The 56,537-nt window shown below is 71.2% G+C and carries 51 protein-coding genes, 4 tRNA genes and 1 pseudogene (1 of these 56 running past the window's edge); 22 read left to right on the top strand and 34 right to left on the bottom strand.

Annotated elements, in window-relative coordinates:
• From ACGFIV_RS25520 to ACGFIV_RS25490, 7 genes are all read right to left on the bottom strand, one after another.
• On the bottom strand, window positions 1–920 hold the 5' portion of the coding sequence (locus ACGFIV_RS25520) for a ThuA domain-containing protein (RefSeq protein WP_358552574.1). Its footprint begins 841 nt before the window's first position; only the first 920 of its 1,761 coding nucleotides appear in the window; its start codon is at window positions 918–920; its stop codon lies beyond the left edge, outside the window.
• Between the two features lie 666 nt (window positions 921–1,586).
• Window positions 1,587–1,946 carry a PRC-barrel domain containing protein gene (locus ACGFIV_RS25515; RefSeq protein ID WP_358552572.1) on the bottom strand — a complete coding sequence of 120 codons (360 nt, stop codon included), beginning with the start codon at window positions 1,944–1,946 and terminating at the stop codon, window positions 1,587–1,589.
• Window positions 1,947–2,106: 160 nt separating this feature from the next.
• Window positions 2,107–2,385, bottom strand: coding sequence for a hypothetical protein (locus ACGFIV_RS25510; protein WP_358552570.1), 279 nt, complete (start codon window positions 2,383–2,385; stop codon window positions 2,107–2,109).
• 123 nt (window positions 2,386–2,508) lie between these two features.
• Window positions 2,509–3,411, bottom strand: coding sequence for a helix-turn-helix transcriptional regulator (locus ACGFIV_RS25505; RefSeq protein WP_358552568.1), 903 nt, complete (start codon window positions 3,409–3,411; stop codon window positions 2,509–2,511).
• Window positions 3,412–3,574: 163 nt separating this feature from the next.
• Window positions 3,575–4,390, bottom strand: coding sequence for an SAM-dependent methyltransferase (locus ACGFIV_RS25500; RefSeq protein ID WP_358552566.1), 816 nt, complete (start codon window positions 4,388–4,390; stop codon window positions 3,575–3,577).
• Between the two features lie 212 nt (window positions 4,391–4,602).
• Window positions 4,603–5,052 carry a DoxX family protein gene (locus ACGFIV_RS25495; RefSeq protein ID WP_358552564.1) on the bottom strand — a complete coding sequence of 150 codons (450 nt, stop codon included), beginning with the start codon at window positions 5,050–5,052 and terminating at the stop codon, window positions 4,603–4,605.
• Window positions 5,053–6,009: 957 nt separating this feature from the next.
• Window positions 6,010–6,081, bottom strand: a tRNA-Val gene (locus ACGFIV_RS25490).
• 447 nt (window positions 6,082–6,528) lie between these two features.
• Between ACGFIV_RS25490 and ACGFIV_RS25485 the strand changes: the two genes are divergently transcribed.
• Window positions 6,529–6,942 (top strand): SsgA family sporulation/cell division regulator, encoded by a 414-nt coding sequence (locus tag ACGFIV_RS25485; protein ID WP_358552562.1) that lies wholly within the window; start codon window positions 6,529–6,531, stop codon window positions 6,940–6,942.
• Between the two features lie 40 nt (window positions 6,943–6,982).
• Here ACGFIV_RS25485 and ACGFIV_RS25480 read toward each other — a convergent pair whose 3' ends face one another.
• Window positions 6,983–7,591 carry a DUF305 domain-containing protein gene (locus tag ACGFIV_RS25480; RefSeq protein WP_358552560.1) on the bottom strand — a complete coding sequence of 203 codons (609 nt, stop codon included), beginning with the start codon at window positions 7,589–7,591 and terminating at the stop codon, window positions 6,983–6,985.
• Window positions 7,592–7,751: 160 nt separating this feature from the next.
• On the opposite strand from ACGFIV_RS25480, the gene ACGFIV_RS25475 reads away from it, so the two are divergent.
• A complete protein-coding gene (locus tag ACGFIV_RS25475; RefSeq protein WP_358552558.1) occupies window positions 7,752–9,113 on the top strand; it encodes a hypothetical protein in 1,362 nt (453 codons plus the stop codon).
• On the opposite strand, the gene ACGFIV_RS25470 is transcribed toward ACGFIV_RS25475, so the two are convergent.
• Both ACGFIV_RS25470 and ACGFIV_RS25465 read right to left on the bottom strand, forming a co-directional pair.
• On the bottom strand, window positions 9,114–9,944 hold the full coding sequence (locus ACGFIV_RS25470; protein WP_392838000.1) for an aminotransferase class IV: 831 nt from the start codon (window positions 9,942–9,944) through the stop codon (window positions 9,114–9,116).
• A 66-nt stretch (window positions 9,945–10,010) separates the two neighbouring features.
• Entirely contained in the window at window positions 10,011–10,997 is a 987-nt protein-coding gene (locus ACGFIV_RS25465; RefSeq protein ID WP_392837999.1) for a chorismate-binding protein, read from the bottom strand.
• 153 nt (window positions 10,998–11,150) lie between these two features.
• On the opposite strand from ACGFIV_RS25465, the gene ACGFIV_RS25460 reads away from it, so the two are divergent.
• The 10 genes from ACGFIV_RS25460 (at window position 11,151) to tatA (ending at window position 21,820) form a co-directional block, all read left to right on the top strand.
• A complete protein-coding gene (locus tag ACGFIV_RS25460; RefSeq protein WP_392837998.1) occupies window positions 11,151–12,098 on the top strand; it encodes an aldo/keto reductase in 948 nt (315 codons plus the stop codon).
• Between the two features lie 787 nt (window positions 12,099–12,885).
• Window positions 12,886–14,292, top strand: coding sequence for an aspartate aminotransferase family protein (locus ACGFIV_RS25455; RefSeq protein ID WP_392837997.1), 1,407 nt, complete (start codon window positions 12,886–12,888; stop codon window positions 14,290–14,292).
• The gene (locus tag ACGFIV_RS25450) at window positions 14,286–15,338 is read left to right on the top strand and encodes an NAD-dependent epimerase/dehydratase family protein (protein ID WP_392837996.1); all 1,053 of its coding nucleotides are present in this window, start codon (window positions 14,286–14,288) and stop codon (window positions 15,336–15,338) included. Before ACGFIV_RS25455 ends, ACGFIV_RS25450 begins: the two co-directional genes overlap by 7 nt.
• 19 nt (window positions 15,339–15,357) lie before the next feature.
• Entirely contained in the window at window positions 15,358–16,302 is a 945-nt protein-coding gene (locus ACGFIV_RS25445) for a UbiA prenyltransferase family protein (RefSeq protein ID WP_392837995.1), read from the top strand.
• Window positions 16,299–17,408, top strand: a complete 1,110-nt coding sequence (locus ACGFIV_RS25440; RefSeq protein ID WP_358552544.1) for an endonuclease/exonuclease/phosphatase family protein — start codon at window positions 16,299–16,301, stop codon at window positions 17,406–17,408. The genes ACGFIV_RS25445 and ACGFIV_RS25440 overlap by 4 nt, the downstream gene beginning before the upstream one ends.
• Complete coding sequence (locus tag ACGFIV_RS25435) at window positions 17,405–18,394, top strand: lysylphosphatidylglycerol synthase domain-containing protein (protein WP_358552542.1); 990 nt, start codon at window positions 17,405–17,407, stop codon at window positions 18,392–18,394. Before ACGFIV_RS25440 ends, ACGFIV_RS25435 begins: the two co-directional genes overlap by 4 nt.
• Complete coding sequence (locus ACGFIV_RS25430; protein ID WP_358552540.1) at window positions 18,334–19,488, top strand: glycosyltransferase family 4 protein; 1,155 nt, start codon at window positions 18,334–18,336, stop codon at window positions 19,486–19,488. Before ACGFIV_RS25435 ends, ACGFIV_RS25430 begins: the two co-directional genes overlap by 61 nt.
• Before the next feature lie 43 nt (window positions 19,489–19,531).
• Window positions 19,532–20,557, top strand: a complete 1,026-nt coding sequence (locus ACGFIV_RS25425; protein ID WP_358552538.1) for a glycosyltransferase family 2 protein — start codon at window positions 19,532–19,534, stop codon at window positions 20,555–20,557.
• 242 nt (window positions 20,558–20,799) lie between these two features.
• Window positions 20,800–21,387, top strand: a complete 588-nt coding sequence (locus ACGFIV_RS25420; protein ID WP_358552536.1) for a response regulator transcription factor — start codon at window positions 20,800–20,802, stop codon at window positions 21,385–21,387.
• Window positions 21,388–21,619: 232 nt separating this feature from the next.
• The gene (gene tatA / locus ACGFIV_RS25415; RefSeq protein ID WP_358552534.1) at window positions 21,620–21,820 is read left to right on the top strand and encodes a Sec-independent protein translocase subunit TatA; all 201 of its coding nucleotides are present in this window, start codon (window positions 21,620–21,622) and stop codon (window positions 21,818–21,820) included.
• A 96-nt stretch (window positions 21,821–21,916) separates the two neighbouring features.
• On the opposite strand, the gene hutH is transcribed toward tatA, so the two are convergent.
• Both hutH and ACGFIV_RS25405 read right to left on the bottom strand, forming a co-directional pair.
• On the bottom strand, window positions 21,917–23,464 hold the full coding sequence (hutH, locus tag ACGFIV_RS25410; protein WP_358552532.1) for a histidine ammonia-lyase: 1,548 nt from the start codon (window positions 23,462–23,464) through the stop codon (window positions 21,917–21,919).
• Between the two features lie 16 nt (window positions 23,465–23,480).
• Window positions 23,481–24,203, bottom strand: a complete 723-nt coding sequence (locus ACGFIV_RS25405) for a metalloregulator ArsR/SmtB family transcription factor (protein WP_358552530.1) — start codon at window positions 24,201–24,203, stop codon at window positions 23,481–23,483.
• Between the two features lie 239 nt (window positions 24,204–24,442).
• On the opposite strand from ACGFIV_RS25405, the gene ACGFIV_RS25400 reads away from it, so the two are divergent.
• The 6 genes from ACGFIV_RS25400 to ACGFIV_RS25375 all read left to right on the top strand — a co-directional run bounded on the left by ACGFIV_RS25400 (window position 24,443) and on the right by ACGFIV_RS25375 (window position 31,406).
• Window positions 24,443–24,515 (top strand) — tRNA-Gly (locus tag ACGFIV_RS25400).
• A 32-nt stretch (window positions 24,516–24,547) separates the two neighbouring features.
• Window positions 24,548–24,618: transfer RNA gene (locus tag ACGFIV_RS25395), tRNA-Cys, on the top strand.
• 11 nt (window positions 24,619–24,629) lie between these two features.
• Window positions 24,630–24,704 (top strand) — tRNA-Val (locus ACGFIV_RS25390).
• Window positions 24,705–24,829: 125 nt separating this feature from the next.
• Window positions 24,830–25,774, top strand: coding sequence for an ATP-dependent DNA ligase (locus ACGFIV_RS25385; RefSeq protein WP_358552528.1), 945 nt, complete (start codon window positions 24,830–24,832; stop codon window positions 25,772–25,774).
• A 200-nt stretch (window positions 25,775–25,974) separates the two neighbouring features.
• Window positions 25,975–30,084 (top strand): Pls/PosA family non-ribosomal peptide synthetase, encoded by a 4,110-nt coding sequence (locus ACGFIV_RS25380; RefSeq protein ID WP_392837994.1) that lies wholly within the window; start codon window positions 25,975–25,977, stop codon window positions 30,082–30,084.
• Window positions 30,085–30,110: 26 nt separating this feature from the next.
• Window positions 30,111–31,406, top strand: a complete 1,296-nt coding sequence (locus tag ACGFIV_RS25375; RefSeq protein WP_392837993.1) for a M1 family metallopeptidase — start codon at window positions 30,111–30,113, stop codon at window positions 31,404–31,406.
• Window positions 31,407–31,525: 119 nt separating this feature from the next.
• On the opposite strand, the gene ACGFIV_RS25370 is transcribed toward ACGFIV_RS25375, so the two are convergent.
• Window positions 31,526–32,014: a MarR family winged helix-turn-helix transcriptional regulator gene (locus ACGFIV_RS25370; RefSeq protein WP_358561534.1), complete on the bottom strand. Its 489-nt coding sequence runs from the start codon at window positions 32,012–32,014 to the stop codon at window positions 31,526–31,528.
• Window positions 32,015–32,133: 119 nt separating this feature from the next.
• On the opposite strand from ACGFIV_RS25370, the gene ACGFIV_RS25365 reads away from it, so the two are divergent.
• Entirely contained in the window at window positions 32,134–33,168 is a 1,035-nt protein-coding gene (locus ACGFIV_RS25365; protein ID WP_358561537.1) for a 2-oxoglutarate and iron-dependent oxygenase domain-containing protein, read from the top strand.
• Between the two features lie 39 nt (window positions 33,169–33,207).
• On the opposite strand, the gene ACGFIV_RS25360 is transcribed toward ACGFIV_RS25365, so the two are convergent.
• Both ACGFIV_RS25360 and ACGFIV_RS25355 read right to left on the bottom strand, forming a co-directional pair.
• Complete coding sequence (locus tag ACGFIV_RS25360) at window positions 33,208–34,665, bottom strand: ATP-binding protein (protein ID WP_358561540.1); 1,458 nt, start codon at window positions 34,663–34,665, stop codon at window positions 33,208–33,210.
• Window positions 34,662–36,320, bottom strand: a complete 1,659-nt coding sequence (locus tag ACGFIV_RS25355) for an FAD-dependent oxidoreductase (RefSeq protein WP_392837992.1) — start codon at window positions 36,318–36,320, stop codon at window positions 34,662–34,664. Before ACGFIV_RS25355 ends, ACGFIV_RS25360 begins: the two co-directional genes overlap by 4 nt.
• Before the next feature lie 208 nt (window positions 36,321–36,528).
• Between ACGFIV_RS25355 and ACGFIV_RS25350 the strand changes: the two genes are divergently transcribed.
• Both ACGFIV_RS25350 and ACGFIV_RS25345 read left to right on the top strand, forming a co-directional pair.
• Entirely contained in the window at window positions 36,529–37,062 is a 534-nt protein-coding gene (locus ACGFIV_RS25350) for a hypothetical protein (protein WP_358561652.1), read from the top strand.
• Entirely contained in the window at window positions 37,059–37,337 is a 279-nt protein-coding gene (locus tag ACGFIV_RS25345) for a hypothetical protein (RefSeq protein WP_358561655.1), read from the top strand. The genes ACGFIV_RS25350 and ACGFIV_RS25345 overlap by 4 nt, the downstream gene beginning before the upstream one ends.
• On the opposite strand, the gene ACGFIV_RS25340 is transcribed toward ACGFIV_RS25345, so the two are convergent.
• From ACGFIV_RS25340 to ACGFIV_RS25250, 19 genes are all read right to left on the bottom strand, one after another.
• Entirely contained in the window at window positions 37,308–38,498 is a 1,191-nt protein-coding gene (locus tag ACGFIV_RS25340) for an MFS transporter (protein WP_358561658.1), read from the bottom strand. The two genes, ACGFIV_RS25345 and ACGFIV_RS25340, sit on opposite strands and share 30 nt — an antisense overlap.
• Entirely contained in the window at window positions 38,499–39,458 is a 960-nt protein-coding gene (locus ACGFIV_RS25335; protein ID WP_392837991.1) for an electron transfer flavoprotein subunit alpha/FixB family protein, read from the bottom strand.
• Window positions 39,459–39,470: 12 nt separating this feature from the next.
• A complete protein-coding gene (locus tag ACGFIV_RS25330; RefSeq protein ID WP_392837990.1) occupies window positions 39,471–40,253 on the bottom strand; it encodes an electron transfer flavoprotein subunit beta/FixA family protein in 783 nt (260 codons plus the stop codon).
• Window positions 40,254–40,256: 3 nt separating this feature from the next.
• Window positions 40,257–41,060 carry an enoyl-CoA hydratase/isomerase family protein gene (locus ACGFIV_RS25325; protein ID WP_392837989.1) on the bottom strand — a complete coding sequence of 268 codons (804 nt, stop codon included), beginning with the start codon at window positions 41,058–41,060 and terminating at the stop codon, window positions 40,257–40,259.
• Window positions 41,057–41,827, bottom strand: coding sequence for an enoyl-CoA hydratase/isomerase family protein (locus ACGFIV_RS25320; RefSeq protein WP_392837988.1), 771 nt, complete (start codon window positions 41,825–41,827; stop codon window positions 41,057–41,059). Before ACGFIV_RS25320 ends, ACGFIV_RS25325 begins: the two co-directional genes overlap by 4 nt.
• Entirely contained in the window at window positions 41,824–42,990 is a 1,167-nt protein-coding gene (locus ACGFIV_RS25315) for an acetyl-CoA acetyltransferase (protein WP_358558426.1), read from the bottom strand. Before ACGFIV_RS25315 ends, ACGFIV_RS25320 begins: the two co-directional genes overlap by 4 nt.
• Window positions 42,987–43,367, bottom strand: a complete 381-nt coding sequence (locus tag ACGFIV_RS25310; protein WP_392837987.1) for a Zn-ribbon domain-containing OB-fold protein — start codon at window positions 43,365–43,367, stop codon at window positions 42,987–42,989. Before ACGFIV_RS25310 ends, ACGFIV_RS25315 begins: the two co-directional genes overlap by 4 nt.
• A complete protein-coding gene (locus ACGFIV_RS25305; RefSeq protein ID WP_358558422.1) occupies window positions 43,364–43,828 on the bottom strand; it encodes a MaoC/PaaZ C-terminal domain-containing protein in 465 nt (154 codons plus the stop codon). Before ACGFIV_RS25305 ends, ACGFIV_RS25310 begins: the two co-directional genes overlap by 4 nt.
• Complete coding sequence (locus ACGFIV_RS25300) at window positions 43,825–44,274, bottom strand: MaoC family dehydratase N-terminal domain-containing protein (protein ID WP_392837986.1); 450 nt, start codon at window positions 44,272–44,274, stop codon at window positions 43,825–43,827. Before ACGFIV_RS25300 ends, ACGFIV_RS25305 begins: the two co-directional genes overlap by 4 nt.
• A complete protein-coding gene (locus tag ACGFIV_RS25295; RefSeq protein WP_392837985.1) occupies window positions 44,267–46,372 on the bottom strand; it encodes an acetate--CoA ligase family protein in 2,106 nt (701 codons plus the stop codon). Before ACGFIV_RS25295 ends, ACGFIV_RS25300 begins: the two co-directional genes overlap by 8 nt.
• On the bottom strand, window positions 46,369–47,517 hold the full coding sequence (locus ACGFIV_RS25290) for a CaiB/BaiF CoA-transferase family protein (protein WP_358558434.1): 1,149 nt from the start codon (window positions 47,515–47,517) through the stop codon (window positions 46,369–46,371). Before ACGFIV_RS25290 ends, ACGFIV_RS25295 begins: the two co-directional genes overlap by 4 nt.
• Window positions 47,518–47,519: 2 nt before the next feature.
• A complete protein-coding gene (locus ACGFIV_RS25285; RefSeq protein ID WP_358558417.1) occupies window positions 47,520–48,266 on the bottom strand; it encodes a 3-oxoacyl-ACP reductase FabG in 747 nt (248 codons plus the stop codon).
• Window positions 48,267–48,283: 17 nt separating this feature from the next.
• Window positions 48,284–49,033 carry an ABC transporter ATP-binding protein gene (locus tag ACGFIV_RS25280; RefSeq protein ID WP_358558415.1) on the bottom strand — a complete coding sequence of 250 codons (750 nt, stop codon included), beginning with the start codon at window positions 49,031–49,033 and terminating at the stop codon, window positions 48,284–48,286.
• Window positions 49,033–50,919, bottom strand: a complete 1,887-nt coding sequence (locus ACGFIV_RS25275) for a branched-chain amino acid ABC transporter ATP-binding protein/permease (protein WP_358558413.1) — start codon at window positions 50,917–50,919, stop codon at window positions 49,033–49,035. The genes ACGFIV_RS25280 and ACGFIV_RS25275 overlap by 1 nt, the downstream gene beginning before the upstream one ends.
• Before the next feature lie 2 nt (window positions 50,920–50,921).
• Complete coding sequence (locus ACGFIV_RS25270; protein ID WP_392837984.1) at window positions 50,922–51,437, bottom strand: hypothetical protein; 516 nt, start codon at window positions 51,435–51,437, stop codon at window positions 50,922–50,924.
• A gap of 71 nt (window positions 51,438–51,508) precedes the next feature.
• Window positions 51,509–51,787: a hypothetical protein gene (locus tag ACGFIV_RS25265; RefSeq protein ID WP_392837983.1), complete on the bottom strand. Its 279-nt coding sequence runs from the start codon at window positions 51,785–51,787 to the stop codon at window positions 51,509–51,511.
• Between the two features lie 7 nt (window positions 51,788–51,794).
• Window positions 51,795–53,030: an ABC transporter substrate-binding protein gene (locus tag ACGFIV_RS25260; protein WP_358558409.1), complete on the bottom strand. Its 1,236-nt coding sequence runs from the start codon at window positions 53,028–53,030 to the stop codon at window positions 51,795–51,797.
• Between the two features lie 316 nt (window positions 53,031–53,346).
• On the bottom strand, window positions 53,347–54,474 hold the full coding sequence (locus ACGFIV_RS25255; protein ID WP_358558407.1) for an acyl-CoA dehydrogenase family protein: 1,128 nt from the start codon (window positions 54,472–54,474) through the stop codon (window positions 53,347–53,349).
• A 2-nt stretch (window positions 54,475–54,476) separates the two neighbouring features.
• Window positions 54,477–55,526, bottom strand: coding sequence for an acyl-CoA dehydrogenase family protein (locus ACGFIV_RS25250; RefSeq protein WP_392837982.1), 1,050 nt, complete (start codon window positions 55,524–55,526; stop codon window positions 54,477–54,479).
• A gap of 296 nt (window positions 55,527–55,822) precedes the next feature.
• On the opposite strand from ACGFIV_RS25250, the pseudogene ACGFIV_RS25245 reads away from it, so the two are divergent.
• Window positions 55,823–56,537 (top strand): annotated as a pseudogene (locus tag ACGFIV_RS25245) (Fe-S oxidoreductase); the annotation flags it as partial.

The raw sequence follows: 56,537 nt of genomic DNA, 5'->3' as shown, positions 1-56,537 counted from the left end.
GAGGTGAGGGTGCCGTTCGCCAGGGTGAACCCGCCGGGCCCGGCCTGACGCCACTTTGCGAAGGTCGTCTGGGTGCCGTCGAACAGCGGGGTGTAGCCGGTCTCGGGCCGGCAGTCGGCCGGTTTGGCGCCCGCCGCGACCTGGATGCCGCCGAGCACCATCGTCGTGAAGGCCGGGTCGGCGTAGGACTCCTCGGTGTGCCCGAGGCCGGTGTACCAGGACCTGCCGCCGCCGTAGTTCTGGCACCAGGTGATGGGGTGGTCGCCCATGGTGCCCCCCGTGTAGGACGTCTCGTCGAGGCTCGCCAGCACCTTGACGTTCGCGCGGGGGTTGGTCCGGTAGTTGTACCACTCGTCGGTGCGGGTCCAGGTCGGCGCCAGGTGCGAGGTGGAGACGTTGGACCTGTCCTCCACGCGCACCGTGGCCTGCTGGGTCGCGGGGTGGGAGCTGAACCACGCGCCCACCAGGCCGCCGTACCAGGGCCAGTCGTACTCGGTGTCGGCCGCGGCGTGGATGCCCACGTACCCGCCGCCCGCCGCGATGTAGGACTGGAACGCGGTCTGCTGGGCGGCGTTCAGGACGTCGCCGGTGGTCGAGAGCCAGACCACGGCCTGGTACTGCGCGAGGTTGGCCGTGGTGAACGCCGCGGCGTCCTCCGTCGCGACCACCGTGAACCCGCCTGCGGCGCCGAGCCGCTGGATGGCCGCGATCCCGTTCGGGATGGACGAGTGCCGGAAGCCCGCCGTCTTGGAGAAGACGAGGATCTTGGTCAGGGGCGCCGCCGACGCCGCGACGGGGACGGACAGGATGCCCGTCAACGCGACGGCCAGCGCGAGCGCGGCCCGAAGGATCACGCGGGACAGGCGTGCGTGGAGGGGCGGAGGGGACTTGAGCCGGGGGGTGGGCGGTTGCACGTCCATGACGGATTCCTTCGCGATGGGGAGGAGCGCGCCGCCGCACCTTGTGGGGAAAGTCGAAAGGTTTGCCACGTAACTTTCGCCGCTGTCGACGAAACTTTGGCATGTCCGGACGGAAGCGTCAAGCGTTTCGACATGGCCGCGACACACCAAGGTTGCCCATACATCGGATCATTTAACAATGTAGACACATCCGATGTTGCCGACCCGCCACACAGGGTGTTGATGTGATCGTTTTCCTCGGTAAATCCGCTGGTAGAGAGCCTTTCGCCACCCCGGGCCGGTTTCCGTACGCGAACACACCCGGGCACGCACCTCTTGACGCCCCAAGACATCCAATGTTAACTGCGCCTGACAGTCCTGAGGCGGTAGCGGTGCGATGGCTTTCGTGCCGGATGGCCATCGCCACTCGTCTCGGGTCCGTGTTGCCGGAGAGGGGCCCGAGGGCCGAGCGAGACCGGTCGCCGATCACCGGTCTCGCCGGCCCAGGGTCCCTCTCCTCGCAGTCGGCGATCCGGGGCGCCGGCGACACCATTCAGCGAAACAGCTGTCGGGATATTTCGGTTAAATCCGCATATTTGGCTACATGGGTTTACACAACCTGACGAACTCCGCACGCGAGGACGGGCCGCCCGCGACGACGCGAACGACCCATCAGCGTGAAGGTGCTTACATGGCCCCAGGGAGATTTCCGTAATATCCGGCGAGCCTGGCCCGGTACCCGGCGTCTTTGTAGGCCTTCTGGTCGAACTCCGGGGCGTTCTTGATTTCCTGCTTGGTGCGCGCGACGTAGACCTTGCGGTCCGGCTGGTTGATCTGTGTGACGACGAGGGCGGGGAGGACGACCTTCTTACCGAAGATCCACGGCCCGGTGTCGACGACGATGTAGCTCTCGCCGACCACGTCGCTGGCCTCGTCGACCGACCCGATCTTGCCGTCCACGGCCTCCACGTCGAAGCCGGCGATGTCCATGGTCTGGGCGTGGCCGTATACGTCCGGCCGGTATGTCCACAGGTTGTCATTGATCATGCTTGCGCTCCCCCTCTTCGCTGGTACGCCGAGCGCCGTACACCCACCCTGGAATCACCGCTTCGGGTGGGCGTAAGCACGGCTTCCGCTCCGCAATACTGTCGGTACCCCTACATGAAGGGCGCCACCTCAGCATGAGGTAAAGGCTTCCAATTCGCCTTTATGGCGACAAATGAAATGGCGTCGGTTTCCGTTCGGCAATCGACGAGGATCTGCCCGTGGTGAAGGTGTTCCACAGCCCCGTCGGGTCGTTGGAGCCGTTGGCGTACGTCGAGCCGCCGGACTGGTGGGCACGCCCGGCCGCGGTGTGGGCGTAGTTGCCGGCCGTCACGCACACGGGCGGCACGGTCGGGGTGACGGTGGGAGTGGGAGTGATGGTGGGGTCACCGTCGGGGTCGGCGACGGCCCGGGGGCCGGCGCGGGACGGCGTGATGACCATCACACCTTTGGTCCACGCAAAGTTAGATCGCGTGTCGGGAAGCGGAAATGGGCGCGGCACCCACAATCCACCCACCGCCTGTAGGCGGGGCGCCTCCCGCCCCAGCGGGCGGGGGCGGGGGGCCTAGAGCTCGGCGAGCATGCGCCGCAGGCGCGCGACGGTCGCGGCCGGCGGCTCGGCCTGGACGCTCAGGCTGTTCATGACGTCCCAGTAGTGCAGGATCTCGGCGGGCTTGTCGGGATACAGCGCGCTGACGAGCTGTTCGAGGTACACCACGTCGGGAAGCTCGTGCGCGGCGAGGCGCAGGATGGTCACCGGGCCTCCTCCCGCGGCGTGGCCGCCGGAGCTGAACGGCATCACCTGGATGGTGACGTTCGGCAGCTCGCTCATCTTGAGGAGGTGCTCGATCTGGGCGCGCATCGTCGCCGCCCCGCCGACGAGCCTGCGCAGCGCCCCCTCGTCGATCACGGCCCACAGCTTCACGGCATCGGGGCTGGTGAGGATGCGCTGCCGCCTCATCCGCAGCGCGACGCGGCGCTCGACGTCGCTGTCGGTCGCGGCCCGGTCGAGGCGGATCACGGTGCGCGCGTAGTCCTCGGTCTGCAACAGGCCAGGGACGAACTGCACCTCCCACGAGCGGATGACGCTGGCCGCCTGCTCCAGCCCGATGTAGGCCTCGAACCAGGAGGGCACCACGTCGCTGTACACCTGCCACCACCCCGGGGTGTTGGCCTGCTCGGCCAGGGTGAGCAGGGCCTGGCGCTCGGCCTCGTCGGTCACGCCGTACAGGGTCAGCAGGTCGGCCACGTCACGGGGCTTGAAGCCGGTGCGGCCCAGCTCCAGGCGGCTGATCTTGGTGTCGGAGGCGCGGATCGCGTAGCCGGCGGCGGCCCGGGTGATCTCGCCCGCCTCGCGCAACCGGCGCAACTGCGCTCCGACGAGCATCCGGAACACCGTGGGCCCGGCCTGCCGGTGATCCAGAATATGCTCGTCTTCCAGGTCAGCCGCGGCTCGAAAAGCCCTCATGCTCCCTCTCCGATACAGAACCCGAACCTGCCGATCATCCCAAAGCCTCTCATCCCGGCTCCGGTCCTGACTAGCCATTTGGGTTTCTTGACCCGTTCATGAGGAATCTAACTTACAGGCACGTGAAACGGGTCACCACTAGGGGTTCGAGCTCGAATAGGGGTCAGGGTTTACGCGCGACGCCGCACACCTCGTCGACCGGGACGGCGGTGTCGAACGGGCTGGGGTCGGGGCGCCACCGCGACAGCTCGACCACGCCGGGCTCCACCAGTTCCAGGCCCTCGAAGAAGCGGGCGATCTCCTCGGGGGCGCGCAGGAGGTACGGGACGGAGCCCCCCTCGTTGTACTGGTCCTGGGCCTGCTCGAACGCCTCGCTGGTGCTGGTGGCGTCGGCGATCGCCAGATGGCTGCCGGGCGGCAGAGCGTCCATCAGCCACCGCACGATCGAGCGCGCCTCCTCGTAGTCGGACATGTGGCCGAGGACGCCCATGAGGATCAGCGCGGTGGGCCGGGTGAGGTCCAGCGTCGCCTCGGCCGCCTTGAGGATCTTGTCGGGTTCGCGCAGGTCGGCGTCGATGTAGCTCGTGGCGCCCTCGGGAGTGCTGGTGAGCAGGGCACGGGCGTGCACCAGCACGAGGGGGTCGTTGTCGACGTAGACGATGCGCGACTCCGGGGCCACCCCCTGGGCGACCTCGTGGGTGTTGTCGACGGTGGGCAGGCCGGTGCCGACGTCGAGGAACTGGCGGATGCCCGCCTCGCCGGCGAGATAACGGACGGCACGGGCGAGGAAGTACCGCTGGGCGCGGGCGATGTCATCGATTCCTGGGAAGACCTGCCGATATTGGTCACCGGCCGCGCGGTCGACGGGGTAGTTGTCCTTGCCGCCCAGCCAGTAGTTCCAGATGCGGGCCGAGTGGGGCACCGTGGTGTCGATCACGGGCGACGGCCGGGGGCCGAGGGCGGACGAGTCGTCGGTCACGGGGGAACGTCTCCTCTGTGGCGGTTGTCAGGTCACCCCACGCACGATGAAGGGCCGGAAGGGAGACCGCAAGCCTCCATTGGGATCTTCTTCGCGTGAGGACCCGCTTCTCCTTCCGTGGCCGCGCGAGGCGACGGGTTCCCACGGGTTCCCGCCTGTGCCCGCGAGGCCGACGGCCCCGCCGCGGCGCGCGGCGGGGCCAGGGTGCTCCTCTACAGGCCCGCCCGCGCCGGTTCCGGTGCGTACGCGCCGAGCCCGCCCGCGCGGTGACGGACGATCGCGGCGTCCAGGGACCACGTGCCCGGGCCCAGCACGGCGACGAGGAAGAACGACCAGCAGAACAGCGCGGCCAGCTCGCCGCCGTTGCTGAGGGGCAGCAGGGCCGTGGGCTGGTGCACGACGAAGTACGCGTACGCCATGGACCCGGACGACAGCAGGGCGCCGACGCGGGTGAAGAGCCCGACGAGGACGAGCGCGCCGAAGATCACCTGGATGAGCGCGGCCCACCATCCGGGCCAGGTGCCGAACGGGATGGGCTGGCCCGTGCCACGGCTGCCGCCGAAGACGCCGAAGACCGACGCCAGCCCGTGGCACAGGAACAGCAGGCCCGTGACGACGCGAAACAGCGAGAGTGCCGGTCCGCCGAACCGGTCGACGTTCATGAGATCACCTCTTGGTCTCGTGATGGCGGGCACCCGTCGCGACCGCACGGGCCGATCCACGGCCGTGCGGGACCGCCATCGGAGCCGCCGGTTGAACGGTGGTCGCCGGCCGGGTTCACGCCTTTACGGCGCCCGCGACGACATGAAATGCGCCCCTGGAATCGGGTGGGGCATTCAGGGAGCCGTCCGCTCCTGGGAAGCGGGCCCGAAAACCGGGCAAGCCGGCGACGGGCGCAGTGAAATCAGTCCTCCATGGAGTCCGGTAAGACTGAATACTCCTTTCTTTTCGTTCGGCGAAGCACGGCGCGGTCGCCATCGGCCCGCGCGGCACGAAGCCGGACGGGCGGATGCCCGAGGCTCCAGCGGGCCGGACGGAGAGCGGCGCTACCTGCGCCCTTGCAGGGTCTTCCTGGCATCCCGTCCCTGTACCTCGGCGTGTCCCGGGGCCCTGTTCGCCAGTGGACAGGGGCCGGTGACGCCCACCCCAGAATCCGATCAGGCGCACCCCTACGTCAATGTGGCACCACGATCATCGGTCATCGGATAACGACGTGACGCCCTCGCCGTTCCCTGCCTCCACGCATTTACCTGCCACTTTTACCGATGCGGGGCGAGCGATGTCACGAATTCACGGAAAAATGACCGGTGAAACTTTCCCGTCCGCCTTCACGGCGCAGGTGTGGGGAGGCTCGGGCGACGGCGGCGCGTTCACGGGGGCGGGCGCGGCGCGATGGGGGGCAGGGGACCTCGCGCACTCCGGAGCCGACTGGCGTCGAACCCCCTCACGGCGGCTTCGGAGATCCTTGGACGGCCCGGGAAGCCTCGCCCCGCCCGCGAGTGATCGGCGGCCGGGCGCTCATCGCTCCGGGGAGGTCACGACGATCTACGGGCGAACCCCACCCGCACCCAGAAGATCAAGAAGGCCGCTTCCCCAAAGGGAAGCGGCCTGCGAGCCGGTGGGCGATACTGGGATCGAACCAGTGACCTCTTCGGTGTGAACGAAGCGCTCTCCCGCTGAGCTAATCGCCCTCCTGTGCCGGGATCCCCGCTCGGAGGACCTTGCCCGACGGGGAAAACCATACCTCACTCCGGGGGGTGCTGGCGAAGCGGCGGGACAACCCGATCACGAAAGGTTCTCAGGAGTCCGGCGGCGTGGCGCCCTGTTGTCATAGCATCGTCATGCCCCATACTCATCCGAATCGCACCACTTATGATCTTTACCCCGAGACACCCGTAGATGCCCCGTAGGACGACCGGAACGACACGCAAAACCCTTGCAAACAGGCACCTCTAAGCGATGTTTGACCAGGTAGAGGCATAAATGTCGCGCTGTGATATGCGTTACAGAAGGGCTCAGGAGCGGAATCTCTCCTGGAGGTTCCTTCGTTTCGCAGACATAGCTCCGAGCGAAGTCCTTCAGAGCACCGCAACCCAAGCCCCGAGCAGGGGACCCACCGACGAAAGGTTTGGCTGACGATGAACGCCACCGTCTCTGCCGAGCTGGGCCTTCGACTTGTGGTCCCCGACCGTACCACCGTCCCCCTGCTGGCAGGCCTGAGCTATACGGCCGACGATCCGTACGCCATCAGGATGGCCTTCCACGTGGGGAACGACGAGCCGGTCGAGTGGATCTTCGCCCGCGAACTGCTGACCGTGGGCATCGTGCGGCGGGTCGGCGACGGCGACGTCCAGGTGTGGCCGGCGCGGGCCGACGGCGAGCGCACGCTGAACATCAGCCTCACCTCCCCCTTCGGGCAGGCGCTGTTCGAGGTCCCGCTGCCGCCGCTGACCGAGTTCCTGCACCGCACGTACGACCTGGTGGCAGCCGGCCGCGAGACCGACTTCATGGACCTCGACGACGAGCTGTCGAACATGCTGTGGAGCTCCTGACCGAAGACCGGGCCGGGCGCCCGAAGGCCCCCTCCGCTTGTCACTTCATGAGCTTCCGCATTCTGTCGATCTCCACACGCTGGCCGGAGGCAACATCCTGGGCCAGCTTCCGCATGATCTGGTCGGTACCGCCAGAGAGCTCCTCCCCCGCCATCCTCACGGCGCCCTCGTGATGTCTGATCATCAACCGCAGGAGCAGCGCGTCGAAGGCGGCGCCGCGCGACGAGCGCAACCGGTTCATCTCCCCCAGGCTCGCCATGCCGTACACGTCCGGGCCCGGCGAGGCCTCGTGCCCGGGGTGCTCCGCGGGGACCCCCCGGCCGAGCGCCAGCAGCCACCGCGACATCACCCCCACCTCGGGCCGCTGCCCGACCGCGATGCGCTCGCAGATGCGCCGGACGCCGGGGTTGGAGGTCCTGGACGGAGCGAGGCCGGCCATCTCCAGCGCCTGCCGGTGGTGCGGGATCATCCGCTCCGTGAACAGGACGTCGGCGGCGGACGGCCGTGACTCCGACCGGCCGACGCGCTCGCCCGGCGTCGCCCTGCGTCCCGCGTCTCCCGGCGCGCCCGGGATGATCACCGGGGCGCCGCCGCCCGCCACGATGGGCGAGCCGTGCCGGGGATCGTCGCTCGCACAGCCCGTCAGCACGGAAGCCAGCCCGGATCCCAGCACAACCGTTACAAAAAGCTCGCACGCGCGGCGCCGGATCACCATAGCTTCCATACTGGGGCACATTCCCAAATTCAGCCGGACAACAGGGGGCATTGTGGGCACGTGGCGGATCGGGGCGTTCGCTTCAGTGGCGGGCGTGGTTCTCCTTCTCGGAGGCTGTGCCGGTGATCCACCGTCCGCCCCCGCGGACTCGATAGCCTCGTCGTCCCCCGATGCCTCCGCGTCGGGCGGGGTGGAGCACAGCGCCAACGCCAGGCTCGTGGCCAATGTCCCGCTGTCCGCGCCGTTCGACGGCGAGGATGCCTGGGGCACCGACCTCGCCTTCCAGGGGAACTACGCCTACGTCGGCAACTACGAGGGCTTCACGATCCACGACATCACCGACCCGGCCAAGCCCAAGGTCGTCACGCGCGTGGTCTGCCCCGGCGGCCAGAACGACATCTCCGTCACCGGGAACCTGCTCTTCCTGTCGGTGGACGACCCCCGGGACAACGAGACCTGCCAGAGCCGCAGCGGCGACATCTTCGGGGGCTGGGAGGGCATCCGGATCTTCGACATCTCCGACAAGGCCCACCCGCGCTACCTGAAGTCCCTGGCCACGTCCTGCGGTTCGCACACCCACACGCTGGTGCCCGGGAAGGACGCCGGCAAGGTCTACCTGTACGTCTCGTCCTTCGGGCCGGACTCTGAGTCCAAGAACTGCAAGCCGCCCCACGACTCCATCGCGATCATCGAGGTCCCTGTGGACGCGCCCGCCCAGGCCAAGATCGTCGCCCAGCCGCTGCTGTTCACCGACGGCGAGGACGAGTCCCAGCCGGGAGCGACCAGCGGATGTCACGACATCACGGTGTACCCGGAGAAGGATCTGGCCGCCGGAGCCTGCCTCGGGAACGGCATCCTGATGGACATCTCCGACAGAGCGCGGCCCAAGGTGCTCCAGGAGATCACCGACACCGAGAACTTCTCCGTCTGGCACTCGGCGACGTTCACCAACGACGGGACCAGGGTGATCTTCTCCGACGAGCTGGGCGGCGGCATCGCCCCGACGTGCGACGCCAAGACCGGGCCCACCCGGGGCGCCGACGCGGTGTACGACATCACCGGCGACCGCAAGCTCCAGCGCAGGGGGTACTTCAAGATCCCGCGTCACCAGACCGAGACCGAGAACTGCGTGGCGCACAACGGCTCGCTGCTCCCGGTGCCCGGCAAGACCATCATGGTCCAGGCGTGGTACCAGGGCGGGGTCTCGGTGATCGACTTCACCGACCCCGACCACCCCAAGGAGATCGCGTACGTCGACCGGGGCCCGCTGAACACCTCCGGTGAGCCCAGGCTGGGCGGCTCGTGGTCGGCGTACTACTACAACGGCTACATCTACTCCAGCGACATCACCAAGGGCCTGGACGTCATCGCGATCGACGATCCGCTCACCGATCCGGCGAAGTCCGTCAAGGTGGACGAGCTCAACGCCCAGACCCAGGTGTCGTACCCCGAGTGATCACGGGTCGACGTCGGCCGCGCTCCGCTCCGCGAAGACACGCATCGCCTTGGCGGTGACGGGGCCGGGCGCGGTCGCGAGCACCGTGTCGTCGACAAGCCTGATCGGCTGGATGTCGCGGGTCGTGGAGGTGAGGAACGCCTCCTCGGCCTCGTACAGGGCGGAGATCGGCACGTCGGCCTCCTCGCCGCCGTGCCATTCGAGCACCAGCGCGCGCGTCACACCGGCCAGGCAGCCGGAGGCGAGGGTCGGGGTGACGAGGTGGCCGTCCCTGACGATGAAGATGTTGCTGCCGGTGCCCTCGCAGAGGTCGCCCGCGAGGTTCTCGAAGATCGCCTCCTGGCCGCCGCGCTCCTTGGCGTAGGCCAGGGCCTTGGCGTTGTCGCCGTAGGAGGTGCTCTTCACCCCGGCCAGCGCCCCACGCTCGTTGCGCGGCCACGGGACCACGGTCACGCTCGCGGTCTCGGGGAACGGCGCCTGCGCTCCGACGATCACGATGGCGCTGGTGCCCTGGTTGCCCCGGTCGGAGCCGAGCGGGCCGCTACCGCTGGTGTAGGTGACGCGGATGCGGCCGAGCGGCCACGGTGGCGCCTGCGCCAGGCACGCCCGTATGCCGTCGGCGATCGCGTCCACGTCGGGCGCGGGCAGGCCGAGGCGCTCGGCGGAGAGCGTGAGACGGTCGAGGTGCCGGGTGAGGGCGAACGACTCGCCGTTCACGCACTTGATGGTCTCGAAAACGCCGTCGCCGACCATCAGCCCGTGGTCGAAGACGGAGACGCTGGCCTGCGTGGGATCGATCAGTTCCCCGTTGACCCAGACCGGAACGTTCATCGTGAGATCTCCCTTTTTGCGAGGTGTTGCCGACCGTGCCCTCCCGGAGGCGAGCCGGGACGGCCGTCAGGCACTCCCGGACGCGAGCGCGATGAGCCGGGACGCTTTCAACTCGGTCTCGCGCCACTCGCGCCCCGGATCGGAGCCCCACGTGATGCCGGCTCCCGTGCCGAAGTGGATGAGGTCACGCTCGATCCAGAACGTGCGGATGCCCACGGCCAGCGCGGCCTCGCGCCTGCCGGCGTCGACCCAGCCCACTGCCCCACAGTACGGCCCCCGGGGCTCAGGTTCGAGCTCATTGATGATACGCAGCGCCGAGGACTTGGGCGCACCGGTCACCGAGCCGGGCGGGAAGGTCGCCGAGAAGAGCTCGGGCCACCCGAGTCCACGCTCCAGCGTGGCCCGAACGGTCGACACCAGGTGTACCAGGCCCGGGTACTCCTCCACCGCGCACAGGGCCGGAACCGTGACCGAGCCGACCTCGGCGACCCTGCCGAGATCGTTCCGCACCAGGTCGACGATCATCACGTTCTCCGCGTAGTCCTTTTCGAGCAGGTCGTCCCTGGTCACGCCCGTACCCTTGATCGGCCCGGACTCGACGACGTCCCCGGCGCGGGACAGGTACAGCTCCGGCGAGGCGGAGACGACCGTCAGGCCCGGCACGCGCACGGTGGCGGCGTACGGCGCGGGATTGCCCCGCTCCAGCCGCCCGGCCAGCACCAGCGGGTCGGCGTCGAGCGGGATCTCGGCCGTGAGGACCCGGCACAGGTTGGCCTGGTAGACCTCGCCCTGCCCGATGTAGTCGCGGATGCGCCGGACGCCGTCCTCGTACCCCCGCTGGTCGAGCGAGCTGGTCCAGCGCAGCGAGGCGGGCCAGGGCCCGCGGGCCTGGGGAAGGGGCGCCGGCCGTACCTCGTCGAACCGGGCACAGGTGACCTTGCCCTCGTAGGTCACCACGACGGCCCACCAGCCTGCGCCGTCGAGGGCTCCGAGATCGGTGGTCACGTCACGCAGCCCGGTGGCCAATCGGCCTCCGACATGGGCGAAATACACCCTTCCATTCTCCCGCGCCCCGGAACCCGCCTCGCGCCACCGGCCTCCCCGCGCCCGACCGGCCGACCAAGATCGCCAGATGGCCTTGACATCGAAGTCACTCCGGATGTCAGACTCGGCTTTCCATTCCGATTCCCGACCAAGGAGCATGCCGTGGCACAGGTGAACCTCGCCCTGGGAGCGATGTACTTCGGCACCCGACTTGACGAGCGAACGTCGTTCGACCTGCTTGACCGGTTCGTGGCGGAGGGCGGGACGATGATCGACACCGCGAACTGCTATTCGTTCTGGGCCGACCCGAGCGGCTTCGGCGGGCAGAGCGAAGAGGTGATCGGCAGATGGCTGGCACGCCGTCCCGGACTCCGCGACAAGCTGTACATCAGCACGAAGGTCGGCGCGGAACCGGGAGGGGACGGCGAGTGGCCCGCCAACCGTGAGGGCCTGTCGGGTCCGGCGATCAAGGCGGCGCTGGAAGGCAGCATGCGGCGTCTCGGCACCGACCGCGTCGACCTCTACTGGACGCACATGGAGGACAGGTCGGCGCAGCTGGAGGACACGGCGGGCGCGCTGGCCGAGCTGGTGGAGGCGGGGCTGGTCGGGCGTCTTGGCGCGTCCAACCATCCCGTCTGGCGGGTGGAGCGCGCCCGGCGGATCGCCGAGTCCAACGGGTGGGAGGGATACACGGCGCTCCAGCTGCGCCACTCCTACGTCAAACCGCGTCCTGACGCGCCGGTGCCCGACCAGAACCACCGCTTCGGCTGGGTCGGCGAGGAGGTCCTCGACTACGTGGCCTCCGATCCGCGAATGGCCCTGTGGGCCTACACCGCGCTCCTGAACGGCGCCTACGTCCGTGAGGACCGCCCGCTGATCGAGGCCTACGACCATCCGGGCACCACCCGGCGGCTGGCCGTGCTCGCCGAGGTCGCCGCCGAGCTGGGGATCACCCGCAACCAGGTGGTGCTGGCCTGGCTGACCGGGGGAAGCCCCTCGGTGACGCCGATCGTCGGGGTCAGCGATGCCGGGCAGCTGAGCGAGGCCGTCACCGGAGTGGCGTTCACCCTTTCCTCCGAGCAGCGGCGGCGCCTCGACGAGACCGCCTGACCCGCACGATTCGACCCGCATGCCCTGATTCGTACGTCCTGATGGGCACGCCATGGGCCGTACGTCCTGATGGGCGCGTCCCCGGCCGGCCGCCGCAGACCGCGGCGGCCGGCGCGGTGACCGCCGGGGCGCGCCGAATGGCTACCTCCTTAGAGCGAGCGTTGGAACCTCCCGCACTGATCCGCCGTCGGTCATGCTTCAGACGTTGACGATTCGCGGTTCCGCGGAGTCGCCACGATCCACCGGCACAGGGGACCGGAATAAATGGAGTCCGGAACTCCGGACGCAAGGCTGACGCATTAACGGGAGGGTGGTCTTGATGATCGACGGCCGATCGGCCTGTCACCGGTCCGCACGGTGAATCGGTAAGCAGTGAATCGGTAAGCGGTAAGCGGTGAGCGGTGAAGCGGTGAGCGGTGAAGCGGCACCGTTCCGCGCGGTGAGCGGTGACGCGGTACCGCTCCACGCGACAAGGCACCACCGGACCACGCGATGACCCCGGCCGGGAGGCGGCCGGTCGTCCTGACGGACCGGCCGGCCCATCATGCCCCCGGCGGAAACGACGCATGACGGCGGCCGCTCGCCGCCGCGGCGTGCGCACGGCCGTGGTCCGCCTCGTCACCAGGTCACCCCACCCGGCCGCGGGTGGACGTTCCGACACGCCTCGCACCGCGTATCCACATGCCCACGTACGGCACGTACCGCATGACCACGCACGCACGCACCCACGCACGCCGGGGGTTTCGCACCCATGCCCGGCGCTCGCCATCGTGATGAAGGGAATCAGATGCAGGAGCTTCTTTCCCTGAAGCAGGCCGAGGATCTGGACGTCGACCAGATCCACGAGATGTACCGCCAGTATGTCAACCGCAGCCAGGTCTCGCTGATGACCTCGTTCGGCTTCGGCCGCGAGCTGGTCGAACACGCCGAGGGCGCCTACCTGTACATGAAGGACGGCCGCCGCGTCCTGGACCTCACCGGCGGCGTCGGGGTCCTCAACCACGGGCACAACCACCCGCGCATCCTCGCGGCCCGGACGAAGTTCCAGCAGGACCGCCGGATGGAGGTGCACAAGACCTATTTCTCCCCCTATCTCGCCGCGCTGGGCCACAACCTCGCCCAGGTGCTCCCCGGCGACCTCACCATGTCGTTCTTCCCGAACTCGGGCGCCGAGGCGGTCGAGGGAGCCGTCAAGCTGGCCTACAAGTACCACCGTGGCCGGCGCGGCACTGTCCTGCGTTCGGACATCAGCTTCCACGGCAAGCTGCTGGGCTCGGGCGGCCTGACCGGAAGCTCGCAGAACCGCTTCTCCTTCCCCACCATCCCGGGCATCGCGAGCTTCGCCTACGACGACCTCGACTCGGTCCGTTCGGCGCTGCGCGCCCATCGCGGCGACGTGTACGCCCTGCTCATCGAGCCGTTCAGCGCCTCGACGATGAGGTGGTGCTCGGAAGAGTTCGTGCGCGGGGTACGGGAGCTGTGCACCGCCGAGAAGATCGTCCTGATCTTCGACGAGATCTACACCGGGTGGGGAAAGACCGGCAGCCTCTTCTATTTCATGCGCTACCCGGACCTCGTTCCCGACGTGCTGACGACGTCCAAGTCCTTCGGCGGCGGAAAGTCCTCGATCTCCGCGTTCATCGCCCGCGAGCCGATATTCCGCAAGGCGTACGACAACATGGCCGACGCCCTCATCCAGAGCACGAGCACCACCTACTACGGCTTCGGCGAGGAGGCGGCGACCGCCATCGAGGCCGTCAACATCGCCGTGGAGGACGACTACCCGGCGCGTGCGCGCGCGCTTGAGGACGTACTCCGTCCCGGTCTCGACCGCATCCGCGTGAAATACCCCGACCAGGTCTCGGAGGTGTGCGGCGCCGGCGCCCTGTGGGGCCTCTTCCTGTCCGGCGGGCCCAAGGTGCTCGACCTGGCCGGGAGGCTGCCGCCCCTGAAGGACCCGCTCCTGCGCACGAAGCTGGTCGCCTGCTCGGTGATCGACACGCTCTACCGCGAGCACGACATCTACGCCTACTACACGCTCAACGGGCGCAGCCCCCTGGTCGTCGGCCCCCCGCTGGTGGCCGAGCCGGAAGAGATGGAGCGCTTCCTCGCGGCCCTGGACGCGACGCTCGCGCAGGGCATCCCCCGGCTCCTGAGCCGTTTCCTCAAGGAGAAGGTGAGCTCGCTATGGTGAACCCCTCCCCGCCCTCCCGTGTCGTGGTGACCGGGGCCGCCGGGATCCTCGGCTCCAGCCTCGTGGCCCGCCTGCTCGCCGACGGCGCCGAGGTGTGCGGGCTCGACCTGCGGGAGATCGCCCCCGAGCCCGGCCTCACGCCGCGCAGGGCCGACATCCGCGACGTGCCGGCGGTCAAGGCGGCCTTCGCCGGCGCCGACATGGTGGTGCACTGCGCGGCGGCGCTCCCGAGCTACCCCGCCGACCAGATCCGCTCGATCATCGTCGGCGGCACCACGGCCGTCCTGCGCGCGGCCCGCGACACGGGCGTCCGGCGGGTCGTGCACATCTCCTCGACCGCGGTGTACGGGCTGCCGAAGCGGGTGCCGACGACCGAGGACCATCCCCGCGAGCCCGTCGACACCTACAGCGCGGCCAAGGCCGAGGCGGAGGAGCTCGCCGAGAAGTACCGGGCCGACGGGATGTGCGTGAGCGTCCTGCGTCCCAAGACGTTCCTCGGCCCCGGTCGCATGGGGCTGTTCTCGATGCTCTTCGAGTGGGCCGAGGAAGGGCGCAACTTCCCCGTCCTCGGCCGGGGCGACGTGCGCATCCAGATGCTCGGCCTGGAGGACCTCGTCGACGCCGTCACCACCGTCCTCGCCGCCCCCGACGAGGTCGCCAACGACACCTACAACCTGGGCGCGGCCCGTTTCGGGACCATCAGGGAGGACTTCCAGTCCGTCCTCGACGCCGCCGGCCGGGGCAGGCGCGTGGTGTCGGTCCCGGCCCACGCGGCGGTGGGGGTGCTGCGGCTGCTCGAACGCTTCAAGCTCTCGCCGGTGTACGGAAGGCTCCTGTACAAGCTGCTCGCCGACTCCTACGTGAGCATCGGCAAGGCGCAGGACCGGCTCGGGTTCACCCCCCGGCTTTCCAACCAGGAGGCGATCCTGCGCACGTACGACTGGTGGCGGCGGCACCGGGCCGAGCCGGCGGCCCGGGGCACCGGGCGCACCAGCCGCGAGCCGTGGCGCCAGGGCGTGCTCGCGATGTCCAAAGTCTTCTTCTGACGGTCGCCGGAGGTGAGGTATGTCAAGCACTCCCCTGGATCTGCCGCCCGTGACGGTCCATCCGGCGCGAGAGCACCGGAGGCCGGCACGTGACCTGCTCGTCCTGCTCCGACCCCACCAGTGGGTGAAGAACCTTCTGGTGGTCCCCCTGCCCCTGGTGCACCCGCCGGCCTGGAACCCGCCCTCGCTCGCCCGCCTGGCGGGGGCCGTGCTGATCTTCATCCTGGCCTCGTCGGTCGTCTACGTCGGCAACGACATCGCCGACCGCGACCGCGACCGCAGGCATCCGGTCAAGCGCCACCGCCCGATCGCGGCCGGGCGCGTCTCGGTGGCGCTGGCGGCCGGCGCCGGCTGCGCGCTGGCGGCGCTGCTCGTCGTGCTGCTGGCCGTGGTGTCACCGGGCCTGGCGTGGCCCGTCGCCGGGTACCTGGCGTTGAACGTGCTCTACAGCGTCTGGCTCAAGCACGTGCCGGTGGTCGACCTGTTCGTCGTGGTGCTCGGGTTCGAGGCGCGCATCGTCGCCGGGTACCAGGCCGTCGGCGCGGCTCCGTCGGTCTGGCTGCTGCTCTGCGTCTTCTTCCTGTGTCTCACCCTGATCCTCGGCAAGCGACGCAGGGAGATCGACGACGCGGGGTCGGCGCACCGCCCGGCGCTGGCGGGCTACTCCGCCGCGCTGGTCGACCAGATGCTCACGCTCAGCGCGGGACTGGCCGCGGTCTCGTTCCTGCTCTTCCTGGGCGGTGACGCCTCCTCGGCCGCTCCCGACAACCTGGCGACGCTCCTGCTCGTGCCGCTGAGCCTGTTCGGCCTCTTCCGCTACCTGCGGATCCTGACCCTCCAGGGGGTGGACGGCGATCCGGTGCGCGCGCTGCTGCGCGACCGGGTGATCGTGAGCACCGCCCTGCTGAGCGCGGGCCTGCTGGCCGTCCTGCTGGGCGTCGGCGGCCTCGGGGGGCTCTCGTGACCACGGTCGCCGAGCAGCCGACGTCGCGGCGGGCGGTCCCACCGGCGCGCTGGTGTCTCGGCACCCGGCTCCTGGTCACCGCGGCCCTGGCGTGGGCGGCGCTCCTTCTCGTCCACGCCCTGGTGAGCGGGCGGTGGTGGCTGTGGCTCGTGGTCGAGCTCGCCCCGCCTGTGGTCGTGCTCGTCGTCCCGGTCCTGCTTCTCGCCCTCACCCCGCTGGCGGCCCGCGCGGTGCGGCTGCCGCTCGCGGTGGTGCTGGCGGCCACGCTCGTACTGGGCGTGCCGCTGTCGGGGCTCGGTCTCCCGGGGGCGGCCGGCGCCGCCCCCGGGGCGGTGAAGGTCTTCTCCTGGAACACCGGCTACTGGCACCAGGGGGAGGATCCGGCGGCCTTCTACTCCTACCTGCGCGCGCAGCGTGCCGACGTGTACCTGCTGCAGGAGTACCTCTACTTCTCCGACGACCCGATCAGGATCGACGACCTGCGGCGGATCAGGCGGGAGTTCCCCGGTTACCACGTCGCGGCGGCCGGCGAGCTGGTCACCATCTCCCGCTTTCCGATAGCCGCCTCGCGTCCCGTGGACGCCTCGGCCCTGATGTCCACCGCCGACGGGAGCGCGCCGCCGGCGGGCACCGGCTGGCGCGACTACTACACCACCAAGGCGCTGCGCACCGACGTCCGCGTCGGGGGCGACCTGGTGTCCTTCTACAACGTGCATCTCGCGGTCCAGGTGGACATCCGCCTGAGCCCGTTCTCACCTGCCTTCTACCGGGTGGTCCACGACCAGTACCACCGCAGGGAAGCAGAACTGCGGACGCTGAGCGCGGAGTTGTCGGCCAACGGGAACCCCGCGGTCATCGCCGGTGACTTCAACTCGACGTCGCTGATGGCTGACGTGCGCAGGCTGTGCGAACGGTCGCGGTGCCACAACCCGGCCGGCCCGTCCCCCCTGCCCCTGAGCTGGCCGACGGAGGGCATGCCGCGGCTGTGGCGGCTCGACTGGGTGCTCTCCCAAGGAGGTCTCGACGTCACCGGCTACCACTTCACCCCGTCCAATGGGATGTCCGACCACCTCGCCCAGTCCCTGTCCGTCTCGGTGCGCCGATGATCGCGAGGCTGCGCGCGGCGCTCACCGCGGTCGCGGTGCTGACGGTCGCCGCGTTCGTGGTCCTGACGCTGAAGGACCAGGACTGGGCACTGCTCGCCACCCTGGCCGAGCCGCGCGCGCTCCTGCTGATCGGCGCCGCGATCGTCACCAACGCCGTGGGGCTGTGGTTCGGGATGCTCTCGTGGCGGGCGCTGGTGGTCGGTTTCGGCTCCCGGGCAGGGGTGTGGGAGGGTGCCCGCGTCTTCTTCGTGGGCTTCCTGGCGAAGTTCGTGCCAGGCCGGGTGTGGACGCTGCTGGCGAACATGCGCATGGGCAGGACCGTGGGGATCACCCCGGCGCAGATGGCGGCGCTCTACGTGCTGAACATCGCCGTCGCGTCCCTGACGGGCCTGATGACCGGGCTGCTCGCGGCGCCGAGCGTGTTCGGCGGGAACAGCGTCTGGATGGCGCTGGCCGCCCTGCCGGTCGTGGTCTTCTTCGCCCGCCCCGGTCTCGCCCACCGCCTCATCGGAGTGGCCGCGCGGCTGCTCCGGCGGCCGGAACCGGTGACCAGGGCGCCCGACGGGAGCGTGCGCCGGGCGATCACCATGCAGACGCTGTCGTGGCTGGTGTCGAGCACGCACGTGTGGTTCCTGGCCATCGCGATGGGCGCCCCGCCGCTCCCGTCGCTCCTGGCCTGCGTGGGCGCCTTCGCGGGCGCCGCCGTCATCGGCTACCTCATGGTGCTGGTGCCCGACGGCCTCGGCGTCCGCGAGGCGATCCTGCTGGCGGCCCTGACCGGGGTGCTCCCCCTTCCGGCGGCGGGCAGCGTCGTTCTGGCCAGCCGGCTGCTCTGCACCGTCACCGAGATCGCCGTGGCGGGAGCCGCGCTGCTCGTCGCCCACCTACGCATACGCCCTGACGGCAACCAAGGAGATGAACCTCGATGGCGGATTTCGACCTCGCAGTCATCCTCAACTACTACTCCCCCTACGTCAGCGGCCTGACCGACTCGGCGCGGGAGATCGCCGAGGGGCTCGCCGGGCGGGGGTGGCGGGTGGCCGTGGTGGCCTCCCAGCACAAGCGGTCCCTTCCCCGGCGGGAGCGCCGCAACGGCGTCGAGATCTTCCGCTGCCCCGTCGTCACGACGATCAGCCGGGGGCCGGTGAGCCTGTCGCTGCCGTTCGTCGCGGGGCAGGTGGCCCGCGCGTCCAGCGTCGCCAACCTGCACATCCCCATGCTGGAGGCGGGTCCCATCGCCCGGCTCTGCGCGCCCACCCCTGTGGTCACCACCTACCACATCGACCTGTGGCTGAGGCCGTCCCTGGTGAGCCCGGCGGTGATCGGGGCCGTGGACACCTCGGCGCGGATGGCGATGCGGCGGTCGGCCGCGGTGGTGGTGAACAGCGACGACCAGGCCCGGCACTCGCGCCTGTGGCCCACCATGCGCCGCTCCCGGGTCCACGCGATCCCGGCCCCCTGCCAGGACCGCACGGGGGGCAGCCCCTCCTACCGGGAGGGGCCCGGCCTGCATGTGGGGTTCGCCGGGCGCATCGCCGCGGAGAAGGGCCTCGCGTACCTGGTGCGGGCGTTCCGCCGCCTGCCCGATCAGGACGCCCGTCTCCTCCTCGCCGGTGACTACATCGACGTCGCCGGCGGCAGCGACATCGAGAGCGTCAGGCGGGCCATCGGCGACGACCCGCGCGTCCGGCTTCTCGGGCTGCTGAACGGGCGGCAGATGAGGGACTTCTACGCCTCGATCGACGTGTTCGCCCTCCCGTCGATATCCGAGTCCTTCGGCATCGTCCAGGCGGAGGCGATGATGGCGGGAATCCCCTCGGTCACCACCGACATCCCCGGCGGCCGGGTCCCGGTGACGGCCACCGGATTCGGCCGCGTGATACCGCCCAGGGACCCGGCCGCGATATTCCAGGCGATCCAGGAACTGCGTGACCTGCCCGTGGAACGCCGGGCGACGGGCGCGCGCGACGCCCGTGCGAAGTTCGGGCTCCAGGCCTGCCTCGACGCCTACGAGGACCTGTTCCAGTCCCTGGGCGCGAAACCGGGGATTCCAGGAAACGCCCAGAAGAAGATCGCCTGACCGCCCGCTCGACCCGTAGAAATTGTTCGTTGAAAGGTGCCTCATGGAAGCTTCCGTCAACGCGCCCAGGGTTTCGGTCATCATCCCGAACTACAACTACGCGAAGACCCTGGAGGCCTGCCTGGAATCGGTGTTCGCCCAGACCCTGCCCCCGTACGAGGTGATCGTCTCCGACGACGCCAGCACCGACGGCTCCCCCGAGATCGCCGAGCGGTTCCCGTGCCGGCTCGTACGGGCGCCGCGCAACCGCGGGGTCTCCGCGGCCCGCAACGCGGGGGTGGCCGCCAGCACCGGCGACATCCTGTTCTTCATGGACTCCGACCAGGCGCTGGCGTCCGACGCCATCGAGCAGGCGGTCAGGGCGCTGCGGGACGAGGCCGGCTACGACTGCGTACACGGGATCATCGCGCCCGAACCGATGATCGACGACGGGCCGGTCGAGTGGGTCATGACGATGCTCGCCCACTTCGCCCGCATGCGCGCGGCGGGACCCACCGTGACGGTCTACTTCCAGGCCGCGGCGATGCACCGGTCGGTCTTCGAGGACGTCGGGCCGTTCGACGAGTCCCTGCGCGACTTCGAGGACGTCGAGTACAGCGAGCGGCTGTCGGCGAAGTACCGCATCGGCCTCAGCGACAAGGTGGTGGTCTACCACGACGACGAGGACCGGCTGCCCGACCTGCTCTCCGAGCAGTACCGCAGGTCACAGCTCATGATCCCGTTCGTGGCCGCGCACAGGAACCGGCCGGGCGCGCTGCGGCCCAACAGCACCCTCGGCGTCGCCATGGCCTCGCTCACCGTGGCCACCCTCCCGGCGTTCCTCGTCTCGCGGAAGCTGGCGGCGCTGCCCCTGCTGCCGGCCGCGGTGTTCGCCTGCTCCAACCCCGGTCTCTACCGCTTCGTCCTCCGCAGGCGGGGGCCGCGGTTCCTCGGGCGATTCGCCGGCATCCACTTCCTGATCAACGTGGCGATCGCGGCGGGAGCGGCGGCCGGGGGCCTGCGGTCGCTCCGCGACCCCGGCTTCGGGCGTCCGGCGGCACGGGGCGGCGGTTCGGCGACTTCTTCCTGACTGTCCGTAAATTCCGTTATGGGACATGTGGGACGGATGTCGTGTACTAACAGAGACACTTGAGACTGGTTATTGCACATCTACACCACATGTCCCATAATCCATCTATAAGTACTTGGCCCGCCCAACATACGGGGGATTGAGTGGAACAACCAAGTAGAACAAAGATCGACGATCGAATAAGCAGGAAGCTTGACGTTGGAATAGTTTGTGAGAACGAAATCCTCCGTTATGGCCTCAAGGTGGCCCTGCACGACATAATGACGGTGCGAACCGTACGGGAGATCGCGAAACAGTCCGCATACTCGGGTGGCAACGGGCTGGGCTCGCTCGACATCGTCATCATCTCCTATGCCGAATGGGCCACGGCCATGCGCGTCGTGCCGGCCGCGCGGGCGGCGAACATACGGGTGCTGGCCTTCGTGGACGACGTCAGCGCGAAGGACCCCGAGAAACTGGTGTCCCTCAGGCCGGACGGCTTCATCCTGCAGCGCGACCTGACCAAGCGTCGGCTGGAAGACGCCCTGATACGCGTTTCACGCAGCGAGACGCCGATGCCGACGGAAATCGTCTCGCAGGTGTTCGACTCCGCGATACGCATTCTGAAAACCTCCCATCCGCGTTTCGCCGAGCTGACGCCGAGAGAACAGGACGCCCTTGAGCTGCTCGCGGACGGGCTGAGCAACAAGGAGATCGCGCAGCGCCTTTCCGTTTCCCTGCACGGCGCGAAACGCCTGGTCGGAAATATCCTGCTGAAACTGAATTGCCCCAACCGCACGCAGGCCGTCGTCCTCGCCATGAGGCACGGCCTGCTACGCGACCGCAATTGACACCTTTTCTCGCCGGAGGAGGCCGAGGAGCGTCTCGGCCGAGGGCAGCGGCGCCGCACGGGGCAGCGCCGCCGGCGGCGGGCCGGAGACCGACCTCTCGCGCGCGCCACGACGTGCTCGGGGTGTCCGGCGAGGTTTGCGGCGTTCCCCTCCGAATGGAGGGTACCCGGGATCACAGCTGGTCACCGAGGTTCTACGCTGGTGTGATAGGCGCTCAGCAAGGAGATTCGGCATGGGGGAACTGAGCCCGTGGCACTGGCTTATCGTCGCCGCGGTATTCGTGATGCTCTTCGGTGCGAGGAGACTGCCCGACGCCGCCAGGTCGGTCGGGCAGTCGCTCCGCATCTTCAAGCACGAGGCGAGCAAGCTGAGGGATGACGAGGAGATCGCGGGCCCTGAACGGCCCGAGCCGCCCGAGCGACCCGGCTCCTGATCTTCGGCGGGCACGACGCCCGGCCGCCCGCCTTCGGAACCGCCGGGGCCGCACTCAGACGCTGCTCAGACGCCGCTCAGAGGCTGCAGAGGCTGCTCAGGCGAGGGGGCCGGTGACGGACTCGGCGGATGACAGGACGGTGCCGTTGGCCACCAGGCGGACGACGGACTCGATCTCGGGGGCGAGGAAGCGGTCGGGGCCTGGCCCGGGTACCTCCTGGCGCAGGGCGTCGACCACGGCGCCGGTCGCGGGGGCGGGGCGGTGGGGCCGGCGGAGCTCGATGGCGCGGGCGGCGGTCAGGACCTCGATGGCGAGCACGCGCGTGAGCCCGTCCAGCGAGCGGCGGAGCTTGCGCGCGGCCGACCAGCCCATGGAGACGTGGTCCTCCTGCATCGCCGAGCTGGGGATGGAGTCGACGCTGGCCGGCACGGCGAGGCGCTTCAGCTCTGAGACGATCGCCGCCTGCGTGTACTGCGCGATCATGTGCCCGGAGTCGACACCCGGGTCGTCGGCGAGGAACGCGGGCAGGCCGTGGCTACGGGCGACGTCCAGCATCCGGTCGGTGCGTCGTTCGGCCATCGAGGCGACGTCGGCCACGGCGATCGCCAGGAAGTCGAGCACGTAGCCGACCGGCGCGCCGTGGAAGTTGCCGTTGGACTCCACGCGGCCGTCGTCGAGGACCACGGGGTTGTCGACGGCCGAGGCCAGCTCCCAGCCCGCCACGGTGGCGGCGTGGGCGGCGGTGTCACGGGCGGCCCCGGCCACCTGGGGCGCGCAGCGCAGCGAGTAGGCGTCCTGGACGCGGGTGCACGAGTCGTCCCGGTGGGAGGCCATGATCCCCGAGTCGCGCAGCAGCGCCCGCAGGTTCCCCGCGGAGGCCGCCTGGCCCGGATGGGGACGCAGGGCCTGCAGCTCGGGGGCGAACACCCGGTCGGTGCCGAGCAGGGCCTCCACGCTCATGGCGGCGCTGACGTCGGCGGTCTTGAGCAGCGCCCCGAGGTCGTCCAGGGCCAGGATGAGCATCCCCAGCATGCCGTCGGTGCCGTTGATCAGGGCGAGGCCCTCCTTGGCGGCCAGCTCGACCGGCTCAAGGCCCGCCGGCTTCATCGCCTCGCGGGCGGTCTTCAGCTCGCCGTCGCGGTCGCGCACCGGCCCCTCCCCCATCAGGGCGAGGGCGACGTGGGACAGCGGCGCGAGGTCGCCGGAGCAGCCGAGGCTGCCGTACTCGTGGACGACCGGGGTGATCCCGGCGCTGAGCAGCCCCGCGAGGACCTGGGCGGTGGAGGGCCGCACCCCGGTGTGCCCGGTGGCCAGGGTGTGCAGGCGCAGGAGCATCATCGCGCGGACGACCTCGGTCTCGACCTCGGGGCCTGACCCGGCGGCGTGCGACCGTACGAGGGAGCGCTGTAGCTGGGCACGGAGGTCGGGGTCGATGTGGCGGGTGGCGAGGGCGCCGAACCCGGTGGAGACGCCGTAGGCCGGGGTGGGGCTCGCGGCGAGCTCCTCCACACGGGCGCGGGCGCGGGCCATGGCCGTGACCGCCTCGTCGGTGAGGCGTACGGCGGCACCGTGCCGGGCGACCTTGACGACGTCGCCGAAGCTCAGTGGTTCCGGACCGACGTTCACGACCTCGATGTCGCGCATGGTGTCACTCTCTCGCTTAGGTAACTGGCGTATTGGATGTTAGCCCCTTACAGGGGAACATCGCGGCCAGCCCCTTCCTGCCGAGGTCCGTCAGCTCCAGCGCGCGCCTGACCGGCCCGTGCCGGTACCAGTCGCGTTCGAGGAGCGAGCGGGTGATCGCGGCACCGAGGGCTCCCCCGAGGTGGGGCCGGCGCTCGGTCCAGTCGAGGCAGGCGGGCGCGAAGCCGCGCCGGGACGCGCGCGCCCCGGCGAGGTCGACGCCCAGCTCCGCCAGGGCCTGCTCCCCCGCCGCCGTGACCTCGTAGGCGTCCTCGCCGACCAGGTGCCCGGCCTCGACCAGCGCGGCGAGCAGCCCGACCCCGGCGCGGCCCGCCAGGTGGTCGTAGCAGGTGCGCGCCTCCTCCAGCAGCCGCGCCTGGCGGGACTGGCGCAGGGACCGTACGGCCGGTCGGGGGCTCACCCGTGCCAGCACTTCGAGGATCTCGGCCACCTCGGGGCCGGACAGCCGGTAGTAGCGGTGGCGGCCCTGGCTCACCACGGTCACCAGCCCGCCGGCCAGCAGCCGGGACAGGTGGGCGCTCGCGGTGGCCGGGCTGACCCCGGCCAGCCTCGCCAGCTCCCCCGCCGCCAGGGCGCGGCCGTCCAGCAGCGCGGTGAGCACGGCGGCCCGCGTGGGGTCGGCGATCAAGGACGCGACCGGGGCGATGTCGGCGTCGCTCGCGACGTGGTGCGCAACCATGCTTCGACGCTAACCCAAGGACGCTTGGACCGGCGTCGAAGCATGCCCTATGACCAGGCGATCCCCGTCCCCCAGACCGGCGAGGCGGCGTGGGATCCTCCTCGCGATCCCGGCCGGACGCCGCGGCGCGTGGCCGCGATCACCTGGTACGCCGAGCGGGCCGGCGGCCCTCGGTTTGGGGACTTGGCCGGGATTCGCTAGAGTTCTCTGCGTGAGGCCGGGAGTTCACGGCCGATCATGCGGACGTGGCTCAGCTGGTAGAGCATCACCTTGCCAAGGTGAGGGTCGCGGGTTCGAATCCCGTCGTCCGCTCGGAGATGCCTTGCGGAGACGAGGCATAGCCCGGTGGAGTGGCCGAGAGGCGAGGCAGCGGCCTGCAAAGCCGCGTACACGGGTTCAAATCCCGTCTCCACCTCTGTTTTGCACGGGCGATTAGCTCAGTGGGAGAGCGCTACCTTGACACGGTAGAGGCCACTGGTTCAATCCCAGTATCGCCCACCATCAGATCCCCAGGTCATCGGCCTGGGGATTCTGCATTTCCCGGCCGTTCCCCGGTGATCGTTTCGCACGTGTGGCGGGCAGGGCCGTTGTTGACCCCACGCCCGCGGGTGGGCATCGTGGGGCGGGTGACCAGCGATGAGACGCGGGACGGAGTGCCGCTGACCAATCTCGGCCAGCCGCTGTTCGACGGTGCGAACGCGACGAAGAGGGATCTGGTCGACTACCTGGACGCGGTTCGCGACCGCATCATCCCGGTGCTGCGCGACCGGGCGCTGTCGGTGATGCGCATACGGCCGGGGCAGCCGGCGTTCATGCAGAAGAACGTGCCCAAGTACACCCCCTCGTGGGTGCGCACGATCTCGGTGTGGGCGGAGGCCTCGCACCGGGAGGTGTCCTACGCGCTGTGCGACGACCGCCGCACCCTGCTGTGGTTCGCCAACCAGCGGGCGGTGGAGTACCACCCGGCGCTGTTCCGGGGGGAGCACCCCACCCACCTCGTGCTCGATCTCGACCCGCCGGAGGAGAACGCGTTCCCGCTGGCCGTCGGGGCCGCGCGCCTGGTCCGCCAGGCCCTGGACGACGCCGGGCTGGCGGGCGCGGTGAAGACCAGCGGGGCCAAGGGCCTGCACGTCTTCGTGCCCGTGGAGGAGGGGATCGCGCCCGAGGACCTGGCCGCGGCCACCCGCGCCCTGGCCGCCCGCGCCGAGCGCGTCGACCCGTCGATCGCCACCACGGCCTTCATCCGCGAGGACCGCGAGGGCAAGGTGTTCCTCGACTCCACACGGGCCGGCGGGGCGACGGTGGTGGCCGCCTACAGCCCGCGCATCCGTCCGGACACGCCGGTGTCCTTCCCGGTCACCTGGGACGACCTCGACCGGGTCACACCCGCCGACTTCACCGTCCGCACCGCGGCGGGGCTGCTGGGCGACGGCGATCCCTGGGCCGAGCAGATGCCCGCGCCCCAGCGGCTGCCGGACGACCTGGTCGAGGAGGGGCACACGATCCCGGTGGCCCGCGTCCAGGCGATGCACGAGGGCAAGCGCCGTGCCCGCGCGCGTCGTGGCGAGTGACCACCGGAGGGGTGACCCGGAGGCGACGCGGAGATGTACGGAAAGTAACCAGGAATAGGCCGTAACACGTCGAGAGTTAGGATCTTACGATGCCCACGGCATGACGTCGGGCCGTTTCGGAACCGAGCATGGTGATCCCGCGATCTCCTGGGGCCACGACGAAGACCCAGACCAACGTCCGGGCATTCAGGGGAGAGAACGTGCGTCCATCCGCGACCGAGACCGAGCCGGGCCGTCCGCCACACGACGCCACCGACGAGACGACCGGCCCCACGACCTACCCCACGACCTACCCCACGACCGGCCCCACGACCGGCCCCACGACCGGCCCCACGACCGGCCCCACGACCGGCCCCACGACCGGCCCCACGACCGGCCCCACGACCGGCGAGGAGCCCGAGGGCACGTACGGCCGCGACCTCCGCTCGCCCGGCCGCGAGGCCACGGCCGATCGCCCGGCGCCCGCCGTGTTCCTGTCGGGAGACGCGGCCGCGGCGCCCCGGACGCTGCTGGACATTCTCGCCGCGACCACCCGCCTGCACCCCCGCGAGCCCGCGCTCGACGACGGGGTGACCAGCCTCGACTACGAGGGCCTGAGCGCCGAGGCGGAGCTGCTGGCCGGGCGGCTCCGGCGGGCGGGGGTGGGCCCCGGCGACCGCGTCGGAGTCCGGGTGCCCTCGGGCACGGTCGACCTCTACGTCGCCATCCTCGGCGTCCTGGCCGCCGGCGCGGCGTACGTCCCGGTCGACGCCGACGATCCCGAGGAGCGGGCCGAGCTGGTCCTTTCCGAGGCGGGCGTCCGCGCGGTCGTCGGCGAGGGACGCTCGATCACCCCGCGCGGCTCCTCCCCGGCCGGCTCGGGACGCCAGGGGCCTTCGGGCCTGGACGACGACGCGTGGATCATCTTCACGTCCGGGTCGACCGGCAGGCCTAAGGGCGTGGCCGTGACCCATCGCAGCGCGGCGGCCTTCGTGGACGCCGAGGCCCGCCTGTTCCTGCCGGAGGAGCCGATCGGCCCCGGGGACCGCGTCCTGGCGGGCCTGTCGGTGGCGTTCGACGCCTCCTGCGAGGAGATGTGGCTCGCGTGGCGGCACGGCGCCTGCCTGGTCGCCGCGCCCCGCGCGCTCGTACGTACCGGCATGGACCTCGGCCCCTGGCTGACCGACAGGGGCATTACCATCGTGTCGACCGTGCCGACGCTGGCCGCGTTGTGGCCGGTCGAGACCCTGGACGACGTGCGCCTGCTGATCTTCGGCGGGGAGGCGTGCCCGCCCGAGCTGGCCGAGCGGCTGGCCGTGCCGGGACGCGAGGTGTGGAACACCTACGGCCCGACCGAGGCCACCGTCGTGGCGTGCGCGGCCCCGCTGCCCGGCCAGGGACGGATCCGCATCGGCCTGCCCCTCGACGGCTGGGACCTCGCCGTCGTGAACGAGGACGGCGAGCCCGTCGCCATGGGCGAGACGGGCCAGCTGGTCATCGGCGGGGTCGGCCTGGCCCGGTACCTCGACCCCGAGAAGGACCGGGAGAAGTACGCCCCGCTGCCGTCCCTCGGCTGGGAGCGCGCCTACCGCAGCGGCGACCTGGTGAGGGCGGAGCCGCAGGGCCTTGTCTTCGCCGGCAGGGCCGACGAGCAGATCAAGCTCGGCGGGCGGCGCATCGAGCTCGGAGAGGTCGACGCCGCGATCCAGGCGCTTCCGGGGGTGGCCGGAGCCGCCGCGGCGGTCCGCACGACCGCCTCGGGGCACCAGCTCCTCGTCGGCTACGTCGTGCCCGGCGAGGACTTCGACCAGGCGACCGCCCGCGACCGGCTGGCCGAGGCGCTTCCCGCCGCGCTGGTCCCGAGGATCGCGCTCGTGGACGCCCTGCCGACGCGCACGTCCGGGAAGATCGACCGCGACGCCCTCCCCTGGCCGCTGACCGGCGCCGCGGACCCCGGCTCGGCGTCCACGGCCGGGCTGTCGGGCACCGAGCGCTGGGTGGCGCGGCAGTGGTCGGAGATCCTCGGGGCGGACACCGGCGACCGTGACGCCGACTTCTTCGCCCAGGGCGGCACGAGCCTCGCCGTGGCCCGGCTGGTGTCGGCCCTGCGCACCCGGTACCCGGGCGCCTCGGTGAACGACGTCTACGAGAACCCCACGCTGGGGGCGCTCGCGGCGCGCCTTTCCGCGATGGACACGCCCGAGGTGGCGGCGGTGGCCCGTACGGTCGCACCGGTGCCGCGCCGCGCCGCCCTGGCGCAGGCGGCGCTCATGGTGCCGCTGCTCACCGTGGGCGGCATGCGCTGGATCATCGGCCTCGCCACGCTGAACAACCTCGTCTCCTTCCCGTGGGCCCCTGCCGTGTCCTGGTGGTGGGTGCTGGCCGGCTGGCTGCTGTTCGTATCGCCGTGGGGGCGCATCGGCATCGCCGCCGGCGTCGCCCGGGTGCTGCTGCGCGACCTCACCCCCGGCGTGTACCCCCGTGGCGGGGGCACGCACCTGCGGCTGTGGTTCGCCGAGCAGTTCGCCTTCCAGCTCGGCGTGGGCCAGCTGTCCGGCGCGCCGTGGATCGCCCGGTACGCGCGCGCCCTCGGGGCGCAGATCGGCGAGGACACCGACCTGCACACGCTGCCGCCGGTGACCGGGATGCTCAAGCTCGGGAAGAACGCCGCCGTCGAGCCTGAGGTGGACCTCCACGGGTACTGGCTGGATGGCGACCGGCTGCACGTCGGTGAGATCCGCATCGGCGCCGCCGCCACCGTCGGCGCCCGCGCGACCCTGCTCCCCGGCGCGCGCGTCGGCAAGAACGCCCAGGTGGCCCCCGGCGCCGTGGTCGCCGGCCCGGTGCCCTCGGGTGAGCGCTGGGCGGGCGCGCCCGCCGCCAGGCAGGGCAAGGCGCGGCGCTTCCGGCCCTCCGCCAGGCCGCCGCGCTCCCGGGGCTGGGAGCTGGCGTACGGCCTGTCGGCGATGTTCCTGAGCCTGATCCCGGTGGTCGCGGCCCTGTGCGGCCTGATCGTGCTGGAGGTGTTCGTCCGCGGGGCCGCGACGCTCGGGGAGGCGCTGCCCGCCGCCCTGTACGGTGTGGCGCCCGCCACGGTGACCTCGCTGGCCGCCTTCGCGCTGATCGTGCTGGTCTGCGTGCGGCTGCTCGGCATCTGCCTGCATCCCGGGCAGCACCCGGTGCACAGCCGCCCGGCGTGGCAGGCGTGGGCGACCGGCCGCCTGATGGCGGCGGCCCGCGTCTGGCTGTTCCCGCTGTACGCGAGCATCCTGACCCCCGCGTGGCTGCGCGCCCTCGGGATGAAGGTCGGGCGCGACGTGGAGCTGTCGACGGTGCTCGCGCTGCCCACCATGACCACCGTCGGCGACGGCGCGTTCCTCGCCGACGACACGATGGTGGCCCCGTACGAGCTGGTCAACGGCAGCCTGCGGGTCGACCAGGTGCGCATCGGCAAGCGCGCCTTCCTCGGTAACTCGGGCATGACCGCTCCGGGCCGCAAGGTGCCGAAGGACGGGCTGGTGGGCGTGCTGTCGGCCGCCCCGAAGAAGGCCAAGGCCGGGTCGTCCTACCTCGGCCTGCCCCCCGTCGAGCTGCGCAGGACGGCCGAGGACGCCGACCGCAGCCGCACCTACGACCCGCCGCGCCGCCTCAAGGCCGCGCGCGCCGCCGTGGAGATCTGCCGGATCGTCCCGGCCATGTTCACCGTCGCGGTCGCCGTCCTGGTCGCCGCGACCCTGGAGTTCTTCGCGGCGTCCTTCGGCTTCGGGGTCGCGGCGCTGCTGGTCGGTCTCGTCCTGGCCGGTGCGGGAGTGCTGGCCGCCACGATCACGACGGCGGCCAAGTGGGCGCTGCTCGGCAGGATCGCCCCGGGGAACCGCCCGCTGTGGAGCTCGTTCGTCTGGCGCAACGAGCTGGCCGACAACTTCGTGGAGGTGCTGGCCGCTCCGTGGTTCGCCGAGGCCTGGCTCGGGACCGCTCCCCTCAGCCTGTGGCTGCGCTCGCTCGGGGCGCGCGTCGGCCGTGGCGTCTGGTGCGACACCTACTGGCTGCCGGAGGCGGACCTCGTCCGGCTCGGCGACGGGGTGACCGTGAACCGCGGCTGCGTGCTGCAGACCCACCTGTTCCATGACCGGGTCATGAGTATCGATAAGGTCGTACTGCGGGACGGGGCGACACTCGGCCCGCACGGAGTGGTCCTTCCCTCGGCGACCGTCGGGGAGAACACCACGGTCGGGCCCGCGTCCCTGGTGATGCGCGGCGAGTCCGTGCCTCCGCGGACCCGCTGGTTCGGAAACCCGATCGCGGCGTGGTCCTCTCCTTCGCCGAGATGATCCGGAAGGCATGACCGCATGTGAGCGTGGCACCGAGCACCTCTCGCCACTCCTACTTTCCGGAACGGGGCAACGACGGCTACTGGGTCGAGCACTACGACCTGTCCCTGGACTACCGTGTCGGGGCCAACCGCCTGCGCGCCGCCGCCACGCTCTCGGCGTTCGCGACACGGTCGCTGAGCGCGTTCACGCTCGACCTGGACGCGCTCCGGGTGACCGCGGTGCTGGTCGACGGGGCGCCGGCCCGCTTCGCCCACCACGGCGGCAAGCTCCGCGTCACCCCGGCGCGGACCTTGCAGGAGGGCACGCTGTTCTCCGCCGAGATCCGGTACGGGGGCAACCCGCGCCCGGTGCCGAGCCGCTGGGGCGGGCTGGGCTGGGAGCAGCTCACCGACGGAGTGATCGTCGCGAGCCAGCCGACCGGGGCGCCGTCGTGGTTTCCCTGCAACGACCAGCCGGGTGACAAGGCCAGCTACCGGATCTCGGTGACCACCGCCTCCCCGTACGAGGTGGTCGCCAACGGCCGCCTGACCGGCAGGCGCCGGGCCGCGTCCACCACCACCTGGGTGTACGAGCAGGCGGAGCCGATGGCGACCTATCTGGCGAGCGTGCAGATCGGGCGCTACCAGGCGGCCGAGGTGGACGGTCCCGTGCCCCAGCGGCTGCTGTACCCTCCCCGGCTCGCCGCGCGGGCGCGTCACGACTTCGCCCGCCAGGAGCGGATGACCGCCCTGTTCACCGAGTGCTTCGGCCCCTACCCGTTCCCGTCCTACACCGTGGTGGTGGTCGACGACGATTTGGAGATCCCGGTCGAGGCCCAGGGGATGTCGATCTTCGGCAGGAACCACGTGGACGGCCGGCGCGGCGAGGAGCGCCTGGTCGCCCACGAGCTGGCGCACCAGTGGTTCGGCAACAGCCTGACGCTGGAGAGCTGGCGCGAGATCTGGCTGCACGAGGGGTTCGCCGCGTACGCCGAGTGGCTGTGGTCGGAGGCCTCCGGGGACGAGACCGCCGACGCCCTGGCCGATCGCTGGCACCGCAGGCTCGCGAAGCTCCCCCAGGACTTCGCGCTGGCCGACCCTGGCGCGCGACGGCTGTTCGACGACCGCGTCTACAAGCGTGGCGCGCTCACCGTTCACGCCCTGCGGCGCACGCTCGGCGACGACGCGTTCTTCGCCCTGCTGCGCGAGTGGACGACGACCTACCAGCACGGAACCGTCACCACCGACCGGTTCACCCGCCTCGCGGGCCGTTTCGCCCCCCTGGACGACTTCTTCGCCTCCTGGCTGTACGCCAAGCGCCTTCCCGCCCTTCCCCGATAGGAATTCATGTATTCCCTATTGAATTTATAGGGATCTGGTCGCAGGATCAGGGGTGACGATCCTCCAGTAGCGCAGGAGACCGTGGAGGACCGTTTCGTGAGCGACGGCCGGCTACGGGCCTACCTGACCGGGCGGCGTGCTCTCCGGACCGTCTGGGGGCTCTCCATCGGGGTGGCGAGATGCCCGGTGACCAGGTGTTTCAGGGCGCGCAGGAAGATCTCGCGCTCCTCCTCGGGGAGCGTGCCCAGCGCCTCCTCGTGGACGCCGTCGACGATCTCCTGGCTCCGCGCGGCGACCCGGGCGCCCTCCTCGGTGACCGCGACGATGCGGGCCCGCCGGTCCTTGCCGGAGGGGCGGCGCTCGGCGAGGCCGGCCTCCTCCAGGGCGTCGACCGTCACCACCATCGTGGTCTTGTCCATGTCGCCGATCTCCGCGAGCTGGATCTGCGTGCGCTCCTCCTCCAGGGCGTGGACCAGCACACAGTGCATGCGCGCCGTGAGCCCGATCTCGGCGAGCGCCGCCGCCATGCGGGTGCGCAGGACATGGCTGGTGTGGTCGAGCAGGAACGACAGGTCCGGCTTCGTGCGGGCGGGCGCCATGGCGGTCATCCCGCCAGCATAACAATTCGTCCCGTGGCGGATTATCCGGCAGAAGAACCTTAGGACTCTTAGTGTGGCCACCACGCGGGCAGGATCGCGGGGTGCGGGGCATGGTTGAGGAGGTCGGCGTGAGCGAGGCACTGCCCGTCATCGACGTGACGGCACTGATGGGACCGGCCACGGCCCGGGCGGACGCCGGTGACCCCGGTGACCCCGGCGGGCGAGGCCGTACGGCAGCCGAGCGGGTCGCGCTGGAGATCGGGGACGCCTGCCGGGAGAGCGGGTTCTTCTACGTCACCGGGCACGGCGTGCCCGACCGGCTCCTGCGGGAGCTGGACTCCGCCGCGCGCCGCTTCTTCGCCCTGCCGCTCGACCGGAAGATGGAGATCTCGATGGAGAAGGGCGGCCGGGCCTGGCGCGGGTTCTTCCCCGTCGGCGCGGAGCTCACCTCGGGACGGCCTGACCTGAAGGAGGGGCTCTACTTCGGGACCGAGTCGGCGGCGGACGACCCGCGCCCGCTGCACGGCCGCAACCTGTTCCCCTCGGAGGTGCCCGAGCTGGGCCTGGCCGTGACCGCGTACCTCGGCGCGCTCACGGAGGTCGCCCAGGGCGTGATGCGCGGCATCGCCCTGAGTCTCGGCCTGCGGCGGGACTACTTCTCCACCGGCTACACCGCCGACCCCACCATCCTCTTCCGGATATTCCACTACCCGCCCGCCCCGCCGGACGCGGACGGCTGGGGTGTGGGCGAGCACACCGACTACGGCCTGCTGACCCTGCTCCTCCAGGACGGCAACGGCGGCCTGCAGGTGCACGGCAGGAACGGATGGGTCGACGCCCCGCCCGTCCCCGGCACGTTCGTGTGCAACATCGGCGACATGCTCGACAAGCTGACCGGGTCCCACTACCGGTCGACGCCCCACCGCGTACGCAACCTCAGCGGGCGGAGCCGCCTGTCGTTCCCGTTCTTCTTCGACCCCGGCTGGGACGCCGAGGTGCCCCCGCTCCCCGCGCTGCCGTACAGCCAAGGAGGACGCCCCCGCTGGGACGGGCAGGACCTGCGCGCCTTCACGGGAACCTACGGCGACTATCTCACCGCCAAGGTCGCCAAGGTCTTCCCCCGCCTCGGATCCGAGGTGATCGGCGGATCGGACCGGACCTGAGGCGTGGACCCGGGCCCGAGGCGAGCCGCGGACCGTCCCTCAGGCCGGGGTGATGGGCAGCAGCACCCTGAACCGGGTGTCCCCCGGCGAGGACTCCACCCGGATGTCCCCGTGGTGCTTGTTGACGATGATCCGATAGGAGATGTCCAGCCCGAGCCCCGTGCCCTCGCCGACCGCCTTGGTGGTGAAGAACGGCTCGAAGATGCGCGGCCGGATCTCGGCGGGGATGCCGGGCCCGGTGTCGGCGATCTCGACGAAGATGCGGTCGGCCTCGTGCCCGGTGCGCAGGGTGAGGGTGCCGCCCTCTGGTCGCATCGCCGCGAAGGCGTTGTCGATCAGGTTGGTCCACACCTGGTTCAGCTCGGCGGCGTACGCGGGGACCAGGGGCACCGTGCGGTCGTACTCCTTGACCGTGCGCACGCCCTCGGGCGTCTTGGCCTGCATCATGGTCAGCGTGGCGTCGAGCAGGTCGTGCACGTCGACGGTCTGGTAGGGGGCACGGTCGAGCTGGGAGTACTGCTTGGCCGCCGAGACCAGGGTGGAGACGCGGGTGACGGCGTCGTCGATCTCCCCCATCAGCAGCTCGGTCTCGATCGTGTAGGTGAGCCACCGTACGGCGGCCTCCAGGTTCTCCCCGCCCACGGCGCCGGTGATCTGCTCCAGCCACCGCACGTCGATGCCGCCTGCCACCAGCGTGGGCGCGAGCTCCCACCCGCCGGTGACGTCGTGGTCGTCGAGCCAGTCGCCTAGCTCGTCCTCGGCGTCGGCGGTGGCCATGACCGAAAGGGGCGCCGCGCTCGCGGCCCGCTTGACCGCGTCCTCCTGGAGCTCGACGAGGTCGTGCAGCCTGCTGCCGTCCAGCCGCCCATCGGCGATCATGGCCAGCTTGTGGCGCATGCCGGCGACCCGCTCACGCAGCACGGCGGTGGCCCGTACGGCCGCGGCGGCGGGGTTGTTCAGCTCGTGGGTCAGCCCGGCCGACAGCGAGCCGAGAGCGAGCAGCCGCTCGCGCTCCCCGACGATCGTCTGGTTGGCGCGCATGCCGAAGAACATGCCCTCCAGCAGGTGGGTCGCCATCGGGAACCACTCGCGCAGCGACTTGGCGAGTACCGTCGCGGGCACCGCGAACAGCTCGACGTCGCTGATGGCGTGCAGGCTGCTGGAGTAGCTCTGGCCGACCTCGTCACCGAGGTAGGCCTGCATGGCGCCCGCGTACACGCCCCGCTGCTCGGTGCGGGTGACCTCGACCTCGTCGCCCTGGATGCGCCGGGTCAGCGCGATCGTGCCGGTGAGCAGCTGGTAGAAGCAGGTCGCCGGCTCGCCCTCCTGGTAGACCGTGGTGCCCCCGGGCCAGCGCTCCACCCGGCCGTGCTCGACGAACCTCGCGAGCTGCGCGTCGTCGAGCGCCTCGAACAGGAACAGGGTGCGCAGCTCATCGGCGGTCAGACGATCGCCCGTGTCACCGCGCCCGGCGGCGGTGTCGGCCGGCTCGGTCATTGGGCCTCCAGGTAACGGTGGATCAGGGAGACCGCCATCGCGCCCTCGCCCACGGCGGACGCGACACGCTTGACCGAGTCGGCCCTCACGTCGCCCGCGGCGAAGACGCCCGGCATGCTGGACTCCAGATGGTAGGGGTCGCGGGGAAGTGACCACCCCGGCGGTCGCTGGCCGTCGGCGAGCAGGTCGGGCCCGGTGAGCACGAAGCCCCGCTGGTCGCGGACGACCGCCTTGTCGAGCCATTCGGTGCGCGGCTCGGCGCCGATGAAGATGAACAGCCACGAGGTGTCGACCGCGCGCACCCGCCCGGAGCGGGGGTCGCACAGCGACAGCCGTTCGAGGTGGTCGTCGCCCTCGGCGGAGACCACCTGGCTGTGCGGGTGGACCTCGATGTTGTCGTGGCTCTCGATCTGGTCGATCAGGTACTGCGACATCGACCGCCGGAGGTCCCCGGCCCGGATGAGGATGTGCACGCGCCGGGCGTAACGGGAGAAGTGCACGGCCGCCTGCCCGGCGGAGTTGGCGCCTCCGACGATGTAGATCTCCTGGCCGGCGCAGCTCGGGGCCTCGGTGGCCGCCGACCCGTAGAAGACGCCCCGGCCGGTCAGCTCCGCCAGGCCCGGCGCCTCCAGCATGCGATAGGAGACCCCTGTGGCGAGCACGACCGTGTGGGCGGCGATGACGGTGCCGTCGCCGAACCGGAGCAGCCGGGTCGACCCCCCGGACTCCAGGGCGACGACCTCGCGGGTGGTGAGGATCTCGGCGCCGAACCGCAGCGCCTGCCTGCGGGCGCGGTCGGTCAGCTGCGCGCCCGACACCCCTTCGGGGAAGCCGAGGTAGTTCTCGATGCGGCTGCTCTGCCCGGCCTGCCCGCCGGTCGCGCGCTGCTCCAGCAGCACGGTGCGCAGCCCCTCAGAGGCGCCGTACACCGCGGCGCCGAGGCCCGCCGGGCCCCCGCCGACGACGACCAGGTCGTAGAAGTCCCCGGCCGGGGTGGTGGTCAGCCCCACGTGGGCGGCGAGGTCGGTCTCGCTCGGCTTGACCAGGGACGTGCCGTCCGGCGTGACCACGAGCGGGACGTCGTCCACGGTCAGGCCCGCCGCCGACAGCAGGCGGCCTCCCTCGGCCTCGTCGGCCAGCATCCAGCGGTAGGGCACGAGGTTGCGGGCGAGGAAGTCGCGGACCGCGAACGAGGGGGCCGACCAGCGGTGCCCGACGACGCGGGTCTCGGTGATCGTCTCGTCGGGCGCGGCGAGCCAGGCGTCGAGCATCGCGTCGACCACCGGGTAGAGCTTCTCCTCCGGCGGGTTCCAGGGCTTCAGCAGGTAGTGGTCGAGGTCGACGATGTTGATCGCGTCGATGGCCGCGTCGGTGTCGGCGTACGCGGTGAGCAGGACGCGGCGGGCGCGCGGGAAGATGTCCATCGCGGCCTCGAGGAACTGGATGCCGTTCATCTGCGGCATCCGGTAGTCGGCGAGGAGCACCGCGACCTGCTCACCACGCAGCTTGATCTCGCGGAGCGCGTCCAGGGCGGCCTCGCCGGAGTCGGCGCGCACGACACGGTAGCGGTCGCCGTAACGGCGCCGGACATCTCGGGCCACCGACCGGGAGACGGCCGGGTCGTCGTCAACGGTCAGAATTGCCGGGTTCGCCATGGAATCAATAAAATCACGCTCCTGGGTAAAGGGAGCCAGCCCCGGGGGGACGACAGCGGACGGCCCCGTCGGCGGAGACGTGTCAAGGGGCGCCGGAGCGCCGCGATCCCCGCTCCACGGCGACTCCGCGGACCCACCTCAGGGCCGGCCCGCGCGATCCCCAGTGCGCGGCAAGCCGGTTCCAAGAGCGGCCTGCGAGGATCGCGGCATGACGCATCCGACGACATCCGGCTGGGCGATCGGAAGGGGCCGCACCCCCGGTCTCATAGGCATGTACATCCTGTTCGTCTGCTGGGTGATCCTTGGGCTCCTGCCCGTGCTGTTCTCGACCCACGACCTGGAGCTGGCGCTGGGCAGGACCGGGGCGCCGGGGCGCCTCACCGTCGTCTCGTGCCAGGCCCTCGGCAAGGGCCGTTACGACTGCAGGGGCGAGTTCGTCCCCGACGACGACTCCCTGCGCACGACCATCGTGCGGGCGGCGCCCGAGTCCGAGGTGGGCCAGTCCTTCCGTGGACGGCTCGACGTCGAGACCGACCGCGTGGTCCGTACGGGCACCGCCGGGGTGCTGGCCCAGCTCGCCCTCATCGGCCTCACCCCGCTGGTGTACGCGGGGCTGCCGTACTCGCTGATGTTCGCGCTGCGCATCAGGCGGGGGCGCAAGACGGCGGGGATCCTCGGCCTGGTGGTCACCGGCCTGTCCCTCGTGCTGGTCGTGACCGGGCTGGTCGCCGCCTACGCGTGACGCGCTTCGTGCGGCGCTGCCCGGCCTGCGCCGCCATGGGCCGGCGCGACGTGCAGCTCGTGTGGGAGGTCGCCCACAGCGAGGCCGAGCAGGTGATCACGCTCGATCTCGTGCGCGGCCTGCTCGACGGCTTCCCCGGCTCCCCGAGCCCTCCTGACGGCCGCACGACCGACCCGGTCGAGCGGGCCGCCCGCCGGAGGCGGCGCCGCGCGGACCCGCCGGGCGGGGCGGCGCAGGACGCCACTTCACACGGGATTCGGCGGGTTTCGCCGTGACGGCATGGCCACCGCCATCAACAGCCCGGCCAGCACCACGATCGCCGTGGTGACGAAGGCCGTCTCATACGAGTACGCGGCGAGCCGGCCCGCCACGAGCGGGCCGACGGTCATGCCGAGATCGGCGGTCATCTGGTAGGCCGCCACGGCGGTGCCGCCATGTCCCTGGGTGACATCGCCGACGGTGGCCGCCCCGCCCGTGGTGCAGAAGGCAGTGCCGAGGCCCATCAGCGCGAAGGCCAACAGGTACCCGGGCAGCGTCTGCCAGGCGGTGACCACGACGAGACTGCCGAGGACCAGGCCCTCGCCCAGCAGCAGCGAGGGGCGGCGCCCCCACATGTCGGCCGCCCTGCCCGCGACCGGCAGGGTGACGGCCTGGAGCACCGCGCCCACCGCCAGGCTGACCCCGACCCAGGTGGGCGCGGCCTTGACCACGAACAGCAGGAACAGCGGAAGCACCGAGACCCGTACCCCGAAGACCGCCCACCCGAGACCGAAGTTCGTGGTCAGCGCCGCCCTGTAGGGCTGCTGCCTCAGGGCGTGGGCCACCGACATCCGTCGCCCGGCTGGGCCGGCGGGCCGTGCCGGCGCGCTGAACAGCGCGGCGCGCGCCAGCGTGACCGTCGCGATCGTCCCGGCGACCGCGACCGCCGCGCCGTACACGAAGAACGGCAGACGGGGCGAGATCCCCATCAGCCCTCCGCCCAGGGCGGGACCGGTCACCGTGCCGAGGTAGTAGCCCCCCTGGAAGTACCCGCTGGCCCTGCCCCTGTGCGAAGCGGGGGTCACCCGCAGCAGCAGGTTCATCGCCGACACTGTGTACAGTGCCGAGCCGATGCCGCAGGCGCCCCGGAAGATCAGCAGTTGCGGGTAGTTCCAGGACAGGCCCGCGAGGACGCTGGTCACCGCGAGCAGCGCCATGCCCGTGGTGAGCACCGCCCGCTCCCCGAACCGGTTGACCAACCGGCCGCCGGGCAGGCCGGTGGCCAGGCGCATGAACGCGAACGCCGACACCACCGCGCCGACCGCCGCGCTGCCCACGCCGAACTCGCTGGCGAAGACCGGAATGGCGGGTGACTGGATGCCGAAGCCGACCGCGACGGTGAACGCGACGGCGGTGAGGATCTTGACTTCCCGTGGCAGCTCCCGGAATCCGCCCACCTAGGCCCGCTGCCCGGCGATCTCGTCCAGGAGTTGGGGCACCACCTGGAACAGGTCGCCCACCACCCCGTAGTCGGCCAGCTCGAAGATGGGCGCCTCGCCGTCCTTGTTCACCGCGACGATCGTCTTGCTGGTCTGCATCCCGGCACGGTGCTGGATGGCGCCGGAGATGCCGACGGCGAGATATAGCTGCGGTGAGACGGTGACCCCGGTCTGGCCGACCTGGTGCGCGTGCGGGTACCAGCCCGCGTCGACCGCCGCCCGCGACGCGCCGACGGCGCCGCCCAGGGCGTCGGCGAGCCGCTCGACGAGCGCGAACTGCTCGGCCCCCGCCAGGCCGCGGCCACCGGCCACCACGACCTCGGCCTCGGTCAGCCCCGGCCTGCCGGTGCTCTCCCTGACCGTGCGCGAAACGACGCGGGTACGCCGCGCCGCCTCGTCCGGTTCCACGGTGCTCCGGGTGACGGCCGGCGTCAGCGGCTCGGGCGAGGGCACGACGGCGTTCGGTTTGATCGCGATGATCGGGGTGCCCCGGACCACCCGGGAGGTGACCACGAAGCCCGCCGCGAAGGCCCACTGCGTGACGACGGGGCCGGACGGGCCGGCCTGCACGTCCACCGCGTCGGTGAGAACGCCGCCGCCCAGCCGCACGGCCAGGCGTCCCGCGATCTCCCTGCCCTCCGGGGTGGACTCGGTGAGGACGGCCGCCGGCGCGGTCTCCGCGGCGAGGCCGGCGAGCACCCCCACCCAGGCGACCGGGTATTCCTCGATCTCCTTGGACTCGATCACATGCACCCGCCCGGCGCCGTGCCTGCCGAGCGTCTCCACCGTCTCGTCGCCGATCGCGCCTGCGCAGACGGCCACCGGGGTGCCGAGCCGGCGTGCCAGGGTGAGCAGTTCCAGACTCGGCTTGCCGACCTGTCCCGCGATGTGCCCGACGAGCACGAGAACCTCTGCCACGGTGATCCCTCCTCAGATGAACTTGTGCGTGGACAGGAAGCCGGCGAGCAGCCGGCCTCCCTCGCCGTCGTCGGGCACCGCGGTCCCTGCCACCCGGGCGGGCCTGGCCGTGATCTCGTCGACCACCGTCCGGGACGCGGCGCCGACCTGGCCGGCGGGTACCCCGAGGTCGCCGAGGGTCCAGGTCTCCAGTGACTTCTTCTTGGCGGCCATGATCCCTTTGAAGGACGGGTACCGGGGCTCGCCGCTGCGGTCGGTCACCGAGACCACGGCGGGCAGCGCCGCCTCCCATTGCTCGGTCGCCCGCGCGGCCTCCCGCCGGATGCGGACGGTGCCGCCGCCCGGATCAAGGGCCACCTCGTTCGCGAAGGTGAGCTGGGGCAGCTCCAGGTGCTCGGCGAGCATCGCCGGCACCACCGAGGTGCCGCCGTCGGTGGAGGCCATGGCGCACAGCACCAGATCGGGCGAGAGGCGGCGCAGGGCGGCGGCGAGGACCAGGGCGGTGGCGGGCGCGTCGGAACCGGCGATCGCGTCGTCGTCGACGTGGACCGCCGCGTGCCCTCCCATCGCGAGGGCCCTGCGCAGGGCCTCCGCCGCGCCGGCCGGGCCGACGGTCAGATGGGTGACGTGCGCGTCCGGCGCCGCGTCCAGGATTTTGAGCGCCTGTTCGACGGCGTACTCGTCCAGCTCGGAGAGCCGACCGCCCGCGCCCTCACGGTCGACCGTGAGGTCGGGGCCGAACCCCGGCTCGGAGCTCATGTCGGGTACGTACTTGACACAGACAACGATCTTCATGGTTCACCGTCCCCGGAACGTGGGCTTGCGCCTCTCGACGAACGCGGCGGCGGCCTCCTTGTGGTCGTCGCTGACGAAGGTGCCGCCCTCCAGCGCGAGCCCGAGGTCGATCAGCAGGTTCAGCCGTTCCTTGACGATCTTGTTCACGGTGGCCTTGGTGCCCTGGACGGCCAGCGGCGCGGCGTCGGCGAGCCGTCGCGCGATCGCCGTCGCCTCGTCCAGCAGGTCACCGGCCGGAACGGCCCGCAGCGCCAGCCCGAGCCGTGCCGCCTCGGTCCCGCTGACGCGGTCGCCGGTCATCAGGTAGTACCGGGCCGCGCCGAGCGGCATCGCCAGCGGCCACACCACCGCTCCCCCGTCGCCCGCGACCAGCCCGATCGAGACGTGCGTGTCGGCGAACTGGGCGTCCTCGGCGGCGACCACCACATCGCAGAACAGCGCGATCGTGGCGCCCAGCCCCATCGCGTACCCGTGCACGGCCGCGACGATCGGCTGCGGCACCGACAGGATCGTCTCCAGGATGCGGCGGCCGCGCAGGATCTCGTACACCTGCTGGCCGGCGCTCGGCGCGATCTCGTCCTCGGCGCGCCCGGCCATGTCCTTGACGTCACCACCGGCGCAGAACGCCCGCCCTTCGCCGCGCAGGAGCACCGCCCGCACCGCCGGGTCGTCGGCCACCTCTGCCAGCGCCCTGCCCAGTTCCTCCTCCAGGCCGCCGCCGATCGCGTTCAACCGTTCGGGGCGGTTCAGGGCGATGGTGGCCAGCCCGTCGTCCCGGCTCACCAGCAATGTCTTGTACTCGCTCATCGATCCTCCTTGTCAGCGGAAAGGCGGCCTACCACCTCGGCACGGGCCCGCATCCGTCCGGGCGCCGCTACCGCCAGGGCCTGCAGCCGCGTCTCTTCGTCCAGTAGTTCGGCCAGTCCGTGGTTCAGCCCGTAGTCGAGCAGCCGCTTCGTGAGGCCCACCGCGCGGCCGGGGGTGGCGGCCAGCTGGTGGGCGAGCCGGGCGGCGCGCGGCAGCAGCTCGCCGGCGGGCACCACCTCGGAGACGAGTCCCCACGCCAGCGCCTCGGCGGCGGTCAGCCGCCGGCCGGTGGCCAGCCACTCGTAGGCGCGGGCGTAGCCGAGCAACCGCGGCAGGAAGTACGCGCCCCCCGCGTCGGGCACCAGGCCCACGGCGGTGAAGGCCGGGACGAACTTGGCCTCCTCCGAGGCGATCCGCAGGTCGGCCGCCGCGGCGAGGGACAGCCCCGCGCCGGCGGCCGCGCCGTTCACCGCGGCGATCACTGGTTTCTCCAGCGCGGCCATGGCGAGCACGTGCGGGTGGTAGGTGTGCCGCAGCCCGTTGATTCCCGGCCTGGAACGGTCCGCCGGCGCGCGCAGGTCGGCGCCCGCGCAGAACCCCCGTCCGCTCCCGGTGACCACGACCGCCCGGATCTCCGGGTCGGCGGCCTCGTGCCAGGCTTCCGCGAGCGCGTACAGGGTTTCGGCGTCCAGCGCGTTGAGCGATCGGGGGCGGTTGAGCGTCACGGTCAGGACGGGGCCGTCACGGGACGTCAGGACAGTGCTCACAGGCTCTCCCGCCCTCCGAGGATGGCCGTCACCTGGCTGGAGAGCTGGCCGCCGTTGCCATGCGCGAGCGCGATCGTCACGTCAGGCTGCTGTCTGCCGCCCGCCTCGCCCCGGATCTGGCGTGTCGCCTCGATGAGGGGGAAGATGCCGTACATCCCCGGGTGGCAGTACGAAAGGCCGCCGCCGTTGGTGTTGACCGGCAACGCCCCGCCCGGCGCGATCCGCCCGCCCGAGACGAAGTCGCCGCCCTCTCCCTTGGCGCAGAAGCCCAGGTCTTCCAGGAAGAGGATGGTGTTGATGGTGAAGGCGTCGTAGAGCTGCACGACGTCGACGTCCCCGGGCCCGAGCTTGGCCATCGCGTACGCGCGGGCCGAGGACTCGGTCGCGGCGGTGACGGTGAGGTCGGGCATCTGGGAGATGGAACGGTGCCGGTGCGCCTCTCCCGCGCCCAGCAGGTAGACGGGCGGGCGGGGCAGGTCCCTGGCGCGCTCGGCACCGGTCACCACGACCGCGCCGCCGCCGTCGGTGACCAGGCAGCAGTCGAGCTTGGACAGCGGGCTGGAGATGACGCGGCTGTCCAGCACGTCCTGGATGGTCAGCGGGTCGCGGACGAATGCCTTGGGGTTGAGCCTCGCCCACCGGCGTGCGGCGACCGCCACCTCGGCGAGGTGGGTGCGGGTGGTGCCGTACTGGTGCATGTGCCGGGCGGCGGCCAGCGCGTAGCCGGTCACCGGCATGCGCGGGCGGTAGGCGGCCTCGTAGGAGGGCAGTTCGGGAGGGCCGGTGGACAGCCGGCCCCGGCCGCTGTCGGACCGCGCGGTGCTGCCATAGGCGATGAGCGCCACCTCGCACGCGCCCGACGCGATCGCCAGCGCCGCGTGGTGCAGATGCGAGACGAACGAGCTGCCGCCGACCATCGTGCCGTCGGTGTACCTGGGCCGGACGCCCAGGTACTCGGCCATGTCGAGCGGCGCCATACCGCGCCCGGCGATGGCGCAGAACAGTCCGTCCACGTCCCGGGTGGACAATCCCGCCTCCGCGAGCGCGGCGGCGGACGCCTGCGCCGCCAACTCGATCGCGTATCTGTCGGGCCCGACCTCGCCGAGGTCGGACTCGGCCACTCCCACGATCGCGGCCGCGCCGCGCAGCTCAGGCCCGCTCATCCTCGTCCTTCCTCGTCGACCGTGAACACGACCCTCGGCCCGGACGGGCCGTCCTGGTCGACCCGGCCCCGCACGCGCGCCCCGATCCGCACGTCCTCGGCGGGGACCTCGACCACCGTGCTCATCACGCGGAACCCCTCGTCCAGGTCGACCAGCACCACGGTGTAGGGCGGCCCCTCACGCGGGGACAGGACGCTGGCCGAGTAGACCGTGCCGAGCCCGGCGCTCTGGCTCCAGCTCAGCTCGACGGCCCCGCACACCGGGCAGATCACCCGTGGGTAGAAGACCGCGGCGTGGCAGCGGTCGCATGTCTGGAACGGCACCTCCCCGGCGGCGAGCCGGTCGGTGTACTCCCGGTGCGGCGCGATGCCGGTCATGGCCGCCCTCCCGCGGCCGAGGAGGCGTAGACCGCCGTCGCGCCACCGCGGAGGACCAGCCGTGGCGCGTCCCCACCGGCCTCGCTGTGTACCGTCAGCCCGACCTCGACCTCGGTGGCGCCGTCCGGGCCGCTCTCCGAGCGGAGCACCTCGCCGCTGAGCGTGAGCGTGTCACCCGGCCAGACCTGGCCCACGTAGCGGACGCTGAACCTGCGCAGGTTCCCACGCCCGAGCCAGTCGGCGACGTAGCCGCCGAGGATCCCGGCCGTGAGCAGCCCGTGCCCGAACACCGACGGGTAGCCGGCCGCGCGGGCGAAGGTCTCGTCGTGGTGGATCGGGTTGAAGTCCCCACCGGCTCCGGCGTACCGCACGAAGTCCGTACGGGTCAGCGGGCCGACCCGCCGGCCCGGGGCCTTCGGCACCGGTGCCGCGGCGCGCGCCTCGGTCTCCGACTCTGTCACTGCTCCCCCAATTCGATCACCGTGCTGCGCACGCGCATCACGGTCTCCTCACGCTGGTTGACGAACTCGTGCTCGGTGACGATCAGCGTCATCGGACCGCGGCTTCCGCCCTTGTCCAGGACGTCGGCGATGCGCGACCGCACGGTCAGCACGTCGCCGACGACGACGTCGCCCAGGTACTCCCATTCGGCGCCGCCCGCCAGCACTCTCCGCAGGTTCAGCCCGAGCACGTCCTCGCCGTCCCTGACGGCCCAGTGGGCGGTCACGGCGGAGAAGGTCGGCGGCACGGGCAGGTTCGCGTACCCGGCGGACCTCGCCTCCTCGACGTCGAGGTACACCGGGTCCCCGGCCTTGACGGCGAGGGCGAACTCGCGCACCTTGCCGTGCTCGACGGGGAAGCTGTACGGCGGGTAGGCGTGGCCGATCAGAGCGGTGCGGTCAACCATGCCGCACCACGATCAGCGCGTCGGCCGCGAGCACCACGCCGCCGGAGACGCGAAGCGGATTCACGTCGACCTCGGTGACCTCGTCCAGCTCCAGGGCCAGCTCACCGAGGGCCACCATCACCTGGGCCACGGCGTCCTGTTCCGCCTCCGACAGCCCGCGGCCTCCGCTCAGCAACCGGCCGCCGAGCAGCCCGCCGAGCACCGCCCTGGCGGTCGCCGCGTCGAACGGCGGGCGCAGCAGCGCCGCCTCGCTGAGCACCTCGACCAGCACCCCGCCGAGCCCGATCGCGACCATGGGCCCGAAGAGAGGGTCGCGCTGCACCCCGCAGGCCATCTCCAGCCGCGCGGGCGCCATCTGCTGGACCAGGACGCCCTCCACGACCGCGTCCGGCGCACGGACGGCGACCTCGGCGAGCATCTCCTCGTACCCCGCCCGCACCTCGTCGGGGCCCCGCAGGCCGAGCCGGATCGCCCCGGCGTCCGACTTGTGCGGGAGCTGGTAGGACATCACCTTGAGCGCCACCGGGCCGCCGGCGCGCTCCGCCGCCTCGACCGCGCCGTCGGCGCAGGTCACCAGCTCCTCGCGGGTCACCGGCACGCCGTACCGCGCGAGGATGCTCTTGCCGGTCGACTCCAGCAGGGTCGTCTCCCGGCCCGCGGCGGCGATCAGCTCGCGTACGTGCCGCACCCGTCCGGCGTCCGGGACGAACCGCGCCGGGCCGGCGTGCGGCCGGCGGCCGGATTGCCGGACGAGGGCGGCCAGCGCGGTCATCGCCCGGCGCGGGTCGGTGTAGGTGGGCACGCCCGCCGCCTGGAACTGCTCCGACCAGGCGGTCGACAGGACCGCGACCGGCTTTTCCGTGTTCTGGTACATCTCCACGATCGCGTCGTTGGCCGGCCCCGGCCGGGCCCAGGTGACCGCCGACACCAGGTCGGCGGACGGGCTGGCCGCGACCGAGAACAGCACCTTGCGGTACGCGCCCGGCATCGCGGTGGTCTGCGCGGTGGTGTCCACGGGGTTGGCGGTGCTGCCGTAGAACGGCACCGGCATGTCGGCGGCCAGCGCCGCCTGCTCCTGCTCCGGCAGAACGGGGACCGACAGTCCCGCCAGCCCCGCCTCGTCGGCGAGCAGCACGCCCGCCCCTCCGGACGACGTCATGACGATCACGCGGTCGCCCCGGGCGCGCCGGCCGTCCTGGAAGATGGTGCCGAGGTCGAGCAGTTCCTCCATGGTCGAGGCGACGAAGACGCCGTACTGCTCGCACACCGCGTCCAGCACCTGGGCCGAGCCGACGATGGAGGCCGTGTGGCTCATCGCGGCCCGCGCCGCCTCGTCGGAACGGCCCGCCTTCAGCAGGACCAGCGGCTTATCCAGCTCGGCGGCCCGGCGCGCGGTATCCACGAAGACCTCGGGGTCGCGCAAGGTCTCGGCGAAGGACAACAGCACACCCACCTCGGGGCGTTCCACCAGGTGGCGCAGCACGTTCGCCACGTTCACGTCGGCCTCGTTGCCGGTGGAGACGAACCAGCCGAGCCGGAGCCCGGCCAGAACGGCCTTGTTGGTGATGTAGGAGCCGAAGCCGCCGCTCTGCGAGACCAGGGCCACCGGTCCCGGCTGGGGCAGTGGCTCGTTTGCGGTCACCATGAAGTTCGCCATCACGCCGTCGTGGGCGTTCATGTAGCCGATGCAGTTGGGTCCGATGACGCGGATGCCGGTGTCGCGGGACACCTCGGTGAGCCGGTCCTGCAGCGCGCGTCCCTCGGGACCCGCCTCGGCGAAGCCCGAGGTGATGACGGTCGCGCCGCCGATGCCCCGGGCGGCGCACGCGGCGACCACGTCGACCACGGCGGGGGCGGGTACCGCGATCACGGCCATGTCCACGGCTTCCGGCAGGTCGGCGACGGTGCGGAACGCCTGGCGGCCCTGGACCACCTCGTCCTTCGGATGGACCGGGTGGACCTCGCCGGGGAAGGCGCGCAGCAGGTTGGCGAAGACGGTGCCGCCGATGCGCGTCGGGCTGTTGGAGGCGCCGACCATCGCGAGCGAGCGGGGAGAGAGAAGCCGGTCGAACGCCGGCCGGGAGTCGGGCGTGGTCATGAGTTGCCTCCTCGTGGTATGGCCGACGCGCCCAGCTCGCGCAGGACCGAAGCGGTGTGCTCGCCCAGGAGCGGGGCGGGGGCAGGGGTGGGCTCGGTGTAGGCGCTCAGGCGCAGCGGCTGGCGGACGTACCGCGGGCTCGCCCGTCCTGGCATGGACCTGACGACCTGGCGCGAGAGCGCGTGCGGGTCGCGAAGCGCCTCGCCGACGCGGTGGACCGGGCTCGCCGGGATCCCGGCGCGGTCGAAGGCATCCTGCCACCGCGCGCGGGTGCGGGAGGCGAGGACGCGGGCCAGCTCACCGGTGAGCTCCCCGGCCCTCGGCCAGCGCTCGTGCCGGCGCAGTGAAGCGTACCCGGCCAGCCCGGTCACCTCGCACAGCCGGGCCCAGAAGTGGTCCTCGAAGCCGATGCCGAGGCAGATGAGCAGGCCGTCCGCGCAACGGTAGAGCCCGTAGCCCGGTTCGCGGCCCGGCGGGGCCGTGGCGGCGGCCGGCGCGTTGAGCTCCCGCTCGAACCGCAGTGCCAGCAGGGACATCAGCGCCTCGTGGGTGGACAGGTCGACGTACGTGCCGCACCCGGTCGCGCCCCTGCCGACCAGCCCGACCAGGGCGCCGAGCGCGGCGTAAAGCGCGCCGGCCATGGCGCCCGTCTCGGGACCGGGCGGCGGGGGGATCGCCGGCTCCGGCCGGTCGCACAGGGCGTCGAGCGCGCCGGCCGTCGCCTGGTACATCAGCTCGTGCCCGGGCCGGTCACGGTACGGCCCGTCCTGGCCGAAGCCGGAGACCGACACGTACACCAACCCGGGGTGGGCCGCGCTCAGCCTCGGGTAGCCGAGGCCGAACCGTGCCATGCTGCCCGGCCGGTAGGACTCGAAGAGCACGTCCGCCGTACACGCCAGCCGGAACGCCGTCTCCTGGTCCTCCGGAGACTTGAGGTCCAGGGTCACCGAACGCTTGCCGCGGTTCAGCGCCGCGAACATGCCCGGCTGGCTCCGGGCCGGGTCCCCCGTCGCGGGCCGCTCCACCACGATGACGTCCGCGCCTAGGTCGGCGAGGACCATCGTCGCGTAGGGTCCCTGGAAGTTCTGGGCGAAGGTGACCACGCGGACGCCGTCCAGTGGACGGCGTCCCAGGCCGGTGTCCATGGTCAACGGACCATCATCCCGCCGCCGTCCACCGAGATCACCTGGCCGGTGACGAAGCTGGACGCGTCCGAGGCCAGGTACACGAAGGTCGGCGCGATCTCCTCGGGCTCGGCGTGCCGGCGCAGCGGCAGGCGCTTGACCGCGTCGGCGAAGCGCGGATCGGTGCGCACCTTGAGGGTCATCTCGGTCGCGGCCGCCGGGGCCACGGCGTTGACGAGGATGTTGTAGCGGCCGAGCTCGCGCGCCGCGCTCCGCATCATGCCCAGCATCCCGGACTTCGCGGCGGCGTAGTTGATCTGCCCGATGGAGCCGTTCTGCGCGGTCGACGAGGAGGAGAAGATGATCCGTCCCCGCTCCCGCTCCATCATGTCGTGGACCACCGCCTGCAGCCAGTAGAACGAGCCGTGAAGGTGGACCCCGATGACCTGGTCCCACTCCGTTTCGGTCATCTTGTGCAGCATCGCGGGCCGGGTGATCCCGGCGTTGTTCACCAGCACGTCGATCGGGCCGTACGCCGCCTTGACCTCGGCGGCCGCCCGGTCGACCTCGGCGCGGCTCGACACGTCGCAGAGCACCGCGAGCGCCTCCCCGCCCTGACGGCGGATGCCGTCGGCCACCTCCTCGGCGGCGTCGGCCTGAATGTCGGCCACCGCCACCCGTGCGCCCTCCCGGGCGTACGCCTCGGCGACCGCGCGGCCGATGCCCTGAGCGGCGCCGGTCACCACGGCGACCTTGTCCTTCATCTGCATCCTGTCTGCTCCTGCTCTCACACGTTGCCTGTGGTCAGCCGCTCGTCCGACCGGCCGAGATACACCTCGCGGATCACCGCGCCGTCGTTGAAATCGGATTTGGCGCCCGCCGCGACGATCCGCCCGTTCTCCATCACCGCCACGTCGTCGGCTATCTCCAGCGCGTGCTCGATGCGCTGCTCGACGAGGAGGATGGACAGCCCTTCGTCGCGCAGCGCCGAGACCATCGCGAGGACCTCGTTGACGATGGCGGGGGCCAGGCCGGCGGAGGGCTCGTCGAGCATCAGCAGCTTCGGGCCCGGCATCAGCGCCTGGCCGATGGCGAGCATCTGCTGCTGACCGCCCGAGAGGCTCCCCGCCGGCACGCGCCGCCGCTCCCTCAGCAGCGGGAAGCGCTGGTACGCCTGCTCAAGCGCCTCCCGCCTGGCCGGGCTGCGCAGCCCGCGCCCGGGAAGCAGGTACCCGCCGAGGAGCAGGTTCTCCTCGACGCTCCTGCCGTGGAAGACCCGCTTGTTCTCCTGGACAAGGGCCAGCCCGGCGCGTATCCGCCGGTGTGCTCGCGCACCGCTGATGTCCTTCCCGTCCAGCTCGACCTTCCCCTGGCCGACGTTCGGCAGCAGTCCGGCGATCGCGCAGAGAAGCGAGGTCTTCCCGGCGCCGTTGCGCCCGAGAACCACGGTGATCTTCCCGGCGCGGACCGCCGCGTCCACGCCCCACAGGACGCGCAGGTCTCCGTACCCACCGGTGATCCCGACGGCGGACAACATCACTGGGCTCCCTTCGGTGCCGCGGACCGGCCGGCCGGCTCGGGTTCTGGGTTCTCGGCCGGGGACTCGTGGTCCGTCGCGCCGGTGTACTCGGCGAGCACCCGGCGATCCGCCTGGATCTCCGCCGAGGTGCCGGAGGCGATGAGCGCGCCCTGGCTGAGTACGTGGATGCGGTCGGCCAGCTTGAGCACCAGCGGGAAGTTGTGCTCGACGAGGATCACGGTGCCGCCGGCCTGCCGGATCTTCTCGATCGCCCGTTCCAGCACCACCAGGTCGCTCTCGTCGAGCCCGGAGCCCACCTCGTCGAAGAGGAAGACCCTCGGCCCAGAGGCGAGCGCGCGCGCCACCTCGACCAGCCGGCGGGTGCCCAGTGCCAGCGAGTCGACCGGACGGCCGGCGACGTCCTCGATCCCCAGCCACCGCAGCAGCCTGAGCGCCTCGGCGTTGTCCGCCGCGTACCCCCGGCGGAACACCGGGAGCCTCAGCACCGCGGCGGCGATCCCCACGCGGTGGGTCACGTACCGGCCGGTGGCGACGAAGGCCAGCGTGCTCATGTGCTTGGGGATCAGCGGGGTCTGGAAGGTGCGGGTCACCCCGAGCCGTGCGATCCGGTACGGCGGCCGGCCGCCGATCTGCTCGTCGTCGAGCACCAGCGACCCGCCCGAGGGCTTGTAGAAACCGCTGATGAGGTTGAGCAGGGTGGTCTTGCCGGAGCCGTTCGGCCCGATCAGGGCCGTCACCTCTCCGGGGTGGGCCTCGATCGAGACGTCCCGCAGCGCCTTGTTGCCGCCGAAGGACTTGCTCAGCCCCTCGGTCCGCAGCACGGCGCCGTTCAGGCGGTCGAGCCCGGCGCTCGCGGAGGCGCCGGCCGCCGGGTCGTGTCCGTGCCTGGCGGTGATGGTGGCGGAGGCGGACGGGAGCGTGGGCAACCAGCCGCGCCGCCGCGCCGCGGCCAGCCCGTCGTGGGCGATGCCCGCGAGCCCGCGGTTGAAGATGACGCCCGCCAGCAGCAGGAACGCTCCATAGATCACCAGTTGCCAGTCCTGGAACTGGGTGAAGGTCTGCTGGCCAAGCTGCATCACCGCCGCGCCCGCGATCGCGCCGTAGACGGACGTCGAACCGCCCACCACCGAGGCGGCGAGCACGCTCAGCGCCAGCGCGAAGGTAAAGGTCTCCGGGGCGATGAACCCGTCGATCATCGCGAACAGCGCTCCCGCCAGGGCGGCCGGGATCGCGCCGATGACGTAGGCGAGCAGCTTCAGCCGGTAGACCGAGACGCCGAGGACCGAGGCGAGGATCGGGCTCTGCCGCAGCACGAGGAAGATGTCGCCGTGCCGGGAGAGCAGCAGGTTGCGGGCCATGGCGAACCACCCCGCGGTGACCAGCAGGATCAGCACGTACAGCCGGTTACCGGTGATCTCCAGGCCGAACAGTGTCGGGACCGCGGCGGCCAGGCCGAGCGTGCCCCCGGTGAAGGAGTGCAGGATGTCGACCAGGTTCGGGATCAGCGTGACGAGGAAGAAGGTCACCATCGCCAGTGCCCAGCCGCCCAGCCGCAGGCCGGGTATCCCGGTCACCAGCCCGACCACGACCGCGGCGGCCGTCGCCGCCCCGAGCGCCAGAAGCACGTTGGTCGCGCCGAACTCGACGCCCAGGTAGGCGGCGACGTAGGCGCCGACCGCGTAGAGCGCCACCTGGCCGACGGCCAGCTCCCCGGCGTAGCCGAGGACGACGTTCAGGCCGCTGACGAGCAGGCTCAGGATCGCGATCAGCATCACCGTGCGCGACCAGTAGGCGTTGATCAGGCCCACCCCTGGCGCCGCCATGAGCAGCGCCACGAGCAGTACGGCGATCAGCGGGCGATACCGGTGGATGAGTGCGGTCATGGCTACACCCGCCGTTCGAGCGCGGAGCCGAAGAGCCCGCGCGGTCGCAGAAAGAGGATCAGCAGGAACACCCCGAAGATCACGAGTTGCGGGTACGCCGCGCCGATGTAGCGCGCGGCGAACGCGTAGATCAGCCCGGTGGCGAAGCCGCCGATCAGCCCGCCGAGCTGGCTGCCCGAACCGCCGATCGCGATCGCCACGAAGCCGAAGAGGGACAGCGCGTGGCCGAGGTCGAAGGTCGCGTAGGTGCGCGCCCCGACCAGCAGCCCGAACGCTCCAGCGATCACCCCGGCCAGGACGAACGCCCCGACGCCGAGCAGTCGTACGTTGATGCCGCGGGCCGAGGCCGCCTGCCGGTCTTCGGCCGAGGCGAGCGAGGCGAGGCCGAGCAGGGAGTACCGCGACCACAGGTGCAGCCCGACGCCGAGCAGCAGGGTGAGCGCGATCAGCACCAGGTCGACCGGGCGGACCGTGCCACCGAGCAGCTCCAGCGGCCGGTCAGGGAGGCCCGAGGGCACGGTCAGGGGCTGGCGGCCCCAGATCGCCGCGGCCAGGCCGTCCAGGATCGTCGCGGCGCCGACCGTGGTGATCAGCGCGCCGTGCGCGTCGAGCGGCCCAGCAGCGGCCGGATCGCGATCCGCTCCTCCAGCAGCGCCACCACCCCCACACCGGCGGCGGCGAACAGGACGGTCACCACCACGGGGAGGCCGAATGTGACCGCGCCGGCGTAGGCCAGGAAGGTGCCGACCATCAGGAGCTGCGCGTGCGCGAAGTTGAACGTGCCGGAGGCGAGCAGCACCACGTTGTACCCGATCGCGATCAGCGAGTAGATCGCGCCCGTCGCCAGCCCGGCCCAAACCGTCGTCACGGCCGCCTCACGCCTTTTCCGGTGCGTAGAAGCCGTCACTGTTGTAGGTGCCGGGCGGCACGTACTGGAAGGTGTCGGCGCCGGCGGTCGGGAAGTGGTCGGTCGGCGAGAAGCTGTACTTCAGGTACTGGCCGTTCGGGCCCGCGTAGTACCACAGCGGCGCGCCGGTCGGCGCGGGCAGGTGCTCCAGCGTCTCCTTGACCTTGGCCGAGTCGTCGGACTTGGCCTCGCGCGCGGCGTACACGACGACGGCGAGCGCGTCGTGCCCGGTCGAGTAGAGGCCCCAGCCCGTGCTGGAGATGCCGTCGGCCACCGGACCGGACTTGATCTTCTGGATGAAGCCGGCCAGGCCAGGGTGCTGCTCGGCGGAGGACAAGGTGGCCGAGGAGACGACCACGTTGACGTTCTTGAGCTGCTCCGCTTCGAGGTTCTTCAGGTAGGGGAAGCCGGAGGCGAGCTGGTCGCAGTAGGCGGGGATGTCCCAGCCGATCTGGGCCCGGCTGCGCATGACGTAGAGCGCGGCGGTGCCGTACCCGTTGAGCAGGAGCGCGTCAGGGTTCTGCGCCTTGAGCTGGTTGAGCTGCGAGCTCATGTCCAGCGCGGTCGCCTCGTAGCGGGCCTCGACGAACTGCATCCCCGCGCCCTGGACGGCGCTCTTGTAGATCTCCGCCGAGCTCTGGCCCGTGGCGTCGTTGGAGTAGAGCATGGCGATCTTCTTGTAGCCCTTGGACTTCGCGATCGAGATCAGCGCGGGCACGTAGTCCTTGCCGGGCGAGGAGACGCCGAAGTGGTAGGGGAACTTGGCCGGGTCGTTGAGCAGCATGCTGACGGTGCCGCCGACGGACATGATCTTCTGCCGGGTCAGGATGGGCAGCAGTGAGAGCGAGACCGCGCTCGAACTGCCCGGGTAGACCAGGTCCGGCTTCTTTCCCGAGGACAGGCGCTGCTGCAGGAGGCTGACCGCCTTGGTCGGGTCGTTCTGGTCGTTGGCCGTCTCGACCACGATCTTGCGGCCGTTGACGCCGCCGGAGGCGTTGAACTCCTCCGCGGCGAGCTTGACGCCGGCGTCGATGCTCTTGGTGTTGGTGGAGACGGGACCGGAGTAGTCGCCGGTCAGGTAGACGATGTAGGGCTCAGCGCCTCCGTCGGCGCCGGCGTCACCGGAGCCTGAGCACGCGGTGAGCGAAAGCGTCAGCAGCGCGCTGATCGATATCATCGCGAGGCGGGTGGGTCGTGGGCTCATTGCGGCCTCCTCAGCCAGGGAAACCCGGCGGCTGAATCATGTTCAGGAGGTAGTACAGGGGGATGTGGTGCGGTGATCGGTGAGATCGCCCACGGGCGAACGGCCGCGGTGAAGATCACTCGAAGGGGCGCCGCTTTCGGGACACGCGGCGGCGTCCTCCGGGCACGCCGAGGCAGGACGTTGTTGTTGGATCAGCGTCTGAAGGGGTTCAGGGTTCTACTCGGAGAGGGCACTCCCCGGTGAACCTGACGTCGGCCGGCGAAGCCGGTGGGGTGAACGGCGTCCCGGCGGAACCGGCGCACTCGATCGGAGGCGCTCAGCGCGGCAGGTCGAGCATCCGGGCGATGATGTTCTTCTGGATCTGCGCCGACCCGCCGTACACGCTGACCGGCCGGGAGGTGAAGTACGAGCTGAGCCACCCGTCCGCGACGCCCGTCAGCTCGTCGGCGCCGAGGATGTCCATGGCCAGATGCTGCAACGACTGCTCGGCTTCGGCCCACAGCAGCTTGGCCACCGAGCCCTCCGGGCCGGGAGGACGTCCGGATACCCGGAGCGACAACTGCTCCATGCAGTTGAGGCGCAGCACCTCGCCGCGCACGTACGCGCGGGCGAGCGCCTTGCGCGTCTCCGGCTGCTCCAGCAACCCGCGCTCGGCCGCGAGCCGCTCCACCTTGCGCAGGGTGCGCCGATAGTTGGCGATGAAGCCGATGTCGGCGGGGCCGCGCTCGTAGGCGACCGTGGTCATCGCGATCCGCCAGCCCTCGCCGGGGGCGCCGAGCCGCTGCTCCACCGGGATCCGCACGTCGTCCCAGAAGACCTCGGCGGTCTCCGCCTCTCCGCTGGCGATGACGATGGGCCGTACGGTGACGCCGGGCTCCTTCATCGAGACCAGGAAGGCGGAGATGCCTTTGTGCTTGGGCACGCTGGGATCGGTGCGGGCCAGCAGCAGGCACCAGTCGGCGTGCTGGCCGCCGCTGGTCCACATCTTCTGGCCGTTCACCACATAGTGGTCACCGTCCAGCCGTGCCAAGGTGCGCAGCGCGGCGAGGTCGGAACCGGCCTCCGGCTCGCTGAAGCCCTGACACCATGACATCTCGCCGGACAGCAGAGGGGGCAGGAAACGCTTCTTCTGCTCCTCGGAGGCGTAGGTGAAGATGGCCCGGCCGATGTATCCGACCGAGGGCAGGGGCGGGGCGCCCAGGTTGCCCGACTCCTCGTTGAGTATCGCGTCGTAGACCGGGCTCAGCCCACGCCCGCCGTACTCCACCGGCCAGCTCAGCCCGACGTAGCCGGCCTGGTAGAGGGTGCGGTGCCAGGACTTGCGCAGCCGTACGGCCTCCTCCTCGTCCTCGATCTTGTCCCAGCCCGCCGGGATGTTCTCGGTCAGCCAGCGGCGCAGGACCGCGCGGAACTCCGCCTCCTCGGGGGTGTCTCGGTAGTCCATGGTCACTCTCCCGTCAGTCGGACGTCGGCGATGAGAAGCAGTTGGGCGCCCTCGTCGCCGAACAACTGGCGATCCATCAGCGCGCGGCGGGTGTGCACGTGCGCGATGTGCTCGTAGGTCTGGCCGATGCCGCCGAACACCTGCATGACCGTCTCGGTGACGTCACGCGCGACGGCGGCGCACTGCGCCTTCGCGGTACGCGCGGCCAGCAGCGCCTCCGCCGGGTCGAGCGCGTCCACCGCCCACGCGGCGTAGTTCGTGGCGCTCGCCACGGACTCCGCGCTCACGTACGCCTCCGCGCACATGTGCTGGACCGCCTGGAAGGAGCCGATCGGCGCCCCGTACTGCACCCGTTCCTTGGCGTAGCCGACGGCCCGCTCCACTGCGGCGCGCATGACACCGGCCGCGTCGGCGCAGATCGCGGCGAGGGTGAGCGCCTCCCACCGGAGCAGGTCCTCGGGGGCCAGCGGGTCGCCCACGGTCGTCAGGCGTCCCGGGTCGATCGGGCCGTCCGAGCGGACCAGCGAACGGGTGAGATCGGCGCTCGTCACCGGGACGAAGCCGGCGTCCAGCGAGATCCGTACCACCCGCGTGCCCGCGGAGGAGTCCGCCAGGGCCAGCACCGTGTCCGCGCCGTCGACGTCCCAGCCGTATCCCGAGCCGCCTTCCGGCGAGCGGACCAGGCCGGACAGGTCACTGTTCAGCAGGACCCCGGCCCGGGTCGTGCCCTCGGCCAGCTTCTCGGCCTCGTCATGCGCGCCGGCCAGGGCCAGCAGCTCCGTGGCGAGAACGGCCGAACCGAGATAGGGGGCGGGGACCAGCCCGGCGCCCAGCGCCTCGGCCACCACGGCGACCTCGACCCCGGAGCCAACCGGCAGCCCGTCACCGTCCCGTGTGCGCAGCGCCAGCAGGCCCGACTGGGCCAGCGCCCGCCAGGCCGCGGCCCGGTCCCGGGTGGTCAGGTCGCCCGGGTTCGCCAGACCGGCGGAACCGGCGATCTGGCGGACCACCTCTTTGAGCATCTGCTGCTCGTCACTGAGCAGAGCGAGCACAACCGCACCTCCTGTCCCCCCACTTGACCGTCATGGACTGAATGTAATTCAAGTGATGTCTAGCACGCGGCCGAGAACGGCGTCAACGGAAACAGGCCCGTCACATTGGCGCAACAGAGTCGTCATCCGTCCTCGCGATGGTCGACCGCCTTTCTAGCAGCGTGTTCAGCTGAATCCCGGGCCAGAGGCCCCACCCGCAGGACCGGGTACACCCGATCTGCCCGCTGCTCTTGCCATAGTGAATGGCATTCAGATAGGACTTTCGGCAACCGCCGGGCCGATCAGAGGAGGACCTTGTGCTCGTGGTAGCGATGGCCGGACTGGCCATGACCGTGGCCGGGGTGATCGTGGCCGGCCTGCGCGCCCGGTTTCTTCACCGGCTCGCGACCAGCGGGCAGCCCGCGCCCGAACGGATCGAATACGCCAGATCCCACCTCGGCGCCGAGATCCGGGCCCAGCTCGTCGAGGTGTTCGGGCAGAAGAAGCTGCTGAAGTGGACACCGTCGGGCGTCGCCCACTTCTTCGTCATGTGGGCGTTCTTCATCCTGGCGACGGTCTACCTGGAGGCCTACGGGGCGCTGATCCAGGGGGCGGTCACCGGCAGGCCGGACTTCCACATCCCTCTGATCGGGACGTGGCCGGTCCTCGGGTTCCTCCAGGACCTCATCGCCATGGCGGCGCTCGCCGGGCTGGTCGCGTTCGCGGTGATCCGGCTGAGGAACTCGCCGAAGAGACGGGGACGCGGGTCGAGGTTCTCCGGCTCGCACCTGGGTGGTGCGTGGCTGATCCTGTTCATGATCTTCAACGTGATCTGGTCGATGTTCCTGTTCCGTGGCGCCGCGATGAACACGGGCAATCTCCCGTACGCGTCGGGTGCGTTCGCCTCCGAGCTGACCGCCGGCTTCCTCCCGGAAAGCGAGGTGCTGGAGAAGGTCGGTCTGCTGCTGCACATCGGTGTCATGCTGGTGTTCCTGGTGATCGTGGTGAACTCCAAGCACCTGCACATCTTCA

This window comes from Sphaerisporangium sp. NPDC049003, from assembly GCF_043197795.1.
GTDB lineage: Bacteria > Actinomycetota > Actinomycetes > Streptosporangiales > Streptosporangiaceae > Sphaerisporangium.
This window is presented reverse-complemented; position numbering and strand designations above follow the sequence as displayed.

Bases quoted from the DNA above. Each gene is read 5' to 3' on its own strand.
- ACGFIV_RS25515 (WP_358552572.1), bottom strand. From the start codon at position 1,946: ATGATCAATGACAACCTGTGGACATACCGGCCGGACGTATACGGCCAC.
- ACGFIV_RS25510 (WP_358552570.1), bottom strand. From the start codon at position 2,385: ATGGTCATCACGCCGTCCCGCGCCGGCCCCCGGGCCGTCGCCGACCCC.
- ACGFIV_RS25505 (WP_358552568.1), bottom strand. From the start codon at position 3,411: ATGAGGGCTTTTCGAGCCGCGGCTGACCTGGAAGACGAGCATATTCTG.
- ACGFIV_RS25495 (WP_358552564.1), bottom strand. From the start codon at position 5,052: ATGAACGTCGACCGGTTCGGCGGACCGGCACTCTCGCTGTTTCGCGTC.
- ACGFIV_RS25485 (WP_358552562.1), top strand. From the start codon at position 6,529: ATGAACGCCACCGTCTCTGCCGAGCTGGGCCTTCGACTTGTGGTCCCC.
- ACGFIV_RS25470 (WP_392838000.1), bottom strand. From the start codon at position 9,944: ATGAACGTTCCGGTCTGGGTCAACGGGGAACTGATCGATCCCACGCAG.
- ACGFIV_RS25455 (WP_392837997.1), top strand. From the start codon at position 12,886: ATGCAGGAGCTTCTTTCCCTGAAGCAGGCCGAGGATCTGGACGTCGAC.
- ACGFIV_RS25450 (WP_392837996.1), top strand. From the start codon at position 14,286: ATGGTGAACCCCTCCCCGCCCTCCCGTGTCGTGGTGACCGGGGCCGCC.
- ACGFIV_RS25445 (WP_392837995.1), top strand. From the start codon at position 15,358: ATGTCAAGCACTCCCCTGGATCTGCCGCCCGTGACGGTCCATCCGGCG.
- ACGFIV_RS25435 (WP_358552542.1), top strand. From the start codon at position 17,405: ATGATCGCGAGGCTGCGCGCGGCGCTCACCGCGGTCGCGGTGCTGACG.
- ACGFIV_RS25430 (WP_358552540.1), top strand. From the start codon at position 18,334: ATGGCGGATTTCGACCTCGCAGTCATCCTCAACTACTACTCCCCCTAC.
- ACGFIV_RS25425 (WP_358552538.1), top strand. From the start codon at position 19,532: ATGGAAGCTTCCGTCAACGCGCCCAGGGTTTCGGTCATCATCCCGAAC.
- tatA (WP_358552534.1), top strand. From the start codon at position 21,620: ATGGGGGAACTGAGCCCGTGGCACTGGCTTATCGTCGCCGCGGTATTC.
- hutH (WP_358552532.1), bottom strand. From the start codon at position 23,464: ATGCGCGACATCGAGGTCGTGAACGTCGGTCCGGAACCACTGAGCTTC.
- ACGFIV_RS25405 (WP_358552530.1), bottom strand. From the start codon at position 24,203: ATGGTTGCGCACCACGTCGCGAGCGACGCCGACATCGCCCCGGTCGCG.
- ACGFIV_RS25370 (WP_358561534.1), bottom strand. From the start codon at position 32,014: ATGACCGCCATGGCGCCCGCCCGCACGAAGCCGGACCTGTCGTTCCTG.
- ACGFIV_RS25360 (WP_358561540.1), bottom strand. From the start codon at position 34,665: ATGACCGAGCCGGCCGACACCGCCGCCGGGCGCGGTGACACGGGCGAT.
- ACGFIV_RS25355 (WP_392837992.1), bottom strand. From the start codon at position 36,320: ATGGCGAACCCGGCAATTCTGACCGTTGACGACGACCCGGCCGTCTCC.
- ACGFIV_RS25350 (WP_358561652.1), top strand. From the start codon at position 36,529: ATGACGCATCCGACGACATCCGGCTGGGCGATCGGAAGGGGCCGCACC.
- ACGFIV_RS25330 (WP_392837990.1), bottom strand. From the start codon at position 40,253: ATGAAGATCGTTGTCTGTGTCAAGTACGTACCCGACATGAGCTCCGAG.
- ACGFIV_RS25325 (WP_392837989.1), bottom strand. From the start codon at position 41,060: ATGAGCGAGTACAAGACATTGCTGGTGAGCCGGGACGACGGGCTGGCC.
- ACGFIV_RS25315 (WP_358558426.1), bottom strand. From the start codon at position 42,990: ATGAGCGGGCCTGAGCTGCGCGGCGCGGCCGCGATCGTGGGAGTGGCC.
- ACGFIV_RS25310 (WP_392837987.1), bottom strand. From the start codon at position 43,367: ATGACCGGCATCGCGCCGCACCGGGAGTACACCGACCGGCTCGCCGCC.
- ACGFIV_RS25300 (WP_392837986.1), bottom strand. From the start codon at position 44,274: ATGGTTGACCGCACCGCTCTGATCGGCCACGCCTACCCGCCGTACAGC.
- ACGFIV_RS25295 (WP_392837985.1), bottom strand. From the start codon at position 46,372: ATGACCACGCCCGACTCCCGGCCGGCGTTCGACCGGCTTCTCTCTCCC.
- ACGFIV_RS25290 (WP_358558434.1), bottom strand. From the start codon at position 47,517: ATGGACACCGGCCTGGGACGCCGTCCACTGGACGGCGTCCGCGTGGTC.
- ACGFIV_RS25285 (WP_358558417.1), bottom strand. From the start codon at position 48,266: ATGCAGATGAAGGACAAGGTCGCCGTGGTGACCGGCGCCGCTCAGGGC.
- ACGFIV_RS25280 (WP_358558415.1), bottom strand. From the start codon at position 49,033: ATGTTGTCCGCCGTCGGGATCACCGGTGGGTACGGAGACCTGCGCGTC.
- ACGFIV_RS25275 (WP_358558413.1), bottom strand. From the start codon at position 50,919: ATGACCGCACTCATCCACCGGTATCGCCCGCTGATCGCCGTACTGCTC.
- ACGFIV_RS25260 (WP_358558409.1), bottom strand. From the start codon at position 53,030: ATGAGCCCACGACCCACCCGCCTCGCGATGATATCGATCAGCGCGCTG.
- ACGFIV_RS25255 (WP_358558407.1), bottom strand. From the start codon at position 54,474: ATGGACTACCGAGACACCCCCGAGGAGGCGGAGTTCCGCGCGGTCCTG.